Source organism: Nocardioides sp. Root682, assembly GCF_001427795.1.
In the GTDB taxonomy this organism is placed as follows: domain Bacteria; phylum Actinomycetota; class Actinomycetes; order Propionibacteriales; family Nocardioidaceae; genus Nocardioides.
In genome coordinates this window covers 228,555-284,628 of the sequence record NZ_LMHJ01000002.1, presented here as the reverse complement: position 1 = coordinate 284,628, position 56,074 = coordinate 228,555, and the positions used below count along the sequence as shown (strand labels likewise).

General features: G+C 67.1%; 55 protein-coding genes, 5 tRNA genes and 1 riboswitch (2 of these 61 only partly in view). Of the genes, 28 read left to right on the top strand and 32 right to left on the bottom strand.

Annotated elements, in window-relative coordinates:
- The 4 genes from ASD84_RS13660 to ASD84_RS13645 form a co-directional block, all read right to left on the bottom strand.
- Positions 1-270 carry the 5' portion of a hypothetical protein gene (locus ASD84_RS13660; RefSeq protein WP_056711423.1) on the bottom strand. The gene continues 21 nt to the left of window position 1, outside the view, so only the first 270 of its 291 coding nucleotides appear in the window; it begins with the start codon at positions 268-270; its stop codon lies off the left edge, out of view.
- A gap of 77 nt (positions 271-347) precedes the next feature.
- Positions 348-1,973, bottom strand: a complete 1,626-nt coding sequence (locus tag ASD84_RS13655) for an AMP-binding protein (protein WP_056711421.1) — start codon at positions 1,971-1,973, stop codon at positions 348-350.
- Between the two features lie 64 nt (positions 1,974-2,037).
- Positions 2,038-2,508, bottom strand: coding sequence for a DUF1772 domain-containing protein (locus ASD84_RS13650; protein WP_056711419.1), 471 nt, complete (start codon positions 2,506-2,508; stop codon positions 2,038-2,040).
- Positions 2,505-3,338 carry a hypothetical protein gene (locus ASD84_RS13645; RefSeq protein ID WP_056711417.1) on the bottom strand — a complete coding sequence of 278 codons (834 nt, stop codon included), beginning with the start codon at positions 3,336-3,338 and terminating at the stop codon, positions 2,505-2,507. The genes ASD84_RS13650 and ASD84_RS13645 overlap by 4 nt, the downstream gene beginning before the upstream one ends.
- Before the next feature lie 83 nt (positions 3,339-3,421).
- Between ASD84_RS13645 and ASD84_RS13640 the strand changes: the two genes are divergently transcribed.
- Positions 3,422-4,360 (top strand): AraC family transcriptional regulator, encoded by a 939-nt coding sequence (locus ASD84_RS13640; RefSeq protein ID WP_056712205.1) that lies wholly within the window; start codon positions 3,422-3,424, stop codon positions 4,358-4,360.
- Positions 4,361-4,492: 132 nt separating this feature from the next.
- Positions 4,493-5,095 (top strand): hypothetical protein, encoded by a 603-nt coding sequence (locus ASD84_RS13635; RefSeq protein WP_056711415.1) that lies wholly within the window; start codon positions 4,493-4,495, stop codon positions 5,093-5,095.
- On the opposite strand, the gene ASD84_RS13630 is transcribed toward ASD84_RS13635, so the two are convergent.
- Both ASD84_RS13630 and ASD84_RS13625 read right to left on the bottom strand, forming a co-directional pair.
- Entirely contained in the window at positions 5,096-5,437 is a 342-nt protein-coding gene (locus ASD84_RS13630; RefSeq protein WP_056711414.1) for a DUF1801 domain-containing protein, read from the bottom strand. It abuts the gene before it with no gap.
- 9 nt (positions 5,438-5,446) lie between these two features.
- On the bottom strand, positions 5,447-6,097 hold the full coding sequence (locus ASD84_RS13625; protein WP_056711412.1) for a class I SAM-dependent methyltransferase: 651 nt from the start codon (positions 6,095-6,097) through the stop codon (positions 5,447-5,449).
- A 71-nt stretch (positions 6,098-6,168) separates the two neighbouring features.
- Here ASD84_RS13625 and ASD84_RS13620 point away from each other — a divergent pair, with 71 nt between their 5' ends.
- From ASD84_RS13620 to ASD84_RS13570, 12 genes are all read left to right on the top strand, one after another.
- Positions 6,169-7,317 carry an acyl-CoA dehydrogenase family protein gene (locus tag ASD84_RS13620; RefSeq protein WP_056711410.1) on the top strand — a complete coding sequence of 383 codons (1,149 nt, stop codon included), beginning with the start codon at positions 6,169-6,171 and terminating at the stop codon, positions 7,315-7,317.
- A gap of 266 nt (positions 7,318-7,583) precedes the next feature.
- Positions 7,584-7,733, top strand: coding sequence for a hypothetical protein (locus tag ASD84_RS25125; protein ID WP_156391933.1), 150 nt, complete (start codon positions 7,584-7,586; stop codon positions 7,731-7,733).
- Positions 7,734-7,877: 144 nt separating this feature from the next.
- Positions 7,878-7,959 (top strand) — tRNA-Leu (locus ASD84_RS13615).
- A gap of 13 nt (positions 7,960-7,972) precedes the next feature.
- Positions 7,973-8,045: transfer RNA gene (locus ASD84_RS13610), tRNA-Asn, on the top strand.
- A 92-nt stretch (positions 8,046-8,137) separates the two neighbouring features.
- A tRNA-Lys gene (locus ASD84_RS13605) sits at positions 8,138-8,210 on the top strand.
- Positions 8,211-8,248: 38 nt separating this feature from the next.
- The gene (locus ASD84_RS13600) at positions 8,249-8,608 is read left to right on the top strand and encodes a WhiB family transcriptional regulator (RefSeq protein ID WP_162251536.1); all 360 of its coding nucleotides are present in this window, start codon (positions 8,249-8,251) and stop codon (positions 8,606-8,608) included.
- A 30-nt stretch (positions 8,609-8,638) separates the two neighbouring features.
- Positions 8,639-8,710 (top strand) — tRNA-Arg (locus tag ASD84_RS13595).
- Between the two features lie 2 nt (positions 8,711-8,712).
- Positions 8,713-8,786 (top strand) — tRNA-His (locus ASD84_RS13590).
- Between the two features lie 76 nt (positions 8,787-8,862).
- Positions 8,863-9,312 carry an HNH endonuclease gene (locus tag ASD84_RS13585; RefSeq protein ID WP_235531113.1) on the top strand — a complete coding sequence of 150 codons (450 nt, stop codon included), beginning with the start codon at positions 8,863-8,865 and terminating at the stop codon, positions 9,310-9,312.
- 141 nt (positions 9,313-9,453) lie between these two features.
- The gene (locus tag ASD84_RS13580; protein WP_056711405.1) at positions 9,454-10,242 is read left to right on the top strand and encodes an MBL fold metallo-hydrolase; all 789 of its coding nucleotides are present in this window, start codon (positions 9,454-9,456) and stop codon (positions 10,240-10,242) included.
- Between the two features lie 97 nt (positions 10,243-10,339).
- Positions 10,340-11,905 (top strand): peptide chain release factor 3, encoded by a 1,566-nt coding sequence (locus tag ASD84_RS13575; protein ID WP_156391931.1) that lies wholly within the window; start codon positions 10,340-10,342, stop codon positions 11,903-11,905.
- A 49-nt stretch (positions 11,906-11,954) separates the two neighbouring features.
- Positions 11,955-12,878 carry an acyl-ACP desaturase gene (locus ASD84_RS13570; RefSeq protein ID WP_056711403.1) on the top strand — a complete coding sequence of 308 codons (924 nt, stop codon included), beginning with the start codon at positions 11,955-11,957 and terminating at the stop codon, positions 12,876-12,878.
- Here the strand turns inward: ASD84_RS13570 and ASD84_RS13565 are convergent.
- The 10 genes from ASD84_RS13565 to ASD84_RS24770 form a co-directional block, all read right to left on the bottom strand.
- Positions 12,875-13,267: a nitrile hydratase accessory protein gene (locus tag ASD84_RS13565; RefSeq protein ID WP_082573482.1), complete on the bottom strand. Its 393-nt coding sequence runs from the start codon at positions 13,265-13,267 to the stop codon at positions 12,875-12,877. The two genes, ASD84_RS13570 and ASD84_RS13565, sit on opposite strands and share 4 nt — an antisense overlap.
- On the bottom strand, positions 13,264-13,851 hold the full coding sequence (gene nthA / locus ASD84_RS13560; RefSeq protein WP_056711401.1) for a nitrile hydratase subunit alpha: 588 nt from the start codon (positions 13,849-13,851) through the stop codon (positions 13,264-13,266). Before nthA ends, ASD84_RS13565 begins: the two co-directional genes overlap by 4 nt.
- Positions 13,848-14,576 (bottom strand): nitrile hydratase subunit beta, encoded by a 729-nt coding sequence (gene nthB, locus ASD84_RS13555; protein WP_056711399.1) that lies wholly within the window; start codon positions 14,574-14,576, stop codon positions 13,848-13,850. Before nthB ends, nthA begins: the two co-directional genes overlap by 4 nt.
- Positions 14,577-14,613: 37 nt before the next feature.
- On the bottom strand, positions 14,614-15,417 hold the full coding sequence (locus ASD84_RS13550; RefSeq protein WP_056712197.1) for a thioesterase family protein: 804 nt from the start codon (positions 15,415-15,417) through the stop codon (positions 14,614-14,616).
- Entirely contained in the window at positions 15,410-18,907 is a 3,498-nt protein-coding gene (locus ASD84_RS13545) for an ATP-binding protein (RefSeq protein WP_235531112.1), read from the bottom strand. The genes ASD84_RS13550 and ASD84_RS13545 overlap by 8 nt, the downstream gene beginning before the upstream one ends.
- On the bottom strand, positions 18,904-19,758 hold the full coding sequence (locus ASD84_RS13540) for a DUF4194 domain-containing protein (protein ID WP_235531111.1): 855 nt from the start codon (positions 19,756-19,758) through the stop codon (positions 18,904-18,906). Before ASD84_RS13540 ends, ASD84_RS13545 begins: the two co-directional genes overlap by 4 nt.
- Positions 19,755-21,245, bottom strand: a complete 1,491-nt coding sequence (locus tag ASD84_RS13535) for a DUF3375 domain-containing protein (protein WP_056711397.1) — start codon at positions 21,243-21,245, stop codon at positions 19,755-19,757. Before ASD84_RS13535 ends, ASD84_RS13540 begins: the two co-directional genes overlap by 4 nt.
- Positions 21,246-21,458: 213 nt before the next feature.
- Complete coding sequence (locus tag ASD84_RS13530; RefSeq protein WP_156391929.1) at positions 21,459-22,895, bottom strand: hypothetical protein; 1,437 nt, start codon at positions 22,893-22,895, stop codon at positions 21,459-21,461.
- The gene (locus tag ASD84_RS13525) at positions 22,888-23,766 is read right to left on the bottom strand and encodes an ATP-binding protein (protein WP_162251535.1); all 879 of its coding nucleotides are present in this window, start codon (positions 23,764-23,766) and stop codon (positions 22,888-22,890) included. The genes ASD84_RS13530 and ASD84_RS13525 overlap by 8 nt, the downstream gene beginning before the upstream one ends.
- Positions 23,759-25,591, bottom strand: coding sequence for an AAA family ATPase (locus tag ASD84_RS24770; RefSeq protein WP_082573479.1), 1,833 nt, complete (start codon positions 25,589-25,591; stop codon positions 23,759-23,761). The genes ASD84_RS13525 and ASD84_RS24770 overlap by 8 nt, the downstream gene beginning before the upstream one ends.
- A 198-nt stretch (positions 25,592-25,789) precedes the next feature.
- Between ASD84_RS24770 and ASD84_RS13510 the strand changes: the two genes are divergently transcribed.
- Positions 25,790-26,791, top strand: coding sequence for a hypothetical protein (locus tag ASD84_RS13510; RefSeq protein WP_156391925.1), 1,002 nt, complete (start codon positions 25,790-25,792; stop codon positions 26,789-26,791).
- A 414-nt stretch (positions 26,792-27,205) separates the two neighbouring features.
- Here ASD84_RS13510 and ASD84_RS13505 read toward each other — a convergent pair whose 3' ends face one another.
- The 3 genes from ASD84_RS13505 to ASD84_RS13495 form a co-directional block, all read right to left on the bottom strand.
- Positions 27,206-29,068 carry a DUF262 domain-containing protein gene (locus tag ASD84_RS13505; RefSeq protein ID WP_056711385.1) on the bottom strand — a complete coding sequence of 621 codons (1,863 nt, stop codon included), beginning with the start codon at positions 29,066-29,068 and terminating at the stop codon, positions 27,206-27,208.
- 159 nt (positions 29,069-29,227) lie between these two features.
- A complete protein-coding gene (locus tag ASD84_RS13500; RefSeq protein WP_056711383.1) occupies positions 29,228-30,940 on the bottom strand; it encodes a DUF2075 domain-containing protein in 1,713 nt (570 codons plus the stop codon).
- Positions 30,927-31,250: a nucleotide pyrophosphohydrolase gene (locus tag ASD84_RS13495; protein WP_056711378.1), complete on the bottom strand. Its 324-nt coding sequence runs from the start codon at positions 31,248-31,250 to the stop codon at positions 30,927-30,929. The genes ASD84_RS13500 and ASD84_RS13495 overlap by 14 nt, the downstream gene beginning before the upstream one ends.
- Positions 31,251-31,652: 402 nt before the next feature.
- On the opposite strand from ASD84_RS13495, the gene ASD84_RS25120 reads away from it, so the two are divergent.
- Complete coding sequence (locus tag ASD84_RS25120; protein ID WP_156391923.1) at positions 31,653-31,832, top strand: hypothetical protein; 180 nt, start codon at positions 31,653-31,655, stop codon at positions 31,830-31,832.
- Between the two features lie 308 nt (positions 31,833-32,140).
- The gene (locus tag ASD84_RS13490; RefSeq protein WP_056711377.1) at positions 32,141-32,575 is read left to right on the top strand and encodes a hypothetical protein; all 435 of its coding nucleotides are present in this window, start codon (positions 32,141-32,143) and stop codon (positions 32,573-32,575) included.
- A 149-nt stretch (positions 32,576-32,724) separates the two neighbouring features.
- Here ASD84_RS13490 and ASD84_RS13485 read toward each other — a convergent pair whose 3' ends face one another.
- Positions 32,725-33,489, bottom strand: a complete 765-nt coding sequence (locus ASD84_RS13485; RefSeq protein WP_056711374.1) for a hypothetical protein — start codon at positions 33,487-33,489, stop codon at positions 32,725-32,727.
- Between the two features lie 496 nt (positions 33,490-33,985).
- Between ASD84_RS13485 and ASD84_RS13480 the strand changes: the two genes are divergently transcribed.
- Complete coding sequence (locus ASD84_RS13480; RefSeq protein WP_056711372.1) at positions 33,986-34,936, top strand: protein NO VEIN domain-containing protein; 951 nt, start codon at positions 33,986-33,988, stop codon at positions 34,934-34,936.
- A gap of 98 nt (positions 34,937-35,034) precedes the next feature.
- Here the strand turns inward: ASD84_RS13480 and ASD84_RS13475 are convergent, their stop codons facing one another.
- On the bottom strand, positions 35,035-36,018 hold the full coding sequence (locus ASD84_RS13475) for an ADP-ribosylglycohydrolase family protein (protein ID WP_056711371.1): 984 nt from the start codon (positions 36,016-36,018) through the stop codon (positions 35,035-35,037).
- 61 nt (positions 36,019-36,079) lie between these two features.
- Complete coding sequence (locus ASD84_RS13470; RefSeq protein ID WP_162251533.1) at positions 36,080-36,751, bottom strand: hypothetical protein; 672 nt, start codon at positions 36,749-36,751, stop codon at positions 36,080-36,082.
- A gap of 181 nt (positions 36,752-36,932) precedes the next feature.
- Positions 36,933-37,043, top strand: a riboswitch (guanidine-I (ykkC/yxkD leader).
- Positions 37,044-37,095: 52 nt separating this feature from the next.
- Here ASD84_RS13470 and ASD84_RS13465 point away from each other — a divergent pair.
- From ASD84_RS13465 to ASD84_RS13435, 7 genes are all read left to right on the top strand, one after another.
- Complete coding sequence (locus ASD84_RS13465; RefSeq protein ID WP_056711368.1) at positions 37,096-38,658, top strand: amino acid permease; 1,563 nt, start codon at positions 37,096-37,098, stop codon at positions 38,656-38,658.
- Positions 38,655-39,356: a DUF1989 domain-containing protein gene (locus ASD84_RS13460; protein ID WP_056711366.1), complete on the top strand. Its 702-nt coding sequence runs from the start codon at positions 38,655-38,657 to the stop codon at positions 39,354-39,356. The genes ASD84_RS13465 and ASD84_RS13460 overlap by 4 nt, the downstream gene beginning before the upstream one ends.
- Entirely contained in the window at positions 39,353-39,976 is a 624-nt protein-coding gene (locus ASD84_RS13455; protein ID WP_056711364.1) for a DUF1989 domain-containing protein, read from the top strand. The genes ASD84_RS13460 and ASD84_RS13455 overlap by 4 nt, the downstream gene beginning before the upstream one ends.
- Positions 39,973-41,943: a 5-oxoprolinase/urea amidolyase family protein gene (locus ASD84_RS13450; RefSeq protein ID WP_156391919.1), complete on the top strand. Its 1,971-nt coding sequence runs from the start codon at positions 39,973-39,975 to the stop codon at positions 41,941-41,943. The genes ASD84_RS13455 and ASD84_RS13450 overlap by 4 nt, the downstream gene beginning before the upstream one ends.
- Entirely contained in the window at positions 41,940-43,499 is a 1,560-nt protein-coding gene (locus ASD84_RS13445) for an allophanate hydrolase (RefSeq protein WP_056712193.1), read from the top strand. Before ASD84_RS13450 ends, ASD84_RS13445 begins: the two co-directional genes overlap by 4 nt.
- A gap of 263 nt (positions 43,500-43,762) precedes the next feature.
- Positions 43,763-44,431, top strand: a complete 669-nt coding sequence (locus tag ASD84_RS13440; RefSeq protein WP_056711360.1) for a Type 1 glutamine amidotransferase-like domain-containing protein — start codon at positions 43,763-43,765, stop codon at positions 44,429-44,431.
- 37 nt (positions 44,432-44,468) lie between these two features.
- Positions 44,469-44,792: a nuclear transport factor 2 family protein gene (locus ASD84_RS13435; protein ID WP_162251532.1), complete on the top strand. Its 324-nt coding sequence runs from the start codon at positions 44,469-44,471 to the stop codon at positions 44,790-44,792.
- Between the two features lie 30 nt (positions 44,793-44,822).
- On the opposite strand, the gene ASD84_RS13430 is transcribed toward ASD84_RS13435, so the two are convergent.
- The 5 genes from ASD84_RS13430 to ASD84_RS13415 all read right to left on the bottom strand — a co-directional run bounded on the left by ASD84_RS13430 (position 44,823) and on the right by ASD84_RS13415 (position 48,756).
- The gene (locus ASD84_RS13430; RefSeq protein WP_056711355.1) at positions 44,823-45,947 is read right to left on the bottom strand and encodes an endonuclease/exonuclease/phosphatase family protein; all 1,125 of its coding nucleotides are present in this window, start codon (positions 45,945-45,947) and stop codon (positions 44,823-44,825) included.
- Positions 45,948-46,029: 82 nt separating this feature from the next.
- The gene (locus tag ASD84_RS13425; protein ID WP_056711354.1) at positions 46,030-47,214 is read right to left on the bottom strand and encodes an esterase-like activity of phytase family protein; all 1,185 of its coding nucleotides are present in this window, start codon (positions 47,212-47,214) and stop codon (positions 46,030-46,032) included.
- Positions 47,215-47,362: 148 nt separating this feature from the next.
- Positions 47,363-47,506 carry a hypothetical protein gene (locus tag ASD84_RS25530; protein ID WP_200954572.1) on the bottom strand — a complete coding sequence of 48 codons (144 nt, stop codon included), beginning with the start codon at positions 47,504-47,506 and terminating at the stop codon, positions 47,363-47,365.
- Positions 47,507-47,615: 109 nt separating this feature from the next.
- On the bottom strand, positions 47,616-48,302 hold the full coding sequence (locus ASD84_RS13420) for an acetoacetate decarboxylase family protein (RefSeq protein ID WP_056711351.1): 687 nt from the start codon (positions 48,300-48,302) through the stop codon (positions 47,616-47,618).
- A 52-nt stretch (positions 48,303-48,354) separates the two neighbouring features.
- Positions 48,355-48,756, bottom strand: coding sequence for a hypothetical protein (locus ASD84_RS13415; protein ID WP_156391917.1), 402 nt, complete (start codon positions 48,754-48,756; stop codon positions 48,355-48,357).
- Between the two features lie 43 nt (positions 48,757-48,799).
- Between ASD84_RS13415 and ASD84_RS13410 the strand changes: the two genes are divergently transcribed.
- Positions 48,800-49,243 (top strand): nitroreductase/quinone reductase family protein, encoded by a 444-nt coding sequence (locus ASD84_RS13410; protein ID WP_056712190.1) that lies wholly within the window; start codon positions 48,800-48,802, stop codon positions 49,241-49,243.
- Between the two features lie 157 nt (positions 49,244-49,400).
- On the opposite strand, the gene ASD84_RS13405 is transcribed toward ASD84_RS13410, so the two are convergent.
- Together ASD84_RS13405 and ASD84_RS13400 are read right to left on the bottom strand one after the other, a co-directional pair.
- Positions 49,401-51,302, bottom strand: a complete 1,902-nt coding sequence (locus ASD84_RS13405) for a GH-E family nuclease (RefSeq protein WP_156391915.1) — start codon at positions 51,300-51,302, stop codon at positions 49,401-49,403.
- 543 nt (positions 51,303-51,845) lie between these two features.
- Complete coding sequence (locus tag ASD84_RS13400) at positions 51,846-52,382, bottom strand: TetR/AcrR family transcriptional regulator (RefSeq protein ID WP_056711343.1); 537 nt, start codon at positions 52,380-52,382, stop codon at positions 51,846-51,848.
- A gap of 79 nt (positions 52,383-52,461) precedes the next feature.
- Here ASD84_RS13400 and ASD84_RS13395 point away from each other — a divergent pair, with 79 nt between their 5' ends.
- Positions 52,462-53,400, top strand: coding sequence for an alpha/beta hydrolase (locus ASD84_RS13395; protein WP_056711341.1), 939 nt, complete (start codon positions 52,462-52,464; stop codon positions 53,398-53,400).
- Between the two features lie 29 nt (positions 53,401-53,429).
- Here ASD84_RS13395 and ASD84_RS13390 read toward each other — a convergent pair whose 3' ends face one another.
- Both ASD84_RS13390 and ASD84_RS13385 read right to left on the bottom strand, forming a co-directional pair.
- On the bottom strand, positions 53,430-53,834 hold the full coding sequence (locus ASD84_RS13390) for a nuclear transport factor 2 family protein (RefSeq protein ID WP_056711339.1): 405 nt from the start codon (positions 53,832-53,834) through the stop codon (positions 53,430-53,432).
- Positions 53,825-54,631 (bottom strand): MBL fold metallo-hydrolase, encoded by an 807-nt coding sequence (locus ASD84_RS13385; protein WP_056711337.1) that lies wholly within the window; start codon positions 54,629-54,631, stop codon positions 53,825-53,827. Before ASD84_RS13385 ends, ASD84_RS13390 begins: the two co-directional genes overlap by 10 nt.
- Between ASD84_RS13385 and ASD84_RS13380 the strand changes: the two genes are divergently transcribed.
- Entirely contained in the window at positions 54,630-55,559 is a 930-nt protein-coding gene (locus tag ASD84_RS13380; protein ID WP_200958501.1) for a helix-turn-helix domain-containing protein, read from the top strand. The genes ASD84_RS13385 and ASD84_RS13380 overlap by 2 nt on opposite strands.
- Positions 55,560-55,571: 12 nt before the next feature.
- Here the strand turns inward: ASD84_RS13380 and ASD84_RS25770 are convergent, their stop codons facing one another.
- A protein-coding gene (locus ASD84_RS25770; RefSeq protein WP_235531110.1) for a helix-turn-helix transcriptional regulator crosses the window boundary here: on the bottom strand, positions 55,572-56,074 show its end. The gene runs 514 nt beyond the window's last position; the window shows 503 of its 1,017 coding nt (coding positions 515-1,017); the start codon falls outside the window, past its right edge; the stop codon is at positions 55,572-55,574.

Sequence of the window (56,074 nt, the reverse complement as noted above, 5' to 3'; positions counted from 1 at the left end):
GCTCGTCGAGTGCGGCACTTGCAGCCGGGCGTGGACGATGGTCATGTTGTTGGCGACGAGCTGAGCTTGGTTGCTGACGCCACGGATGGTCTCGGACTGGCCGAGTTCCGCGAGGGCCACCTGTCGTGCGGACGGCGCGATTCCTTCGATCCGGGAGCTGGCGATGGCCTCGGACCGCAGGAGGAAGCGAGCGATACCGGCGAGGCCTTCGGCCCCCGGGCCGTTGAGTGCCCGGATGCTGCGCTCGACCTTCGCGACCTGCCGGGACACCTCACCTCCGACAGCCAGAGCTATCAAAGGATAGATACCTATTCTTTGACAGAATGGTCAGGCGTTCAAGGATCAGGTCACGGGTGCTCGGCAAGCACCTTCTTGAGCACCTTGCCGGTCGGGTTGCGCGGGAGCTCGTCGAGGAACACCACGTCGCGCGGCACCTTGTAGCGCGCGAGGTTGTCCTTCACGAACGTCCTGAGCTCGTCGGCGGTCGCCGTACCCGGCTCGTGCAGGACCACGAACGCACGCAGTCGCTGGCCGAACTCCTCGTCCTCGACGCCGATGGCGGACGCCTCCAGGACAGCGGGGTGCGTGAGCAGCAGGTCCTCGACCTCGGCGGGGAAGACGTTCTCACCGCCGGACACGATCATGTCGTCGTCGCGGCCGTCGATGTACAGCCGGCCGGCAGCGTCGAAGTGCCCGACGTCCCCGGTGGCGAGGAGCCCGTCGACGATCTCCTTGCCACCACCGCCCGTGTAGCCGGCGAACGGGGTGGTGGTGCCGACGAAGACCCGACCGATGTCACCGGACGGGACTTCCCGGCCACCGTCGTCGAGGAGCTTGATGCGGGACCCGAGGACCGGCCGACCGACCGAGGTGGGCGCTTCCCGCACGTCCTTGGGCGTCGCCAGGGTCGCGATGGCGACCTCCGTGGACCCGTACAGGTTGTAGACCACCTCACCGAGCAGGTCCTGGGCGCGGGTCGCGACGCTCGCCGGGAGCTGCGAGCCGGCGCAGAAGACCACCCGCAGGCTGGAGAGGTCCTGGCCGGCGACGTGCTCCTCCCCCAGCGCCAGCACCCGTTGCAGCATGACCGGCACCAGACAGACCGTCGTGGCGCGGTGCTCGGCGACGTCAGCAAGCATGGTCGCGGCGTCGAAGGTGCGCCGCAGCACCAGCTTCGAGCCCAGGGCGATCGTCAGCAGGGCGACGACGAGGCCGGTGCCGTGGAAGAGCGGCGGCCCGATGACCGTCGCCTCCCGGGCCCGCATCGGCATCCGTTCCAGCAGGCTTCCCGGTACGACGAATCCCTTGGGCTCGGACCGCGGAGCACCCTTCGGTGTTCCCGTCGTGCCGCTGGTGAGCAGGACGACGCGGCCCGGATGCGCCGGCGCGGGCGGCGACCTGTCGGCCCCGGAGGCGATCAGGTCGTCGAGCTCGTCGGTGGCCTGCTCGATGTCGACGGCGACCTTGCCCCGGCGCGGTTCCAGGTCGGCGACGACAGGTGCGAACTCCACGTCGTGGACCAGCAGGTCGACCCCCTCGCGCCCGGCGACCTCGCTGCACTGGCGCGCCGAGAACGCGGTGTTGAGCCAGACGGTCGTCAGGCCGGCCCGGGAGGCCGCGAACGCGGCGATCAGCGCGCCGCGATGGTTGCGGCACAGGATGCCGACCGTGTCGTCCGGCTCCAGCCGGTCGAGCAGGGCGTTCGCGAGCCGGTCGACCTGCTCATCGAGCTCGCGATAGGTGATCTCGCCGCGCTCGTCGGCAACGGCCGGCAGGGAGCCGTGCCGGATCGCGGCGAGCTTCGTGGCCGCTCCGAGCGGCCCGTAGTCCCCCAGCGCCGCGAGCATCCGGACCTGCCGGTGCGGCAGGTCGATGCCCACCGCACCGGCGCGGAACAGGGCGATCAGCGAACGCGCCTCCAGTCCTGCTCGCCGGGCCACCTGGGTCAGCACAACGTCCGGGGTCGACACCATGGCGCATTCTCTCCCGGGTCGGCGGGGTGTGGGGCGTGACTCACGGACCGGTCACGTGGGTGGATCAGCGCGCGAGGGCCGCACCCACACAGCATCCGAAGGCGGCCACCACGCTCACTGTCCGGACCAGGTGCAGCCGGTTCCACGGGTCCTCGAACGCCTCCCGCGCGGACCTGAGCGACGCCTCGCTGTCCGGCTGGCCGACGGCGAGGAGGGCGTCGTTCAGCGGCACGTTGCCGGCCATCGTGATCGCGAACATCACGACGTAGAGAACCAGGGCCGCGATCACCCACGGCCGGGAGGGGCCGGTGAACACCGCGATGCCGAGCGCAGGGATCGGGGCCACGAAGGCCAGCAGGAACAGGGGATTGAGGATCGCGGCGTTGACCTGCTGCATCGCCTCCACGAAGGTCCGGTCGTCGGCCTGCGCCAACCCCGGCATGATCGCCGTGGAGAACGCGAAGAACAGTCCCGCAATCAGTCCGGCACCGATGGTCCCGGTGACCAGCGCGGCGTTGCCGACAGCGTCGCTCATGACGCGGCCTCCTCGGTCCACGCCCCGGCACGGGCCGCCCGCTCTGCGTAGTCGGCGAAGTCGCGGGCCGACCTGCCGAGTGCCTCGCGTACGCCGTCGGCCAGGTGCGCGTTGTGGCCGTCGAGGACGTGGGCGAACAAGTCCGCCAGTCCCTGGGCCTCCACGGCCGGCAAGCCGATCCGGACGAGGTCGTCGACGAGCTCGGCGTCGGTGATCTGTTGGTAGCCGATCGCGCGTCCGGTCGCCGCGGCGATCTCCGCCGTTGCCTCGGCGAAGGTCATCAGCCGCGGCCCGGTGAGCTCGTACACCCGGTTCACGGCCGCCTCGCCGGTCATCAGCGCAACGGCCACCTCGGCGACGTCGTCCAGATCGACGAAGGGTTCGCGGACGGCACCGGCCGAGAACGCCAGGTGTCCGGCCGCGAGCGGCTCGGCGAACAGGCTCTCGTCGAAGTTCTGCATGAAGAACGCGCACCGCACGACGCCCCAGGTGGCGTCGTGCTTCGCCGCCACCTCGGCGAGGAGCTGCTCGGCCCGCTGCGCCTCGGGCTCACCGCGGCCGGAGAGGAGCACGATCCGTCGTACGCCGGAACGGGCCATCCGCTCGGCGACCTCGGCCACCGCTTCGGGCGCACCGGGGAGGGCCAGATCCGGGGCGACGGTGACGTACGCCGACGCGGCGGGCCGCTCGACGGACGACCAGGTGGCCGGGTCGGCCCAGTCGAACTCGGGCCGCGAGAGGGAGGTGACCGGGAGGCCCCGGCCCTGGAGGAGGGACACGACGCGGCGACCGGTCTTGCCGGTGCCGCCGATGATGAGGTTCGTTGTCATGGCTTCAGTCCATCGCGACTTCGTGAGACTTTCCATGGCTGAATGTCTTGATTCCATGCGTGATCGTCCAGCACAGTGGAGGCATGGACGGCCTCGAACACCTGCTCTCCGGTCCGCGTGCGCGCCAGGCGTTCCTGCTGCGGATGGTGATGGAGCCGCCGTGGGCGGTACGGATCGAGGACGACCCGGCACTGACCCTGTTCGCCGTGGCGCGCGGCTCCGCGTGGATCACCGGCGAGCTCGGCGAGCCGCTCGAGCTGCTGCCGGGCGACGTCGCGGTGATCCGCGGAGGACCGGTCTACACGGTGGCCGACGACCCCGCGACTGCCCCGAAGGTGACCATCCTCAAGGGCAACATCTGCGTCGATCCCGACGGCGAGCTGCTGGCCCAGAGAATGGCGCTCGGCGTGCGCACCTGGGGCAACAGCCACGACGGGTCGACCGTGATGCTGGTCGGTACGTGGGCGGCCGAGACCGAGGCCGGGCGTCCCCTGCTCGCGGCGCTCCCGCCGGTCGTCGTACGACGTCGCGAGGAGGACGACTCACCGCTCGTCGACCTGCTCTCGGCCGAGATGCTGCGTGAAGAGCTCGGGCAGGAGGTCGTGCTCGACCGGCTGCTCGACCTGGTGCTGGTGACCGTCGTCCGGTCCTGGCTCGCGAGCGAGGAACAGGTCACCCGCGGGCTAGCCCACGCCGACCCGACGGTCGGCGAGGCGCTGCGCCTGATGCACCACCACCCCGAGCACGCCTGGACGATCGCGTCCCTGGCCCGCGAGGTCGGCGTCTCCCGCGCGGCCCTGGCCCGCCGCTTCGGGGACCTGGTGGGCGAGCCGCCGATGACCTACCTGACCCACTGGCGCCTCTCGCTGGCCGCCGACCTCCTGGTCGCCACGGACGACGCGATCGACCGGGTGGCGCGTCAGGTCGGGTACGGCAGCGGGTTCGCGCTGAGCGCGGCGTTCAAGCGGGTGCGTGGGGTGAGCCCCCAACAGCACCGCCGCGCAGCACGCACCGCTGGTTGAGGTGCGAGGAGCGCCAGCGACGAGCCTCGAAACCCCCGAGCCCACCTATGGCGCCGAACCCTCCGGAGGAGTAAGCAGGGAACAACCGGCAGTGCCGGTCGGGCACTGCCCCGACTTCGAGAGGAGTGGGTCGTGTTCGCACGCTCCAGCACCTTCCACGGCAAGCCCGCCAACATCGATGCGGGCCTCAGGTTCGTCCAGGACGAAGCAGGTCCGCTGCTCGACGGGACCGAGGGCTGTCGCGGCCTCTCGCTCCTGGTCGACCGCGAGACCGGATACTGCATCGCCACCAGCTCCTGGGACTCGGAGGAGGCGATGCGCGCCAGCGACGAACCACTGCGCTCGCTCCGCGACCGCGGCAAGGACCTCCTCGGCGGGTCCCTGCAGGTCGACAGCTGGGAGATCATGGTCATGCACCGCACCCATCACGGCGAGTGCTGCCGGGTCAGCTGGGTCGAGGGAGACGTCGACGCCCTGGCCGAGACGTTCCGGACCGGGATCATGCCCCGGCTCGAGGAGCTCGACGGGTTCTGCAGCGCCAGCCTGCTGGTGGACCGGTCAGCCCGGTTGGGGTGCGCGACCACCGCGTGGGAGTCGCGCGAGGCGATGGAGGCGAGCCGTTCAGCAGCCGACGACCTGCGCGAACGCGCCGCGAGCGATGCTGATGGTCTGGTGGTCGAGGTCCACGAGTTCGACCTCGCCTACGCGCACCTGCACGTCCCCGAGATGGCTTGATCAGGCGCGGTTGCGGGCGACGGCGTCGCGGATCAGCTCGACGAACGCGTCGTGGTCGAACGTGTCGGCCTCGAAGATGTCGATCGCCCGCCGCGTCCCCGCGTCGAGGCTCGCGTTGAACAGCCCCTGCGGGTCCTCGAGGGAGGCGCCCTTGGCGAAGGTGACCTTCACCTTGTCCTTGTAGGTCTCGACGGTGCAGATCAGGCCGTCGGCAGAGAAGGTGGGTACGCCGTCCGGGTTGGACGCCTTCTTCCACTTGGCTTCCTCGGCCACGTCGGGCTCGGCCTGCACGATCAGGGATCGCAGGGTGGTGACCGTGTCGGTCCGCCAGTCAGCGCTCATGGGGCGACCCTACTGATCCCGACCCGCGCGCTCCGCGACGAGGAGGTGGAACGCGCCGTCCGAGTCGCCGACGCGCTGCCGGGTCGCGTCGGCGAAGCCGGCGGCACGGAGGAGCTCCACGACCTCGTCGACGGGTCGCAGGCGGAATCCGTGCGCGGTGAACGGGTACTTGCGCATCTCCTCCGGGTCGCCGATGCCGACCACGAAACGACCGCCCGGACGCACCACGCGCGCGACCTCGGCGAAGGCGCGCGCGAGGTCCTCGACGAAGTAGATGGTGTTCGTGGTGATGGCAGCGTCGAGCGAGTCGTCGGCGAGCGGCAGTGCGGTGAGGTCGCCGCTGTGGACCTGGAGTCGGCCGTCGCCGAGCTCGGCCGCGAACCGTCGCCGCGCCCCGGAGAGCATCGTGTCGGCGATCTCCACACCGTGGACGTGGCCGCTCGGACCCACGCGATCGAGGAGTGGCCGAAGCCCGACGCCGCCGCCGAACCCGAAGTCCGCCACCGACTGGCCTGGTTGCGGGTCCGCGGCCTCGACGGCCCCGTGCACCGCCTGGCTGTTGCCCTTGTTGAGCATGCGCGCGACGAGCCTGCCTGCGGGCCCGGACGGATGCCCGAGCTGACGGGCGAGCCCTGCGCTGAACCTGTCACGAACTCCCATGGGGCGAGGCTCGCGCAGACACCGCTCCACCGCAAGGAAAAGTCGCGCCGCGATCGGGCACGATGGCATCCATGGACCTGACGCTCTCCGACGACCAGCAAGCGCTTCGCGATCTCGCCCGCGACTGGGTGGACCACGAGGTGGTGCCGAACGCTGCCGAGTGGGACCGCATCGAGCAGGTCGACCGGGCGATCGTCGGCAAGCTCGCCGACGTCGGCTTCCTCGGCATGGGCATCAACGAGGAGTACGGCGGCTCGGGCGGCGACTTCCTGTCGTACGTCCTGATGATGGAGGAGCTCGGCCGCGGCGACACCTCGATCCGCGGGATCGTCAGCGTCTCGCTCGGCCTGGTCAGCAAGAGCATCCAGGCGTGGGGCACCGAGGAGCAGAAGCAGCAGTGGTTGCCGTCGCTGTGCGACGGTTCCGCGCTCGCCTGCTTCGGCCTGACCGAGCCCGGCACCGGCTCCGACGCCGGCTCCCTGGTCTCCCGGGCCGTCCGTGATGGCGACGACTGGGTGATCTCCGGCAACAAGCTCTTCATCACCAACGGCACCTGGGCCACGGTGGCGCTTGTCTTCGCCCGCACCGGCGGGCCGGGCGGGAGGGGCATCACCGCCTTCCTCGTGCCCACCGACTCCCCCGGGTTCGAGCGGCGCGAGATCAAGGGCAAGCTCGGCCTGCGCGGCCAGGCCACGGCCGAGCTGATCCTTTCCGACGTGCGCGTCCCGGACTCGCATCGCCTGGGCGAGGAGGGCTCGGGCTTCAAGATCGCGATGACCGCCCTCGACAAGGGCCGCATCTCGGTCGCCGCTGGCTGTGTCGGCCTCGCTCGTGGCTGCCTCGAGGCGAGCGTTGCGTACGCCGGCGAGCGCACCCAGTTCGGCAAGCCCATCGCGTCGTACCAGCTGGTCCAGGAGATGCTCTCCGACATGGCGGTCGACACCGAGGCAGCCCGGCTGATGGTGTGGCGAGCAGCCGACCTGGCCGAGCGCGGCGAACCGTTCGGCACGGCCGCGTCGATGGCGAAGCTCTTCGCGTCCGAGGCCTCGGTGCGCGCCGCCAACCAGGCCGTCCAGGTCTTCGGCGGCTATGGGTACGTCGACGAGTTCCCCGTCGGCAAGGCCCTGCGCGACGCCCGGGTCACGACGCTGTACGAGGGCACCTCGCAGATCCAGAAGCTGCTGATCGGGCGGGCCCTGACAGGGATCAGCGCCTTCTGACCATCGCCGAGTTGGGGTTTGTCACCGCCGAGTTGGGGTTTGCCACCGCCGAGTTGGGGTTTGTCACCGCCGAGTTGGGGTTTGTCGCTCCGACGTACGTCGGCAAGCCACAACTCGAAGGTGGGAAACCCCAACTCGCGCGTGACAAACCCCAACTCGCGCCCCCGCCATAAATCGTTAGGCCGGTCCGGCGGATCGCCCCTAACCTTGGACCCGACCGCGCCACCCGGCCGGTCGATCGAAGCACGAGCTGGAAGGGCAGGACCGTGGGCATTCACCATCTCCCCGTTGCCACGAGTCGCTATGCGACCTGTGCGCTCGACGCTGCCCTCGTCCTCCGACCCCTCGAAGGCAATGAGCCGTCGACCATGCTGAAGCGCGAGCAGCTGCTCGGCCAGCTGGAGCCGCCCCTGTAGGTGCCATCACGCACCGGGAACACCGGGCCGCTCCAGCGAGGCGAACGTCCAGAGGTCACACCGACCAGGACGAAACCCTCATCGGAGCGGCCTTTCTGCATGTCCGGGCAGCACGACGAACAACTCAACAGTGGACAGCTTCATGCCCGTCTGGCGGAACGGTAGACGCGCGGCGCTCAGAACGCCGTGTCCCCAGGGCGTCCGGGTTCGAATCCCGGGGCGGGCACCGCGAAGAACAATGCTCGGTGGCTCAGTTGGCAGAGCGCCCGGTTGTTACCCGGGAGGTCCCAGGTTCGAGCCCTGGTCGAGCAGCACTTCCCGCCCCGGCGGGACCAAGCGGGTGTCGGGAGACGCCATGGGTCTCATGAGCCCGTTGGCCCACGTTCGACTCGTGGCCCCGCTACGCACCGTTGGCTCAGTTGGTAGAGCAGCGTCCTCTTAAGTCGAAGGTCCTCGGTTCGAGTCCGAGACGGTGTACGACCCCATGCCCCGACAAGCCCAAGGAGGTGACCGGCGTGGAAACGAAGAACGGGTGGCCGCACACGGCCACCACCCCGGCGTCGTACTCCGCGGACGAGCGGGGCGACCTCAACACCAAGGGCGTCACCATCGCCTTCACGCACCCGACACCGCGGTCGCCGGGCGTCGCGTGGCGGTGCGAAGGGCACGAGGACCCCGAGATCTTCGACCCCTGCGACGACGAGACGCTCGCCGCGGCTCTCGAGGTCTGCCACACGTGCGGCGTCCGGACGGTCTGCCTCGCCCTCGGCACCAGCCGGGACGAGTGGGGCGTCTGGGGCGGCGTCCTCCTCGAGAGCGGCAAGCCGATCGAGACAGTCAGGCGCCGCGGCCGGCCGAAGAAGGCCGTCGCCTGAACGCGAGCCCCGGCGTCACAGGGGCACCCAGCCTCCTTGGTCCAACGGACACGACATCGCCCTACGAAGGCGAGGATCCAGGTTCGATTCCTGGAGGGGGCACTGTGACTGTGGTGTAGCGGCAACTGCACACCTGGATGTGGCCCAGGAGGTCGGGGTTCGACTCCCCGCAGTCACCCCGCTGTCATCCCGAGGATTGACAATCGACAAGACCCACCGCAGGACGGAGACTTCAAGGAAAGGAGGTGTCAGCGGTGTCCGCAACAACAGTGACGCTGCTGAACGCCTCCTACGAGCCGCTCGGCAAGGTGTCCTTCAACCACGCCGTCCGGATGCTCTTCCGCGAGGTGGCGACCGTCGAGGAGGGCCACGACGAGAAGATGATCGGCCCTCACCCGTGGCCGAGGGTCATCCGCCTGGTTCGGTACGTCGCCACGAAGTGGATGTACCGACCGGCACCCTGGACCCGTCGCGGCGTACTGGTCCGCGACGGCCACCGCTGCGCGTACTGCGCCGGACGCGCCACCACCGTCGACCACGTCCTGCCGGCCTCACGAGGTGGCCGGTGGACGTGGCTGAACTGCGTCGCGGCCTGCGGGTCCTGCAACGGCAAGAAGGGCAACCGGACGCCGCGGGAGGCTGGGATGCGGCTGCGGTGGGAGCCGTACGTCCCGACCCGGGCGCAACTCGCTGCGCTGGGCTGACCGCAGGTTCGTCGAGTAGCCGCGAGGAACGAGAGGCGTATCGAGACCCCCCGCCGCGTCTCGATACGTCCCTGCGCTCGTACCTCGCTACGGGACTACTCGACGAGCCTGCGGGCCCCGCCTTTCCCCTAGGTTCAGGTCATGGCTCCCACGAAGATCACCCACATCGGCGGTCCGACCACGCTCATCGAGGTCGGTGGCTGGCGGATCCTGACCGACCCGACGTTCGACCCGCCGGGCAAGCGCTACTTCTTCGGCTGGGGTACGACGTCGCGCAAGCTCGCCGGGCCGTCGATCGCCGCGGCGGACCTGGGGCCGATCGATGCCGTGCTCGTCAGCCATCACCACCACGGCGACAACCTCGACCCGTCCGCGCAGGCGCTGCTCCCGACCTGGGGCACCACGGTCACGACGAAGAAGGCGGCAGCGAAGCTGGGCCGGCACTGCGTCGGACTCGCGGCGTGGGAGACCACCCTGCTGGAGGCGCCGGGCAAGGAGAGCATCACGGTCACCGCCACCCCGTGTCGGCACGGGCCGGTCGGCAGCGAGCCGATCACGGGGCCGGTGATCGGCTTCTCCCTCGCCTGGGCGGGTCAGGAGCACGGCGAGCTCTGGGTCACGGGCGACACCGTGCTCTACCCAGCCCTGCGCGAGGTCGCGTCCCGGTTGAAGATCGGCACGATCCTGCTCCACCTGGGATCGGTCCGGTTCCGCTACCTCTCCGGCTGGTTCCGCTACACGATGGACGCCCGCGAGGGTGCCGAGCTGATCGAGCTCGTCGACCCGGCGCACGTCGTACCCGTGCACTACGAGGGCTGGTCGCACTTCCAACAGGGCCGTGCCGAGGCGGAGGCCGTGCTGGGCCAGTCCGCGTTGGCTGACCGGGTGCACTGGCTCGACCCCGGCGAGGACGTGTCCCTGCCCGTGTAGGTGCCGTCCACGGTCGTCGAGCAGCCGCGACGAAGGAGCGGCGTATCGAGACGCCGGCATTCTCGGGTCGGCCGGGCGAGCCGGTAGATTTCGGCCAGTGTCCGACACCCGTCCCCGCCGTACCTTTGCCGTCATCAGCCACCCCGACGCCGGCAAGTCCACGCTGACCGAAGCGCTGGCGCTCCACGCACGGGTGATCACCGAGGCCGGAGCGGTCCACGGCAAGGGTGACCGCCGCGCCACGGTGTCGGACTGGATGGCGATGGAGAAGGCCCGCGGCATCTCGATCACGTCGGCGGCGCTGCAGTTCGTCTACCGCGACCACGTCATCAACCTGGTCGACACCCCCGGCCACAGCGACTTCTCCGAGGACACCTACCGCGTGCTCTCGGCGGTCGACTCGGCCGTGATGCTCGTCGACGCCGGTAAGGGCCTGGAGCCGCAGACGCTCAAGCTGTTCAAGGTGTGCGCGCTGCGCGGCATCCCGGTGATCACGGTCATCAACAAGTGGGACCGCCCCGGCCTGCACGCCCTCGAGCTGATGGACCTGATCCAGGAGAAGATCAAGCTCCGCCCCACTCCCCTGACCTGGCCGGTCGGCGAGGCCGGTGACTTCCGCGGGGTGCTGGACCGTCGTACGGGCGAGTTCGTCAAGTACACCCGCACCGCCGGTGGCGCCACCCGCGCGCCCGAGAAGCGGATGGGCGCCAACGAGGTCGAGGAGAACGACGCCCAGGTGTGGGCGCACGCCGTCGAGGAGCACGAGCTGCTCTCCCTCGACGAGGCCGACCACGACCAGGCCCGCTTCCTCGCCGGCGAGACCACGCCGGTCATGTTCGCCTCGGCCCTGCAGAACTTCGGCGTCGCGCAGCTGCTCGACCTGCTGCTCGACCTGGCCCCCGAGCCCAACGCGACGCTGGGCGTCGACGGAACGGTGCGCGAGGTCAAGGACGACTTCAGCGCGTTCGTGTTCAAGGTGCAGTCGGGTATGAACAACGCCCACCGCGACCGCCTGGCCTACGCGCGCATCGTCTCCGGCTCCTTCGAGCGCGGCATGATCGTCACCCACGCCGCGAGCGGCCGCCCGTTCGCCACGAAGTTCGCCCAGGCCGTGTTCGGCCGGGACACGACGTCGGTCGAGACCGCCGAGCCGGGCGACATCATCGGCTTCGTCAACGCCCAGGCGTTGCGCGTGGGCGACACCGTGTACGTCGGCGACGCGATCGAGTACCCGCCCGTACCCTCGTTCGCTCCCGAGCACTTCATGACCGCCACCGCTGGCGACATCAGCCGCTACAAGCAGTTCCGCAAGGGCATCGAGCAGCTGGACCAGGAGGGCGTGGTGCAGGTCCTGCGCTCCGACCTGCGCGGTGACCAGTCGCCTGTCCTGGCCGCCGTCGGCCCGATGCAGTTCGAGGTCGTCGAGGACCGGATGCTCAACGAGTTCAACTCGCCGATCCGGTTCTCCAGGCTCGACTACCAGGTCGCGCGCCTGACCGATGCTGCTGGCGCATCCGCGCTCTCCGGCATCCGTGGCGTCGAGGTGCTGCAGCGCAGCGACGGCACCTACCTGGCGCTGTTCGTCGACCGCTGGCGCGCGCAGGTCACCGCACGCGACAACCCGGCGGTGATGCTCGAAGAGCTGCCGGCCGGCGGCAACTGAGCCCCCTCGGAGGGCTATCCCCGGCGCCGGGGAAATGGTAGGCCGAGACATGGACACCGCGACGCTCCTGAAGGAGCTCGAACCCACTGTCGAGGCCAACCTCAACCGGCACCTGGAAGTTGCCCAGGAATGGATGCCCCACGAGTACGTCCCGTGGAGCGAGGGCCGCAACTTCGCGATCCTCGACGGCGAACCCTGGTCCCTCGAGCAGTCCACGCTCTCACCGATCGCGCGGACCGCGCTGGAGGTGAACCTGCTGACCGAGGACAACCTGCCGAGCTACCACCGCGAGGTCGAGCGGGCGTTCGGCCGGGAGAGTGCGTGGGGCGCGTGGGTCAACCGGTGGACGGCCGAGGAGGGCCGTCATGCCTTCTGCATCCGCGACTACCTCCTGGTCACCCGGGGTGTGGACCCCGACGAGCTCGAGCGCGCGCGGATGCAGACGATGGAGGCCGGCTTCGACTCAGGCGACAAACCGCTCTTGAACGTGTGCGCCTATGTGTCCTTCCAGGAGCTCGCGACCCGGGTGTCGCACCGCAACACGGGCCGGATCACCGAGGACCCGGTCGCGGAGCGGTTGCTGACCCGCGTCGCGAAGGACGAGAACCTGCACATGATCTTCTACCGCAACATCGTCGAAGCCGCGTTGCAGATCGCGCCGGGGCCCACGATGCGCGCGATCGCCGACGAGGTCGTCGGCTTCGAGATGCCGGGATCGGTCATTCCGGGCTTCGCTCGCAAGGCGGTCCAGATGGCCAGGGCCGGCATCTACGACCTCCGCATCCATCACGACGACATCGTCATGCCGCTGGTACGACAGTGGCGGCTCTTCGAGCTCGAGGGCCTCGACGAGGAGGGCGAGCGAGCCCGCGACGAGCTCGCCGCCGCCATCGCGGTGCTGGACGAACAGGCCACGCGGTTCGTGGAGCAACGGGCGGAAGCCGCGGCGAAGCGGGCAGCGCGCATCGGCTAGTGGCCGTGGCCGTGGCCGTGGCCGTGGCCGTGACCGTGCTCGTCGTCGCGGTGGTCGTGGCCGGCGGGGCGGGCGAGCAGGGTGTGTTCGCGCTCGTCCACCTCGTCGCGCTGCAGCGCGGCCGCCGTGCTGAGGACGGCCTCGAGCGCGGCCGCCCAGCTCTCCCAGTACGGCCGGTCCGGGTCGGCGGCGATCTGCGCGATCAGCTGCTGCCGAAAGTCCTCCCACGGGAGGCGTCCGTCCCGGCACAGCGCGAGCACGATGCCGAACACGCGGCGTTCCCACGGCGCAGCGAACACGATCGCCCCGTTGTCGCGCGGCGGGGAGACGGGGCCTTCGAGGTCGCCCTCGATCGTCGCCTGCGGAATCTGCTCAGCCTGCTCAGTCATGGGGTGGGCTCCTTCGCGACCGCGACACCGATCATCGAGTCCCGACTGACCAGCGAGGCGAGCTCCTCGGCACCGAGCGCCTCGGTGCCGGCCGGGCGTTCGGGGACCACGAGGTAGCGCGCCTCCGCCGAGCTGTCCCACACCCGGACCTTCTTGGTCGCCGGTACGTCGAGGCCCATCTCACCGAGCAGCTTTCGAGGCTCGGCGACCATGCGGGACCGGTACTCCGCGGACTTGTACCAGGTCGGCGGCAGCCCCAGGACCGGCCAGGGGTAGCAGGAGCAGAGCGTGCACACGACCACGTTGTGGACCTCGGGGGTGTTCTCGATCGCGACGATCATCGAGCCCTCGGGACCGCCGAAGCCGAGCTCGGCGACGGCCTTGGTGCCGTTGGCGAGGAGCCGCTCGCGGAAAGCGGGGTCGGTCCAGGCGCGGGCGACGACCTTCGCGCCGTTGAGCGGCCCGACGTTGTTCTCGTAGTGCTCGACGATCCGGTCGACGACCGCGGAGTCCACGAGCCCCTTCTCCACGAGCAGCGACTCGACCGCCTCGACCCGGATCGCGCGCACGTCGTCGGCGGTCATCGTGCCTCCAGGTAGGACTCGAACAGCTCGATGCGGACCTCGGTGTCGGGCTCGGCTGCCTCGCCCCACAGGTCACGCCCGTCGAACGCGACGGTGTAGACGTACTGGGGTCGGCTCCTGCGACCGGCCGCCCGCGCATCCGAGAACCGCGCGGCACCACTGTTGCCGACGACGGTCCCCGGCTTGCCCGTGGTGTAGCCCGGTTGCCGCGTGTGCCCGGCGGCCCGTTCGGGGCGTACCCGGACGGCGTCTCCGACCTTGAATCGAGGCCGGCGCATCGTCGTACGACGGCCGCCGATGAGGCGGGGCATCAGATGTGCGGCCATGAAGCGCGGGATCGTCGGGCGCAGGATCAGTCCCATGGCGGCGCTGGCCATGGCGGTCTGGATCTTCCGAACCCGGCGCCCGCCGGGCAGGCCCGGCTTCCCGTCGATCCGCGCCTCGACCTCGCCCGGCTGCAGCCAGTGCTTCTCCTCCAGCTGCAGCTCGAGCCCGCGCAGCCAGCGCCAGTAGTACGGCGCCAGGTAGTCCTCGCGGGGGATCTGCTCCATCGCCCAGCGGGCCGAGTCGAGGTCCGGTCCGGTGGGGTTGAGGACCCCGGCGGCGAAGACCGTGCAGCCGAAGACGCGGCGCTCCCAGTCGGCGTGGAAGGCCGGCTCGTCGGGGTCGTGCAGGACGCGACCGTAGAACTCAGCGCGGCCGCCCATGTCCGCCCACGTGGTCATCTGCCGAAGATAGCGGCTGACGACCTCCTGCGCGGGGCTAAGCGGGACGGCGTTCGCGCATCACCAGGGTCTGGATCGCGACGCCGATCGGGCCGTGCACGTCGTACAGGCGGGAAAGGGTCGTGCCGACCCCGCCGCCGTCCGCGTGGGTCGCCGCCGACAGGCCGATCCACTCACCGATGGGCGGACGGTGCAGGTGCACGTTCAGGTCGGCGTTGGAGAACAGGTATCGGTCCGCCGGGAGCACCCAGCTGAGGCCGTTGCCGAAGTCGGCAGCCGCAATCGCGCGCATCGCGGCCGACGTGGGCTGGCCCTCGATCAACGGCACGGCCAGCCGGAACCACGCGGCGGCGGGGCCGGGTTGCGTGGTGTCGCCCTGGGCCATCCGGTGGTCCATGGCGGTCTGGTAGAACGACACGCCGTCGGGCATCCCGGGGATGAGCAACCGCTCAGTGCAGTCGTCGGGTCCCGGCAGCAGTGCCTCGGGCGACCAGCCGGGCAGGCCCGACGGCAGCTCGAAGGGCTGGCCGAGGATCAGCAGGGCATGCGCCCGCGCGACGAGTACGTCGCCCGCGCACAGGTCCAGCGTGACCCGCGTCGTGGAGCGACCGGGGTGCACCTCGACCCGCGTCGTCAGCGGCGCCACCGGGACGGGCTTGATCAGCTCGATGGTGAGTCGCGAGAGCTGCCAGCCCTGGCCCACTGCGGACTCGGCGACGTGGGCCAGCAGCGCGGCGGGCGCGCCACCGTGCTGGGCTCGTTCGTCCCACGGGCCGCGGGACAGGACGCTGGGCAGCCACGTGTCGCCCTCGCGGGTGAACACCGCGGTGGCGTCACTCATCGGGATCCGTCGCATTGGTGATCGGGGTGATCCACGACTGGTGCGTCTTCGAGTTCTTGGTGATCGCGAGCAGCTCGTCCATGTGCGGCTCGAGGCCGGTGACCTTGTCGAGCGGGACGCCGATGATCAGCTGGAACCCGAGGCCCTTCCAGGCCTGCACGGCCCGGCCAGCGAACTCCGAGTCCGCCTTCACGAAGCCCTCGTCGAGGAAGACCGGCGCGAACCGCGGACGGGACCGCATCTCGTCACCGAGCCGGAACCGCAGCGCCGAGCCGACGATGAACGCGACCAGCTCCTGGCTCTCGCCACCGCTCTTCTCCCCCAGCGTCCGGTACGTCGCCCGCACCTCGCCGCTCAGGAAGTCATAGCGTTCGGCGCTGATCTCCACGTGGCGTCGTACGTCGAGCAGCCGGTCGCGATCGGTCGGACCGTCACTGGCGACGTCGGACCTGCGCAGCTGCCGCATGAACCGGCTGAGCTCGGCGAACCGCTTCTCGAGGTCCTCCTCCTTCAGCTCGGTCGAGGCGCCGGAGGACAGGGCACGCAGGTCCTTCATGAACACCTGGACGTGGGCCGGGGCCAGGCGGCGGAGGCGGATCCGCAGCCGGTCGTTGGCGCGACCACCGAAGTCGAGGCGACGCAGGATCGCGTTGATCGGCTCGAGTCGGTCCTCGATGTCCTCGACCGAGGACGCCATGGCGCCGAGCAGCGGCACGAGGTCCTGGCCGCTCCACTCGGTGAGCCGGCGGCGCCACTCCGAGCGCCGGTCGGCGAGGCCCTTGCCGCGGATGTCGTCGAGGATGCGGGCGTAGTCGGGGTACGACGCCGGCGTCTCGCCGAGGTTGGGCGAGTCCCACTGCTGCTTGTAGAGCCGGAAGATCCGCACCAGCTCGTCATCGACCTGTCGGACCTCCGCGCTCGCGCCGGCAACGGCTTCGCGCAGCCGGTCACCGAGGCGGTGCGAGTTCTGCTGGAACCGCTCCAGGTCCTGCGGGTCGTCGGGCGCGGAGGCGATGGCGAACTCCGTGGTCAGCGCGGCGTCCTGCTCGTCGCCGAGCGCGATCGTGCCGCTGCGCTCCATCGCCTCGAGCCGGTCGTTGACGAGGTCCTCGGAGTCGACGAGCTCGCTGTGGGCCGCGTTGAGCGCCGTACGGCGCTGCTCGAACCCGAACCGCTCCTTGCGGGTCGCCTCCAGCCGCTCCTGCAGGTCGTCGATCTGCGTCTGGAGCACCTGGAGCTGGTCGTCGGAGGACAGGATGTCCGCGCGCCGCTGCTCCAGCTCGGCGATCCGCCGGTCACTGCCCGCGACGTCGACGTCGTCGAAGCGCACCATCGCGATGGCGTCGTACGCCTTGCGCTGCTGGTCGAGCAGGGAACCGCGTCGGTCGAGCTCGACCAGGCGGGCGTCGAGCTCCTGCAGCTGTCGTTCGACGTCGGCGAGCTGCGCGTCGATCTCCTCGACCGCTTCCGCGCTGGAGAAGCCGATGATGCTGCGCTGGTCGTTGCGGCCGTGCGTGCCGCGGCGCCCGTTGCGGGTCTGGCCGGCGAGGGTCACCCGGAAGCCGGACCCGTCGAGTCCGGCGGTGTTCTCGACGCACAGGGCGTTGCGGGTGGGCTCCTCGACGTGTTGCTGCACCCACCCGGCGAAGGGCGAGTCCTTGAAGAGCAGCTTGCCGGCGATCCGCTCGGGGTCGGACGGGCCGACCTCGGGCAGGTCCAGCTCGACGCCCTGGAAGGTGAGCCGACCCGGCAGCCGCAGGTCGTCGATGGCGGCCGAGAAGTCCTTCAGCCGATCCGCCGGAACGAGCATCATCCGGGCGGTGCCACCGAGGACGGTCTCGATGGCGGTACGCCACCGGGTCTCCTCGGGCGCGACGTCGATCAGCTCGGCGACGAACGGCAGCTCCGTGACCGTCAGGCCACTGGCCCGGGCGACGGCGGCCCGCAGGTCGTGGAGGTACGACGGCACCCGGCCGGCGCGGCTCTCCAGCGACTGCCGCTCACGGGTCAGGTCGCTCTTGGTCTGGCTGAGCGGGAACCGCCCGTCGCGCACCTTGTCGCGCTCGGTCTTGAGCCGCTCCGACTGCTCCTCGCCGCTCGCGAGCCGCTTGCGGGCGAACAGCTGCAGCTCGCCGAAGGCGGCGGCGGAGTCGAGTGCGGAGTCGAGGTCCGGGGCTTCGACGTCGGCCCCGTCGATGCCTGTCAGCCCGACCAGCGGGTAGACCCGCTCCTCGAGCTCGGCGAGCCGGTTGCCGCGCTCCTCGCGGACCACGCGTTCGTGCTCGATCTGCCCGGCCAGCGCCTGCAGGTCGCCACCACCGGCGTCGCGGTGCGCCTCCTTGGCTGCCTCGAGGTCCGCCGCCAGGGTCGCCTCGGCCGCGCGGGCGGTGGTGAGGCTGTCCGCCGTACTGCTGCGTTCGTCACGGTTGGCAGCCACCGCTGCCTCGATCAGCCGCAGGTGCGTCCGGAGCAGCCAGAGACGCAACGGCGTCTCCCCGCCGAGCGTGACGCCGTACGAGTCGAGCTCGGTGAGGCGCTTGTCGGCGAGTGCCCGACGGGCGTGCAGGTCGCTGATCGGCTCGAGCAGCTCGAGCTTCTGCTGCTCGGTCTGCATGGCCGCGTGCGCGGCGTCGAGGTCATCGAAGTGCTCGATGGCCCGGTCGGCGGCGGCGTACGTCGCGGGCCGCTCCAGCACCATGTCCTTGTAGAGCTCATCGACGCTGCGGACCTGGTTGCCGGCCTGGATGCGCGCGAGCAGCCGGAGCGCCTTGGCCCCGTCCCCGTTGGCCCCGATGCCGAGCCGCGCGTGGAGCACGGCGGACAGGTCGGCGTACGTCCGGTGCACGCGGATGCCCGGGAACAGCTTCTTGAGCGTGTTGGCGTGGAACTTCTCGGGTACGGCGGCCTCGAGCTTGTCGAGCGGCAGCGTCCCCTCGTGGGTCCACATCTGCATGAGCACGTCGCTGGAGCGCGCGGCCCGGCGTGGCACGTAGTAGGTCCGCAGCGCGGTGAACCGCCCGCCCTGGTCGCTGACGAACGTCATCGCGACGGCGCCCCACGTGTCGGCGCCCTTGCCGCGCAGCAGCTGCTCGACCGGCCGGCCCGTCTTTGGGTCATCGACGACGTCGACCGCACCCCGCAGGTACGACAGCAGGTTGCGCTGCCCAATGCTCCGCGCCCGACCCGCGACGGCGTCGTTGGAGGCACCGTTGAACTTGGTGTCCGAGGGCATCATCAGCGCGGTGTAGGCGTCGAGGATCGTGCTCTTCCCGACGCCCGAGGCCCCGGAGATCATCGTCGCGTCGCCCGCGAGCGGCACGGTCGTGAGGCCGCCGAAGCCGCCCCAGTTGATCAGCTGCAGGAGGGACGCCCGCCACTGCACGGTGTCGTCAGCCGGCGTCGCCACCACCTGCTCCCCGAACAACCCGTCGTTGTCCCGCTGGTTGAGGAGGCCGGCCATTGCCGTCTCGAAACCCTCGTCGATGCTCACGCCTCGTCCCCCAAGTTCGTCGAGTAGTCCGAGCCGCCAGGCGAGGACGTATCGAGACGCCCCTCACCCTCCTCGAAAAGGTCCGCATCGTCCTCGACAGGAACCTCAGTCCCATTCGCAGCCCGCAGCGCCTCGAGCAGCTCCTGCAACAGCTCCAGCGGCAAGAGCGGCTCCACCGCCTCACTGATCTCGAACCGGTCCTCCGCCGCGGTCGCGATCAGCAACCCCGCCTTCACGACACTGGTGACCGCGTTCCGCGCCCGCTTCTCGTCCCCCGACTCGTCGGTGGCGTGCGCGGGGCGGTAGCTGGCGATGTAGTCGAGGATGTCGTCGCGGTCGACGAAGACCCGGAGCTCTCCCCCCGCGATCCCGGCGCGCAGCCGGTCCCGCAGGTGCACGAGCACCAGGGTCTCCTCCCGCGACCAGGCGGTGTCGTGCAGCAGCGTCGGGAACCGCCCGCCACCCTCGCCACTCGCCTGCCGCTTCCAGGCCACCTCACGGGCACGGTCGATCTGGAGGTCGAGGAACAGGTCGTTGAGCCGGGACCGCAGCACCCGCTCGTTCTCGACGAGCACCTGCCAGTCGCGCGGGTGGGTACGGGCGCTGATGAACCGCTGCTTGAGCAGCGCGACCAACGCCTGCCGCTGCCCGTACTCCAGCCCGCCCTCGTCCCCCTCGAACAACGAGACGGAGTCCTCGTCGTACTCCTCGTCCAAGCTCGTCGAGTAGTCCGAGCCGCCAGGCGAGGACGTATCGAGACGCCCGCGCTCCAAGCTCGTCGAGTAGTCCGAGCCGCCAGGCGAGGACGTATCGAGACGCCCGCCATCCTCGACATCGATCTCAGTACTCACGCGCGCGACTCACTCTCAGTCAGGTCAGGGTCAGGCAACGGCATCCGCGGGACGGAGAACGTCCGCAGCGACCCGTCCGGTCGTACGGCGGCAAACTCCTCCGCCACGTCCTCGGGTTCCCATTCACGGTCGGCCGCCAGGTGCAGCAGCCCGAAGATCTCGACGGGCCGGCGCAGCGACGGCTCGAGCCCCTCGAACAGCTCGCCGAGCGACCCAGCAGGAAGCAGCGCAGTCAGTGCGTCCTCGAGCCGCTGCCGCAGGGACGACAGCTGCGGCCCACCCTGCGCCATCAGGTCCGACAGCGAGAGCGAAGGAGCGTCGTCAGGATCACCGGCAGAGATCCGATCCGGCAGTACGTCGTCCGCCGGGTCGTAGAACCGCTCCCGCAGGTGGTCCAGGTTGGTGCGCAAGGGCAGCAGGGAGACGTCGTGCGTGGCCCGCGGCCCGGTGGTCGCCATCCACCCCATCAGCTCGGACTCGACCTGCCGCAGGGTCTGCTCGAGCTCGCGGTCGCGCGCGGCGTCGTGAGACACGATGTACTCCCGCAGCGTCGCGGTCACCCGCGACCGCTGGGCGAGCACCCGGTCCAAGCCGTCGCGCACCAGGCGGACGGTGCCGCGCAGCTCAGCGCGATCGGCGTCACCGAGGATCCCGTCGGAGAGCGGGTGGTCGAGCAGCGCGGTGAGGTCTTCGCGGAGCTGGGTGACGAGCGCGTCGTCGCGCAGCAGCGCGAACGCCCCCTCGAACGCCCGACCTTCGTGGGTGGCGGTCATCAGCGCGTCGGCGCGCGCGAGGTAGTCGTCGATGACCTCGCCGGCCGGCCGATCCTCGGCCCGGAACGCAGCCAGGATCTCGCCGCGGATCGTCGCGAACCGCTCCTCGACCCGCGCGAAGTCACTGGGCAGCGCAGAGATGAGGGACAGCAGCTCGGTGTACCCCTCGAGCATGTACTCCTCGGTGGCGCTGACCATCTCCGCCCCGTCGACCAACCGGTCCCGCTCGGCCTTGAGCCGCGCCATCTCCTCGTTGAGCAGCGTCACCCGCGCCCCACGGTCGGGGTTCGCCTCGGAGTTGAACCGCCGCACCGTGCCCAGGATGGTCGCGATCCGGTGCTCACTGAGCGTCGCCCGGTCCCGGGTCATCGACTTCACGAGTTCGAGCGCCTGCTGAGCGTGCGAGGTGAGCGTGTAGACCTCATTGCCGAGCTCGTCGAGCGACCGCACGAGCCACTGACCACGCATCCACCGCTGACAGATGTCCCGCCCACTGCCCGCCGGTACGTCGCTCTCCCCCGCAGCCCGGATCGCGGCGAGGTGTTCCTCCACCTGGCTGTGCAGCCGGGCCGTCGGGATCGGCTTGTTGTTCCGCCCGAACGCCGCCCGGAAGATCGTGATCACCACCGGCGCCTGCCGCTGGTGGAGCAACGTCAGGGTCGGCTGCGCGAACGCACCCTTGACCCGCGCCAACTCCCCCGCGATGTCGCTCACTTCTGTCGTGCCTCCCCTGACGGTTGTAACCAGAGGGTCAGCATTCCAGAGGAGCGCGACGGCTCCGCACGTAGCCCGACCGACCGTCTCCGAGACGTGCTCAGTCGTCAGAAGAGAGCATTGCTGGTGCCTCCTTCGACCTGCGTGTTCCGCCCAGAATGACAAGCCTCTCGCGGCCAGCTCATGTAGGGCGACCAGCAGCCTGCTGCCAGGTCAGAGGTTTGTCGCTTCAAGTCCGGCCACAGCTGTCTCGCAAATTGCAATCAGCCGGTCCACGACCTCCCTGTCTTCCAACACGTCGTCGTACTGAAGTTGACGCCCGGCATATGCCAGTACAAGTGCCCACAGCTCTCGATCGCTGGCCTTGGCGTCAATCACCCACTCCAGAACGCCAGAGAACCACGCTTGATGAGAATGACGGCTCGCGAAGGCTGGGGTCATGAAACTCGACCTGATCTCCTCGCTCGAGGGCCAGTCTCCACCGCGTATCGGAGAGTCAGGGTGGACGAGCGTCGATATTAGGAGCGTGACCGGGTCAATGACTCGGGCTGCAAAGGTGTTGCTGTCATGGTCGATGAGCACCGCGTTCGTGCCGTCGATCATTAGGTTGGCCGGATGAAGGTCGCCATGTCTCAACCCCACCTCCACTGTGGCTGACAGCGTGCCGGACGGCGTCTCAACAGAGTGTCGGCCAAGAATCGTGGCGAGCTCGCTCCAGCCGATCAGCGACTCGCAGATCTCTGAGACCGACTGGCGCAGCTGCGACGATGCGATCTGGCCGAGCGCATGACGCAGCGGCTGGATTAGCAGCAATGCTCGAACTGGATCGCTCGCCAAGGTCGTCATGAGATCGGTGGGGTTGGTCCCCGCGACCCGGATCACATTGACGTACCCACCTCCCAGAAGGCCCGAGATGCTCGCCACGGTTGAGGCGGCGGACCCTAGCGGGAGCAACTCTGCTAGGCCCGATGGGAGGCTCGGCCTCTTGACCTTCTTCGCGACGATCGTCGCAAGTAGACCTTGAGCGCCGCTCAGCTCGCACCGCCATACCTGGGCACCCGTCAGACCACCACCGAGGGGCGTGGCGCCAACACTGGTCGCGCCGTACTCAAACGCAAGACGCCGAAGCATCCTGCTCGCACGCGGATCCAGTGAGCCGGCTGGCTCGACGCGGATCTCAACGTCTTCCAGTTCCTGAAGGAGGCTGCGGTAGGCCCGTGCCTCATTCCGAAACTCAAGAGATTGATCCTTCGTCAGCACCTTGATCCGGTCGAGCGGCTGGCCAGAACGACACGGCAATTGCCCCCCTCCCTGAAGCGTCACCTGGAGGTGGCTGACCGTCGCGTACCCGGTGAACACAACCAGACGAGCATCCGGCCAATCGGCACGCACCTGAGAAAGGAGTCCATCACCAAGTTCGTCGAGACTGGACTCCCCCACCCTTGCCGGCAAACGTCTGTCGAGAACGAACAGATCAATCAAATCCTCGATCCCTTGGTCGATCCGATCGCTGGTCGTTCGAAGAAAAGCCAGCGCTGGTTCCACGGCTCGAAATGCATGCAGCCTGAATCCAGCCTTGAGGAGCACATCGGAGGAAACCTCGAACTGGTCCTCGTCGTCTTCCACGAGCACCGCGACGGGCTTAGGCACGCCGCCGAGCCCCGCTCAAGGTGAATGCGGCAGTGCCGCTCTGACCCTCCAGATTAATGGCAATGCCCAGCCGTTGAGCCGCCATTTGGATTAAGGCTAACCCTTGACCCTGGTGCGCAGGCTTAGAGGAGTTTCCAACTTGAAGAACATCACTTAGCGCCAAGCGGTCGCCGTCAAACGGATTGCTCACCCGCACCCAGTAGTTGTGATCCGTACAACCCCACACGACGGTCACTTCCCCTCGTTCCGACACCTCGGCGGCCGCGTCGATGGCGTTCTGGAACACGTTGGTCATCAGCAAAGAGAACAAGCCTTCGTCGGTCTGAACCTCAATGCTTCCAATATCACTGCTGACTTCAATTCGGGGAACAGTGGCGGCGTCTGGCCAGTAATCCAAAAATACAGCAGGCAACTCCACGTCCCTCAGGTTGAGTGCCGTGGAGGACTTGATTAGAGCCACGAGGCCGTCGACCCTTCTCTGGAGTTTGCGCACAGCCTTGTCCGTGCTGCTTCCGTGAAAGTTCTCAATCTCGCCATCAGCCGCTAGGCGGACCCAACCCACGGCTGGGGACAACTCATGACGGATCAGAGCGGCGATGTCCAGCTCCGGTAGCAGGGCAGCACTCGCTACGGCATCAGGGGAAACATCGCGATCCAAAGCTGCGGAAGTCGTTTCGTGCTGCCTGGCTTCCAAGACCTCGAGCAACAGAATGCGGAGCCGTGGCACAGACTCGTGCTGCAACGCTTCCATCAACTCCCGCGTGGTCACGTCTCTTGGGTTCTGCAGCAACCATGCCGCATGGCGAGCGCGATCGCTGGGCGCAAGTGAGCGCAGGCTAGGAGCCTGCGCGCCCACCTCACGGTCATCCATTGTTTGGACCACCGTGCTCTGCGTAGAACGACGAGCGCCGCGCGAAAGCATCGCGACCACCTTCCATCAAGCGGGTGATCCGATCTACGACGTCGTCGGACTCAAACGGCCCCGCCACTGAAACGGTGCCGTGCTGCCCATCGCTAGCCAGCACGATCACAGCGTCGGCTGCCCCAAGAACAGGGATGTTCGCGTTGTGCGTGGCAACAATGGTTTGTGCGCCGGCAAGCCGTCGAGCGTTCAGACCGGCAACGATATTGTGGACGAGGAAGGCGTTATCAAGATGGTCCTCAGGTTGGTCAAGGATGAGCGTGCGCTCGGTCTCTGACAAGACAATAGGAAGCGTGACAGCGCACTTCTGCCCGGTGGATAGCTGATCGACGCTCTTCTCTGTCGCGCCATCACGAAGTCGGAAATCAACGCTATCCGCAAGTTCTACCTTGGCCAGGTTCGCTAGCTTCGCCTTGTCCGACAGGTTCTCGATGAGTTTTTGCGCACGGTCGGGTGCGATTCCGGCGACAACGGCTAGGCTCGCGACGTCATCGGATTCGACCATCTCAAGAAGTTGTCGAGGCAAAATTCTCTCCGCTACCGTCTCGATCAGGGCCGCGCGTGTATTCGACCCACGAAGTGCATCAATGAGAAACGACCTGAACTGACTGGCATCAGCGAGGTGGTCAACCACTACAACCACGTTGTTAGCAATCTGGGACGTCGCGAGTCGGGCAACCTCTGCCCGCCGCGCAAACACAGCCTCCTCGGACGATTCCACATCGTTTAAGATCCGCGCGCGCCGAGATTCGAGTGCACGCTTGCGGTCCTCGAGGCTACCTATCGCAACGGCGTTCTCGGTTAGCGCACGGAGTTCGATCTCGACGTTGCGAAGCTGGGACGTAATCTGGCCAAGCCCCGCTTCGGCCCGTTCGAGCCCCTCACGAATCGGCGCGGCCTCCTCCCGTGCATGAAGGTTCTCCTCGCGTGCTGCCTCAGCCGCTTCGTCGAGGCGTTGCCTGATCATGTCAAGCGCGTCAGCGGTCCGTCTGCCGTATTCAATCGCCGCCTCGAACGCTGGAACGACCTCGGAGTACGCCGGCAACCGCGCGGCTCGCTCCCGTGCCGCGACGAGGCGTTCCAGCTCCTCACGTGCCGTACGAGAGCCGACGGTTACGTCGTGCCGAAGCTCGCCGATCGTCTCGAGTTCCTGACCAGTGCCAATGACCCGTTCCTCCGCCGATCGCAGCGCTTCGCGTTGGGCAGACAGCCGATCGTTGGCCCCGCCCAGCAGGGCTGTCTCCTGCGAACGAAGCAACTCGTGATCGGCTTCCAACCGTTCCTTCATTCGGGCTACTTCTCGTCGCGCATCGAGGTCGAGCCGAAGATTGAACAGTTCGTCCGTTAGATCGGCGGCCTCCGTCCGATCAGAAATCGAAAGGTCCGCTCCGGTCCGAAGGTCCAGAAGGTTCAGTCGGCTCGGCCCATCCGAAGCAATCTCTTCGAGCTCATTCTGGCCAAGAACAAGCACTGACCGCCCAAGGTCCGGCCGTTGCCCACCGCCCTGGGCGTCGACGACCAAGTGTCGACCTCCGTCGTGGCCGTCGAGGTCGACAATGACCTCACCCGCCCCGAGAACTGCCTTGAGGAAGGCTTGCCTTCGAGGGTCACCAACGTGATCAGCATGCTCGGCGCCAACTGCGTGTCGGATGAGTTCTAGCAACGTCGTCTTACCCGACCCGCGAGCCCCGATGATGACGTTCAAGCCTGGACTGAGCGTGACATCCAGTCCATGGAGGAATCCGCCAGTCACTCGGATCCGCGATACCCACATGCCAAGCTCCCTCGAAGATGATGCGCCCGACAGTGGTCGGTGTCCGCAGACTATCCAAGCCCCTACTCCCGGCGGGAACTAAATGCCTGCAGCGACCTATCGGCGACGGTGCATCGCCCGCCAAGCATGTATGTCAGGACGCGCCGCACTCTTCGCGCCGTGCACCGCGCATCTACACCAAGGGGCTCCACTGTCAGCGTGGCGTCACCCGCCCTGAGCCTGAGCCTCGAAGCCGGTCCGTATGCTCGTTGGATGCCTAGAGATGGCCGTGCATTGGAACTGTTGATTGCACGCCTCGAAGCGGTCGCGTCAGTCGGCAAGGCTCAGATCCAGTCGCCAGAATATTTCAAGGAGTCCGATAGCGGAACTCGGCGCGAAGTCGATGTGACTGTGCGGACCAAGGCCGGAAGCGCGGACGTCCTTGTGATGTTCGAGTGCCGGGAGCGTGCAGGCAACCAAGCAGTCGACTGGATAGACGCGATCGACGGGAAGCGGAGGGCAATCGGCGCGGATGTAGCAGTTGCGGTCGTAGGCGGCGGGGGCTTCACTGAAGGCGCTCGCAATGCGGCCGCAGCGCGCGGCATCCAACTTCGAACCGTGGAAGAGGTCAGTGTCGATGACGTCGTCTCTTGGCTCGGGCTGACCGAACTTGTGATTCACACCCTCGAGGTCCTCCACGTAGGCTTCGAGATCACACCTTTCTCCACGTCGCCGAGGTTCGAGGATTCAACTTTGAACCCGCTTACGGGAATCGCGTCGTTCCCTATGTTCAAGCCACTGTTCGCGAAGTGCCGTCCCAACCAGACGAACCGCGCAGCGGACTTCGATCTTGTAACGGCCGATCAGTTGCATGCCATCGCAATGCGGAAGTACCTCGAGGACCACGAGATGCCCAAGTTCGCTGTCTCGACCCCAATCAGGCTCACCTTGTCGACACCGCAAGACCCAGCCATCTCGGCAAAAACGACGGACGGCGGTCTGTTTCCCCTGGCGAGGGTGATTGCAATTGGCGACGTTCGGTTGGCAGTCAAGCAGGTCCCTGTCGAGGTCCACTCAGTCACTGACAGCACGGGTGTCGTAACGCAGGTCGTGGAAGCGTTGGACGACGACGGCGACGGCGCGACGCGCCTGACCTTCGTGCGCACCAACGACGGCAAGATCACCGTCGCGCTACACCCCGAAGCACCGGCGGTTCCCTGACGATCCCGTCCTAGCGCCATGTGCAGTCCACGTCGCTACCAATCGCGAGGCGATGCGGCACGATCGCCTCGCCTTGCAAACCCCAAGCGATCGCCCCACCGTCCCTGCGCCACCTCCAGCGGCGCCCGTGGAATCGGCTCTGCCCGGCGGAACGGGTAGGAGCCAACCGGCGATCCCCGGTCGGCTGCCTCCACAACCTCCCAAGCGCGCTGACTCGGCCGTCTCGGAGGTTGCTAAACTGGTGGAGGGGCACCGTACCCGAAGCTAGTGCGGCGCTCGTTCAGCGAGAGCCCGGCTGATTAGCGACCTCACCGGTACAGATCGATCGCCGACTGTTCCCGGATCTGCCAATTAGGCTCGGAGCAGCCCAACTGTTGCCTAGTTCGCGATAGGCGCAAGCGTGCTGGCCGTACTTCAGAAGGACCAGCGGGCAAGAGCGGAGGCGACCAAATCGTCGGTTCGCTTGTCGATCTCGGCCTCCGTCCACTGCGGTTCGGCAAGCCACCCCGCGTTGATTGCCAGAGGTGCGACCTTCTTTCCGGGCTTTGTCGGGTAGGCCTTCTTTTCGCCAAACGTGCTGTTGCCTACTGCCGAATTGTGTGCGCCGGTGACTACCGCGAGATTCCCGAGTGCGTGCAATCGGTGACCCATGGCCGACGGATCAGCACCCCATGCTGCGATATCGGCATCCCACTTCACGTGCTTCTGAGGGAAGAGATGCTCAATCGTGTACTCGTTCGGCCTGGTCCCGTGAACGAAGAACATCGACCCCGCCCCGCTTTGCTCGGCTTCGATCCCTCGGAGGATGGCTGTCATTGGCCTCGCGCCCAGGTCGGAGTACGCGGGCTTCTCGTGCGCGAGGTCCTCGATCTCGCCATCGGTCGGCCAGACCGATGCCTGCAACTCGGTAAGCAAGTCGGCGGGATCAATGCTTCGATCGAGTCTGCCCATCACGTCCATGATTCTTGCGCGCAGCGGAGATAGCGACTTGCCTGCAAGCATCTGTCGCACGATGTAGGCCTCCGCATACAGAAGCGCCTCCGCCACTTCGTCAGCATCCACATTCCCGAGGGCGAGCTGGGATACATAGTGGAGCGCAATCGGGTTGGCCGGATTGGCAGAGAGGTCGTATAACGACGTTAGGAGGTGCGTAACCTCAATCGGAATATCGAGTTTCACTCCGGCGTGCCGGTAGGTATCCGACTGACGCACGACGACGGGCCACGAAGCCATGCTTGGCAAGAGGTCCTCCCGAAGAAGTTCCAGAAGTGCGTCTTTGTCCATGCTGCGCGTCATCACGCTGAAGTGGGCGGCGCCCCGATTGGCGTTGAGCGCCTTTTGGCGACCCTTTTCGCCGTGCGCGATCAAGTAGTCGTAGAGGAAGACCTTCTCAGAAGCCATCCGCTTCATCCGAACGTTGCGGATTGCGTCCTCAGTGGCCTTCCATTCCTTCTCGTACAGGTACTTCGCGTCCGCCTCTGGCAGTCGTACGAACAGGGAGTTGCGGACGTGATCCAGCGGTTCGAGGGGCGTGCGCATTCCGTTGAGTGTGTCGAAGATCGTGGCCTGCGACTCGTCAGTCTTCGGATCGTGAATGAGGCTGAAAAGCGACATCTCGGTGCGGCTGGTTCGAGCCAACAGGTCACAGTCGACCGCTTCACCGCGGGGCACGGCCAGCCCTCGCTTGGTGGCGAGGAATTGGTCCCATTGAGCTTCGAAGGCCCCAGCCGCCTTTTCCGGCTTGAGTTGTTGGGACCTGACTGGCTCCTCCTCCGCCAATGCATCGAGCCCTAGGTGCAGGAGGTATCGAAAGTATGCGTAGGCCTGTAGCGGGCGCTTTCCGAGAAGCGACGCATTTTTTGCAAGACGCCATTTGCCCTCGAGCGCGACCTTGAACGGCAGCCGGTCGATTTCTTGAACATCCAACGTGGCAAATTTTGAAACATCGAGCTTGATCGGCGTTCCTTTGTCCCTCGCATGATGCGCCAGCGCGGCGAGCCAGAGAATCGTCGTGGTTAGGCGCTGCTGGCCGTCAATAACGGTGTAGCTCTGCACCGAATCGTCGCCGGGGTATTTGGTCCCACTGTCGTCGCTGAGAAGGAGTATTCCGAGCCAGTGGGGAGGGTCGCCCTTCGGCTTCATAGTCAGCTGTTGAACATCATGGGCCAGCCCCTGCCAGCGCTCCGCCTCCCACTGGTACGCCCGCTGGTATGGCGGGATCCGGTAGGCCGAGCTTGCATTGAGAATGTTCGCGATGCTGCGTGGATTGCCCTGCATGCGGCGATCGTTGCATGTGGCCATGTTTGAGGGGTCGGAACGACGGATGTCATCACGTCCGAAGTTGGGCTTGGTACATAAACCTGCCACCCGTCGGAGTGGCAGACCCTCCCTGTGTGGCCAGCATCGTAGTTCGCTCACAGCCGGGATCTCCTGGTGCTAGAGGAATCGTTCGAGGTACTCACGCAGAGGCGGATCGCAGACGTACACGTACGTGCCGAGGATCCCTCTCGTGAGCAACACCGCGTAGATGTTCCGTACGAACTGAATGATGTCGTCATCGGAGTACGTGATCCCGAGTACCCGGTTGTTCGTCGTACCGCGAGGGTCGAAGTAGTTGGCCCGGTCGAAACAGATGCGTCCTGAGTCGGGGTCGTAGCGAAGGTCCATGCCGACGATCACGCCGGCGTAGTTGAGGTCGTAGCCCTGGATTGTGTGGATCGAGCCGACCTCGTCGACCGAGCCAGGAGTGTTGACCCAGTCAGTGTCAGCGGAGTTCCAGCGCAGGCCAAGGCCGTCGAGCTGGATGTCGAACGCGTCCGGATTCTTCTTACTCACCCACCGCCAGGCGTAGCCCGCGAGCATGCGGGCCAGTCCGACCTCGCGCTCCCGCTCGAGCAATGCGGCCCGCATCTCCCCCACGTCCTCGAACATCTGCAGGTCGTACCCGTCGAACGACTGTCGCGTGGTCACGCTGCCGTCGAGGACACCACGGACGTACCGCACGTAGTCCTGACCGGCGGCAACCCGCATCTGCGACGCCAGTCGGTAGTGGCGGCTCTCGTGGCGCGCGGTGTCGACAAGCGCCTGCGTCGTGGAAGCAGGGAGGTCTGCGGGACGGATCGCCTGAGCGCCATCGACCAGATAGATCTGGTGCTTGCTCATGATGTCGATCCAGTCGAGCTGCGTGAGGGACGGATCGTCCTGGCCGAACAGGCGGATGTTCGTGTCCCTGAACATCGTGTTGAGCGGACCTGCTGCTTGGTTCGCGCGTTGGTTGAGCCGGTGCGCCTCATCCACGATCAAGAGGTCGAAGCGCTCGTCGTTCTTCCCGACCTCGAAAGGAGTGAGGACCTGACTCGCCTGCAATCCAGGGGTGTGCTTGAACACCTTCTGGATGGACTTACGCAGCGACTGCTGCGGCACCACCAGTCCCACCTTGAAGTTGTCCAGCAGCTCCGGAAACCCGGGCACGAAGAACTCCGACAGGATCGAGTCCCCTTCGACCGGCTCCGTCAGATCGGCATTCTTGATGTCGCTCAGGAGCTTCATCAGGAACACGGCAACGACCGTCTTGCCGGTGCCCGGGTCGCCCTGGATCACGATTCGACTGGATGCACCCGAGGTCAGGTCGTCGAAGAGCCCCGTCAAGATGTCGTCGACCGCGATCGCCTGGTCCTGCGTCAATGCCTTGAACGGCGACAGCTTGAACAGGTCGCTGTTCTCGATCTCGCGGATAGGCCTTGTGAAGAGGCCTCGCGCAAGGAGCTCGTCGAAGATGGCTCTGAACGTCGACTGGTACTGCTCGCGGCCGTAGTAGTTCGAGTTGGTGATGCCGTCATTGCGGTTGAGGACCTGGAATCGTCCATCACCCGCAAGGAGACGGATCAGGTAGGACTCGAGGTCGAGGCAAACCGACTTGTTGAAAGTTTCGTCGATGACCACTCGCGCACATTGGAGCTTTCGACGGTCCGGCGAATCGAGATGCTGACGAAGTCGTCCCGCGACGTTGAGCGACTCACCCACGTAGACAGAGCCGTCACCGTCGAGCGCATAGACGACCGGCCAGTTCGAGAAACGCGGGTCGAGGTCGATCTGGCCCCGCACGTCCCCGGCGGTGAACGGAAACTGGTCGACCCTAAAGCTCGTCATACTTCGCGCTCCGCCCGCGTGCCCGATCCACGGGGTACTTCGATCTCGTCGTCTCCAACTTGTCGAGCACGATCTGGTCGGGGTCCACACCAAGCCGCGCCGCGAGAAGATAGGCGTAGGTGAGGACATCGGCGAGTTCTTCCACCACACGGCCCTCCGGCGCGTCATCGGTCCACTGGAAGCATTCGAGAAGCTCGCCTGCCTCGATGGCGATGCTCTTCGTCAAGTTCTCGGGAGAGTGGAACTGAGCCCACTCGCGCTCAGCCACAAAGTCGCTCAGCGCTTGTGTCACCGTCGAACGGTCAGCCATCTCGTCCCATTTCCCTTGCCGCCACCAGCGTCGCCTGTGTACCAGATGGTGCGACCCCGCGTCCGGCCTTCGCACCGAAGGCCCATCGACGTCACCCGGTGCCGAACTTTACTTGGTGCTTCTTACACAAGAATTCAGTTCTTGTGTAAGAATCACCTCATGTCCTTTGTCCTCGTTGCCGCAGACCGCACCTGTTCACTCCCGCAGAACGTGCCACCTGGGCCGTACGACCTTGAGGTTAGGAACGGAGTCATCACATTGCACCCATTGGTGCGCGCCGAGGCGACACCGACGGCGCCGATCCAACGCACCCCCACGCCCGCGCGGACAGCGCAGCACAGAAGCACTCCTGCTCGTGACTACAAGGGCCGTTCATGGGCCCGAGTACCGGCAGGAACCCGAATGACCGGACCCAACAACATCGGAACGGTAACGATGGGCCGAGGGGGCGAGCTTTCCAATGGCCGCACACCCAACCAGCACCTCACCGATCACGGCATTACCGCCAACGCATGGCAGGTATTCAGGCTTTCTGACGGGCGCAGCGTCGGCACGGCGTACGACATGAATGCGTGGCGCTGACCGCCCATCGATCGGACCGGTTGGGCCTGCTGCACCAACGGGTGACAGGCCAAGATGCCACCTATCCGTGCAGCAGACGCTCCTCGTATGGACAGGGTGCACCGATGCGCTGACAGCTACCTCGAACGGTTCTAGCCTGCTTCTTGACTCACCCCCTTCAAGCGCAGGAGTGAAGCCTCATGCAGTGCCCGAATAGCCATCAGAACCCAGCAACAGCGAAGTTTTGTGTTGAATGCGGATGCCCTCTGTCACAGATCCCGTTCGCGCCTCAGGCATCCGCGCGTACGCGGCCGAGCGGTTCGTTCTGGGTGGGGCTGCTAGTCCCGATCGTGGTTGCGCTGGTGGTAGGAGCGGGCGGTATATGGCTGGTCTTGCGCGATGACGACCAGAGTTCAGGCGCGTCGCGAGCTGAGCCAACCGTCGGCTCGTTTCTCGTTGCAGGGACAGTCCAGTTCGACGCCGCATGCGACAGCGCTCACTCCGAGACCTACTACGACGACATCACCGAGGGCGCTCAAGTCACCGTTGAGAGCGCCACCGGGGAGGTCGTTGGCCTGGCGACGCTAGGCAAACCCAACGATCTGGGTGACAGCGGACCGTGCGAGTTCACATTCTCCATTGCCGGTGTGAAGGACGACGGAGACATCTATTCGTTCAATCTCGGACGACGCCCGCCCTACCAGTTCAACAAGAGTGACGCTGAGTCGCTCGCGCTGTCTATAGACATCGACTCCGCCAACTGACGCTCAACAACAGAACTTCCTCGTGCTGCACAGTCGCGTTCGTAAACGCGATGCCAACCCGCTTTTCCTGAGATCCGTCCTGTGGGTCGAGGACGCCCCGGTCCAAAGACAGCGGCCAACCAGTCCCGTCTTTCTTTGGGAGCAATCGCTCAAGTATTCGGATCCGGGGTCCGCAACAGGTCGTCCGGTAGCGATGCCCCAAATCGCGGCGCGTCGCCAGCTGGCCCGATCCGAGCTCCAGCAATCGATATGACCATGGGCGCTCCTACTACGACCGGAGTCGCGAGGCTCTTCGCGCTCAACGCAACCAGGCCCTTGTCGCACATCTGCTGTACGGCGTGCATGGTGGCGATTGCTGCCATCACAGCCTGCCCGTAAACCAGCACTGCGGCGACGAACCGCTGATCGAGGGTTGTCCTTAAAACCACGTCCGGCACTTCGGGTCTGGCATGCACGAGGTCGCCGTAGAGCCAGCCATGAGCAAGCTGCACATCAGTTGCGAGAGACGCGCCGTCGCGGGCCTCTCCCACGAAGAACCCGAGAGCCTGAGATCCGGTCGCACGATCCCAGCGCTCCCGAAGGTCCACGCGCCACCCTTGAACGTCGGAGTCGTTTCGACCGAAGGCACCCATAGCGGCGAGCACGCGCGTGTAGTGGAGACCGTCCTGTTCGAGAAGCAAGGGGCGGACCCGCGCAACCAACGATTCGAAGGCCTCCTCAGGGGGGAGGTCGAAGCGCATCTCCCCCTCCGGGCCGCCTTCAAGAAGGCGCAGCTCACCGGGGATCCTCACCCACGTGGCAAACTGATCACGGTCCGTAAGCAGAGAGTGCGCGGCGATCCGGCGGGTGCGCATCACGAACGCATCGAGGGTATCCCGATAGCCGGCGAGGACACCTTCTGGAATCTCGCTCACGCGGCGCGCTCCTTCACGTTTCTAGGGCTAGGCGTCACTTCACTCGTCGGGTCGATCTCACATGCGGCCACCCATCTTGCCGCAAACGGCCCGGGACACGCCCCAGAGAGTGGCCGTCCACCTGGGGCCCCCAGCCCGACGGATGGATTCCAGGCTTGCGCTGAGGCGTCCGCCTGGCGACGCGTCGACTAGCTGCTGGACAGATACATGTCTTGTTCGACCGACTCGACGCGTTCACTCCGCTCGGGTTCTCAAGGTCCTTCACCGCAAGGCGATACACGGTCTGCCGGCCAACCGATCGCCTCGCTCGGGCACAGATCGGGCTGGGCGCCTCAGGGGCGGATCGCATGCCAGCGCCGAAGCGCTGGGCCTCGACATCAGACTTGCCCGCGCCGCGCTGCTGGTGTCGGCATAGAGTGCATGAGAGGTCGAGTAGCTTCGTCACCGTGAATGAGTGCCACTCGTTGCCGATTCTGACGCGTCCACGGGTCGGCCCATGACCGACTACAGCCTGCACTTTTACGACAGCCCCGGCGGACAAGACCGATCTTGGGCGGACGCGGTCAAGTACAGCTTTGTCGCTGCCGGATACAACCCGACCTCCAATCGCGAGATGCGCAAGATGAAGGTCGAGGATCGCGTCTGGGTGCGCTGGACTCTGAGCACAGCTCGGCGTCGGAGCAGCGAGGCTGCTGGGTACGTCGCACGCGGCATCGTCGTCCGCGAGCCTGCTCCCGTCGCTCGCGCGGTCATCGTCGACAACGAGGGGAACGACGTCCCTTTCGTAGACGCCCGCCACAATATGTACGGGCACTACGGGTCGCAGAGCGACGCTGATTACTCGACACGGCCCGGCGACGAGTGGGCCGAGTGGATCGCCGCAGTCCGCTGGGAGAACGTGCTCGACGTCAAGGACCGCCTTGTTCACAGCGTCGTGCCGAAACCGAGTGTGTCCACCGGTGCTCTCACGCGGCCCGAAGACGTCGCGGTGCTACTCGACAGGCTGCCAGTCGTGCTCGACGCCGACGATCGACTTGAGTGGAACAAGGGCACGCCCCTCGTCACCACGAGAGCACACAAGCTCGCGAAGCGCGGCGGTGACAACAGCGAGAGTGAGCAGGCCGCTGTCGCCGCTGTCACTGACTGGTACGAGGAGCAGGGCGCGATGGTCACCCCGCTGCCCAACGACGATGGCTTGGGTTACGACCTCGACGTCATCCATGACGGGGAGCACCTCCTTGTGGAGGTCAAGGGTCGCGCGGATGGGATCCCCGCTGCCGAGTTGGAGAACAGCCAGTGGGCTCACGTAGAGGCGTCCAACCCCGCATGGCGGCTCGCCGTCGTGACGCACTCAACGAGCGCCCCTTTCGTACAGGTGTGGACTGCGAAGCAGGTCGCGGAGTTCTCACATGAGGTGACACGCAGGCGGGTGTCGTGCGTCGAGTGACGCGCAAATATGCCGTCGCCGACTAGGCCCAACTGCAACTGAACCGCCCCGGTGTTTCTGGAGACTTTTGTGGACCATTACACGAAACCCGGGGCAATTCACTGAGATACATCAGGGTTGTCGGCGCTGACCGCAAGCAGGGCGAGGTCTACCAATCGCTCGCCCGTCACGCCCGGGTAGCCGTGCAAAATCTCACGCCAGTCGGCCTGCACTGCTGAGGCGCCCCATCGCGCGCCGAGCAACGCACCGGCGATGGCCGCGACGGTGTCGGTGTCATCGCCGATCGCGATGGCCGTACCGAAGGCTTCACCGAAATGTCTGGGCGCGTCGGCACCCTCGGGCACCCGAGTTTGAACGATCGCGGACCATGCGGCCTGGAAGGCGGCGACCACCCAGCCGTTCGGCGTGAATCGGGTGGGCGGATGTGTTTCGGCCTCAGTGATCCGCTCCGACCAGTACTCAGCCGCCTCCGCTTCGAGCAGGTCGAGACCCGCGCGAAGGTCGAACTCTCCGTCCAAGATTGCGTGCCGGATCGCGAGCGACCACAGCGCGCATGCCTCGCCAGCCCGTCGGTCGTAATGGGTCAGTGCGCTCACCTTGAACGCTGTCTCCACCACCGCCTCGGCGTCATCCAGGTAGGGCAGTGCGACGGCAGCGGTACGCATCAGCGAACCGTTGCCCGCCGTGTGTCCGGTTCTCGCGTGAAGGTCGTAGGCCGTCGCGAGCAGTGCCGCACCTGTTGGCGATGGACCAGCTGCTGCCAGCACGTTCCGGGTCTGGTTACCGATGTCGGCCGGACCCGTCTCATACCAGTCACGAAACCGGCGGGCGATCTGCGTGAGGGCCTCATCGGTCCGCAGGTCAGCACCGGTGGCGGCGACATCGGCGATGCACCACGCCATGGTGGTGTCGTCAGTCCACTCCCCCGGAGCGAAGTCACCCAGGCCGCCGCCGATCATCGCCGGACCCTCAGGTCCCGGTGGAGCAGAGCCGAACTCGTAGCCGGCGCCCAGCGCGTCACCCGTGGCCGAGCCGAGCAGGGCGCCACAGGCGCGATCGAGCTGGGCAGGTGTCAGGTCCATCGGGTCAGGCTCCTTCATTGGCGGCTACGAGCGCTGCCACGCTGCGTCAAGCGCGATTGCACTAGGCAGCCGCAAGAAGCGCTCGGGCGACGAGGTCCGACACATCCGTGTTCGGGTTACACCAGTCGGCAATGGAGGGATGCGTTGCTTGCACCACGGTGAGTCCGCTGGGTGCGCGGAAGGTGCGGCTGGTCCAGTTGCGTTTGTTGACCTCGACGAATCGATCCGTCTCCTGGTTCGCCCCCAGTTTGCCCCTGACGAATCCGCTCACCGTCCCGCCGAAGCAGACGACGACGCGTACGCCGAGCCGCTCGATGACCGCTTGGTGGAATGGCCAGCACGCTTCAGCCATCGAGGTCATGTGGTCCCGTGCGAGGTCCGCCTCGCGGCGGCTCCTCACGAAGATCAGGTTGCTAGATGGGACCTCTCCTGGATCCAGCCCCAGCCGGTTGAGGAGGTGAAGCACCCGAGGTTGCATCTTCCACGTGCCGGGCGCCGCGCCGGGACCCCACGACTCGTCGCGGTAGCGCGACCAGTTGGCTGGCCGGTCGCGCAGCATCCAGTCGGTGTCGGAATGGATGCTCGACTGAACGAGCTCGTCGGGGTCACCGCCGGGGTTGATGCCCATCAAGTACAGGGGCGACGAACCTGAGAACGCATCGCGGCCTGAGTACAGGAGAGATCCCGAGGCGCCGAGAAGGTCAGGCGGAACCATGCCGAGGATCTTGTCCACGATGTTGTCGTTGTCCACGGCGCGAACATAGCCGCGAACTCCGACAGAACGACGCCTTCTTCGCATCGGCACTCGCGAGCGTGTCGCAGCCCAACGTGAGCGGCTGGAAACAGAACCGTTACTCGACAAGTGCCGCGGTGAAACCACGGCCGTCTGAACTGTTCCCGACCCGCTGACATCGGCGGGGCGCCCCTAGGGTTCCGTCTCCGGCAACGGAGGGCCTGGTCCGAGAGGGGAGGCGGTCGCACAGAGATGTACGACCGTTCCACGGCGGGACAAAAGCCCGGGAGGCCGACTGGCCCCGAGCTGCCGTGCGCGTTCTGGGCCTACCCATCGGAGGCACAGTGTCCACAACTCCCGACTCAAGCGCCGTAGATCTCGGCACTTTCGGCTACACCCAACAGCTCTCCCGACGCGTCGGCAGCTATGCGTCGTTCGCTGCCGGCTTCTCCTTCGTCTCGATCCTGACCACCGTCTTCCAGCTGTTCGGCCTCGGCTTCAGCTTCGGCGGTACGGCGTTCTTCTGGACCTGGCCCGCGGTCTTCGCCGGTCAGCTCATGGTCGCCCTCTGCTTTGCCGAGCTCGCGGCGCGCTACCCCCTGTCCGGCGCCATCTATCAGTGGTCACGGCGACTCGGCGGATCGATCGTCGGCTGGTTCGCGGGCTGGACGATGGTGATCGCGCAGATCATCACGGTGGCCGCTGCAGCCATCGCGCTCCAGGTCGTGCTCCCCGCCGTGTGGGGCGGCTTCCAGGTGATCGGCAGTGACCCGACGCTGTCGTCGAAGTCGGGTGCCAGCAACGCCGTACTCCTCGGCGTGATCCTGCTCGTCGTCACGACGACCCTCAACGCGGTCAGCGTCCGGATCACCGCGATCGTGAACTCAATCGGTGTCACGTGTGAGTTGATCGGCGTCGTCCTGCTGGCGATCCTCCTGTTCGGCCACGCCGAGCGTGGGCCGTCGGTCGTGCTCCACACGACGAACCTCGACAACACCACCGGGTACGTCGTCCCGCTGCTGATCTCGGCGCTGATGGCGGCGTACGTCCTCGTCGGCTTCGACTCCGCAGGTGAGCTTGCCGAGGAGACCCACAAGCCGCGGGCCACCACGCCCCGCACGATCATCCGCGCGGTCGTCGCCTCCGGTCTCGGTGGTGCGTTCCTGATCATCGCTGCCCTGATGGCTGCGCCCAGCGTCACCGACGGCAACCTCGGGCTGCAGGGCCTCCCCTACGTCCTGACCAGCCAGCTCGGTACGACGACCGGCAAGCTCCTGCTGCTCGACGTCGCCTTCGCCGTCTGCGTGTGCACGCTCGCCATCCAGACGGCCGCCGCCCGGATGATCTACTCGATGGCCCGCGACAACGTGCTGCCGTACTCGAAGCAGCTCGCGAAGGTCTCCCCCAAGACGGGCACGCCCGTGCTCGCGACCGTCGTACCCGGTGTCCTGGCCGGCCTCTGTCTCGTCGTGAACGTCGGCAACGCCGGTCTCTTCCTCGGCCTGGCGAGCGTCTGCATCATGCTGCTCTACATCGCCTACCTGCTCGTGACGGCGCCGCTGCTCTACCGCCGCATCACCGGCACTCCCCTGCTCGACGGACTCGACGAGAACGGCAAGAAGCTCTTCTCGCTCGGACGCTTCGGCATCGTCGTCAACGCCATCGCGGTCGTCTACGGGATCGCCATGGCGATCAACCTGGCGATGCCGCGTGCGGAGGTCTACGACCCCGCCGGCGAGGGCTGGTACCTGCACTACCTGCCGCTGATCACGCTCGCCGTGGTCGGTCTCGGCGGAGTCGCGGCGTACGCCGTACAGCGCAAGGACTACCACCGCAGCCTCGGCGAGCCCGTGCCGTCGTTCTCGTTCGCCCTCCCGGGCCTGCGGACCGCGGAGGAAGAGGCATGAGCGGCTTCACCCACGAGGTCCCGGGTGGCGCGGCCTGGTCGTTCCCGATCCGTGCCGGGCGTCTGGTGACGCTCACGGCGCTGGGCGACGACGCCTGCGTGAGCACCCTGCTGTTCGGGCCGGACCGGCTCGACCGGTTGAACGTCCCCGACACCCTCAAGGCGCAGATGTCGGCGTGCATCAAGGCGCCGATGGTGCTGATGTCCGATCGCGGGGTCGCCCTGGCCTCCGTCGTCGACTCCAGCCTCGACTGGCACGACTGCCTGACCGGGTTCGGGTCCGATGCCCACCTGGCGAGGTTCGGCCCGTCGTCGTACGCCGTGGACCGGAACGACTGGAAGCGCTCCGCCCACACCGGCCTGGTCAGCGAGCTGACCAGGCACGGGCTCGGCGAGGCCGACCTGCACGGCAGCGTGAACCTCTTCAGCAAGGTCGGCATCACCGACGACGCCCGCGGGACGCTCGGCCTGCTGACCGGGGTCTCCCAGGAAGGCGACACGGTGACGCTCCGCACCGAGGTCGACGTACTGCTCGTCCTGGCGACGGCGCCGCACCCGCTCTCAACGGCGCCGTACGCGCCGGCCGGAGTCCGGATCGACGTCGCTGTGGCGGAGCCCGTCACCACCGACGACCCGAGCTGGAACTTCCGCGACGAGAGCGCCCGCGCGCTCGAGCAGGCCAGGAGGCTCGCGGCATGACCACGACACTCCAGGCGACCGTGCTCGACACGGTCGTCCAGGCCGGCGACGGCGCACTCATCCGGGTTCCCGCGGGAGGTCGGCTGCGCATCGTCGACACCTACGGCAATCAGGCGGTCGACACGTTGCTCTACGACGCCGACGACATCGACAACCGCTACTCCGCGCTCGACACGATCCGCGAGCAGGGCGCGGTCTACCTGACCACCGGCTCGCGACTCCTGAGCACCAGGCTCGACGAGCTCGCCGTGATCAGCGACGACACCTGCGGTCGTCACGACACCATCGGCGGTGCGTGCGCGCAGGAGTCCAACGTCATCCGGTACGGCGAACACGTGCGCCACCAGCACGCGTGCCGCCAGACCTTCCTGGCGTACGGCGCCGCGGCCGGCATCGGGCAGCGGCAGCTCGGGCACAACATCAACTTCTTCATGAACGTGCCCGTCGACTCCCTGGGGAACCTCAACTTCGAGGACGGCGTCTCCGCTCCGGGGAAGTACGTCGAGATCGTCGCCAGCCGCGACATCCTGGTGCTGATCAGCAACTGCCCGCAGCTCAACAACCCCTGCAACGGCTGGGACCCGACCGCGGTGCAGCTGCTCGGCTGGTGGGAGTCGTGACCGGCCTGACCGTCGTCAGCGCCGGCACCCAGACCACGATCCAGGACCTCGAGGGCCGCACCGGGCTGTGGGACGTCGGTGTCCCACCCTCCGGCGCCTTCGACGAGCTCAGCTTCGCTCTTGTGAACTCGGCGGTCGGCAACTCGTGGAGCGCCGCTGGCCTGGAGTGTGTGGTGCGCGGACCGGTGCTCACGGTCTCGACCGACCGGCAGGTGTGCGTCGGCGGAGCCGCGACGCAGGCGACGATCGACGGACGTCCCCTGCGCCCGGGCACCGTCGTCTGGCTGCGCGCGGGCTCCGTCCTCGACGTGGGTTCGTTGGACGGTCCCGGCTTCCGTGGGTACGTCGCCGTGCAGGGTGGGCTCGACGTACCCCGCGTGCTGGGCAGCCGTTCGACGTTCATCCTCGGTGGCTTCGGTGGTCTCGACGGTCGTCCGTTGGCGGACGGCGACGTCGTAGCGCTGGGACGGCTGGGCAACCAGTCGGCACCGGCCGACGTCTCGGCGCTGCTCCCCGACCTGCAGTCCGACTGGGCGCTGCGGGTGATCCCGGGGCCCCACGGCGCCCCGACCCACCTCACCTTCGAGGGCGTCGAAGCGCTCTTCGGTGAGACCTGGACGGTCGACCACCGCGTCGACCGGACAGGCGTGCGGCTGGTTGGGGCGACGCCCGGCTGGGCCCGCGAGGACGGCGGCGAGGCCGGCCTGCATCCGTCGAACCTGCACGACTCGGCGTACCCGGTCGGCGGCATCATGCTCTCCGGCGACACCCCGGTGATCGTCGGCAAGGACGGCCCGTCGCTCGGCGGTTTCGTCGTACCGGCCGTGGTGATCGGTGCCGATCGCTGGATCCTCGGACAGCTGCGTCCCGGCGACTCCGTACGGCTCGTCCCCACGACACCGGAAGCCGCCGCCGAGGCGATGCGTCAGCGGCGCGCACTGTTGGCGTCGCTCCACTCGCAGCCCATGGGCGAGACGGTCGCGGCACCGGCCGCCCGCCCCCTCGAACTGGAGGAGTACGACGCCGACGGCACCACGCCGGCGTACACGATCCGGAGGTCGGGTGACCGGCACCTGCTCGTCGAAGCGGGTCCGGCCGAGCTCGACCTGCGGATCCGGGTGTGGATCCACCTGCTGGCCCAGGCGCTGCGCGGCGACCGTCCGGACGGCGTGACCGAGATCGTGGAAGGCGTCCGGTCGCTGCTGGTCCAGGTCGACGACGCCCGGCTCGGGCTCGACACCCTGGCCAAGCACCTGGCCGTTCTTGCAGGCGGGCTGGCCGATCCGGCCACGGTGACCATCCCGGCTCGCGAGGTCTCGCTCCCGATCGCGTTCGACCACCCCGAGGCCCATGAGGCGATGCGCCGCTATGCCGCGTCGGTGCGACCGGATGCCCCGTGGTGTCCCGACAACGTCGAGTTCATCCGCCGGGTCAACGACCTCGGAGACCGGGCGGACGTGTTCGACGTGGTGGCCGCCGCGACGTACCTCGTCGTGGGGCTGGGCGATGTCTACCTCGGTGCGCCCGTCGCCGTACCCATCGATCCGCGGCACCGGCTGGTCACCACGAAGTACAACCCCGCCCGCACGTGGACCCCGCAGAACGCCGTCGGCATCGGCGGGATCTACCTCTGCATCTACGGCATGGAGGGGCCTGGCGGCTATCAGCTGGTCGGGCGCACGCTGCCGGTCTGGCGGCTGCCCGGGCTCGCCGAGGAGCAACGCGACGAGCAACCGTGGCTGCTGCGGCAGTTCGACCGGATCCGCTTCCACCCGGTCAGTGCCGAGGAGCTGGCGCACCAACGCGCCGACATCAAGGCTGGGCGTGCCGACCTGGTGACCCGGCCCGCGACCTTCTCCGTGGCCGAGGTCAACCAGCTCGAGGCCGAGGCCGCCGGCGAGATCGCCACCCTGCGCGCGCAACGACGCGCAGCCTTCGACGCAGAAAGGCAGCGGTGGGTGTCATGACGACCTTCATCTCACGCTTGTCCGCCTCACAGGTTGAGGCATTCGAGGATCGTCCGGGGCCGTTGTCGGGCCTTCGGTTCGCCATCAAGGACAACATCGACCTGGCCGGGATCCCCACCACTGCTGGTGATCCGCGGCGTTCGACTCCGGCATTGGCCAGTGCGTTCGCCGTACAGAAGCTGATCGATGCGGGCGCCGTACCGGTCGGGAAGACCAACCTCGACCAGTACGCCACCGGACTGGTCGGCACGCGTTCGCCGTACGGCGTCTGCAGCTCGGTCTTCTCCGACGTGCACATCAGCGGAGGCTCGAGCTCGGGCAGTGCCGTGGCGGTGGCGTCCGGTGAGGCCGACTTCGCGCTGGGTACCGACACCGCCGGCAGCGGCCGGGTCCCGGCGGCGTTCAACGGGCTGATCGGCATCAAGCCCACGCGCGGCCTGGTGTCCACGTCCGGCGTGGTCCCGGCCTGCCGGTCCCTGGACTGTACGACGGTCCTGGCTCGCTCCCTGCCGCTCGCGAGAAGGGTCTTCGACCAGATCGCGGTCTTCGATCCGGCCGACGCGTATGCGCGGAGGATCACGCAACGGGCGTTCGGGGATCGGCCCCGGATCGGTGTCCCGACCAACCAGCTGGACCTCGATCCGTTGCACCGGGAGGCCTGGGAGCAGGCCGTCGCCGAGACCGACGGCGCGGTGGCCATCGACATCTCGCCTCTCCTCGAGGCGGCTGCGTTGCTCTACTCAGGGCCGTGGCTGGCCGAGCGCTGGCTCGCCTTCGGCTCGTCGCTGGTCGATGACCCGGCGGTGGACCCGACGGTCTGCGCGATCGTGACGAAGGGCCGCGACCTCACCGCAGCAGACGCCTTCGCGGGCTTCCACCGGCTCGCCGAGCTGGCCCGGGAGGCCGAGCCGATCTGGGAGCAGATCGACGCGCTGCTCCTCCCGGTCACGGCCACGCACCCGACCCTTGCCGAGGTCGCGGCTGACCCGATCGGCGTGAACACGCGGCTCGGCCAGTTCACCAACATGACCAACCTGCTCGACCTGTGCGCCGTGGCGTTCCCCGGTCCCATGCGGACTGACGGCCTGCCGTTCGGCGTACAACTGCTGGCACCAGCCGGCTACGACAACGCCCTGCTCGACCTCGCCGAGCAACGGTCGGGCGCGTTGGTCGCGGTCGCCGGCGCCCACCTGACCGGACAACCCCTCAACGCGGACCTCGTAGGTCGCGGCGGCACCCTCGTCACCACCACCCGGACCGCGACGGACTACCGGATGTACGTCGTCGACGGCCCACTCCCCCGCCCCGGCCTCACCCGTACGGACGGCAAGCCGGTCGGCGAAGGCATCGAGGTCGAGGTGTGGCGCCTGCCCGCGGCGGCCCTGGCGGGCTTCATGGGAACGATCGCTCCACCCCTCGGGATCGGGCCGGTCGAGCTCGCTGACGGCAGCCAGGTGCTCGGGTTCATCTGCACGGCCGACGGTGTCGACACCGATCGCGAGATCACGTCGTACGGCGGATGGCGGGCGTGGCTGGACGCCCAAGCCTCTGGCTAGGCGCAGACCGACCACACCCAGGTCCTCGGCTCGTGCGGGCGACAGGCCGCTTTGCGTTGCGCTTCAGGGTTGATGGGGAACATCTGATGAACCTGCTTGATCAAGGGTTCCCCGATGAGGAGCAACGGACATTCAGCGGTGTGCAGGCCCGTGCCGACGTGCCCGACCCGTCCGACACCGAGCCTTGCTGTCATGGCCGATGACTTTCGCGATGAGCCCGAGTCGGACAGATCAGGCAGTCATCTGACCCGATCGGAGAGACCTTGAAGCTCCTGCTCACGTCCGCGGGTGTCACCAACCCCAGCATCCACGCAGCCCTCATCGACCTGCTGGGCAAGCCGATCGAAGAATCCACCGCCCTGTGCATCCCCACCGCGCAGTACGGACACCCGTCGGTCGGCCCGGGCGTCATGCCGTGGCGGTTCATCAGCGGCAACGACTCGCTCCCCATGGTGAGCCTGGGCTGGAAGTCGGTCGGCGTACTTGAGCTCACCGCACTCCCCAGCATCGACAAGGACCTCTGGGTCCCCCTCCTCAGCGAGACCGACGTGCTGCTCGTCGCCGGTGGAGACGTCCTCTACCTGTGCCACTGGATGCGCGAGTCCGGGCTGGCCAACCTCATTCCCTCACTGCACAGAACCGTCTGGGTCGGGCTCAGCGCGGGCAGCATGGTGATGACGCCGGAGGTCGGTGACGACTTCATCCAGTGGCGGCCGCCGAACGGCGACGACAGCACCCTCGGGCTCGTCGACTTCTCGATCTGCCCGCACCTGGCGCCGGATGGCGCGCCGGGCAACTCGATGGCCGAGGCAGAGGCCTGGACGAGCACGATCGCCGGGTCGGCGTACGCGATCGACGATCAGACCGCCTTCACCGTGGTCGACGGCGTCGTCGAGGTCGTCTCCGAGGGCCACTGGAAGCGCCTGAAGTGACCAGCGGATGTCGGTGCCCCTCACTAGGTTCGGCCCCATGACCACCATCCCCGATGTCATCGACCGGTACTACGAGGCCTCGGCATCCAGCGACCTCGACACCCTGCTCGCCTGTTTCCAGCCCGACGCTCATGTCCGCGACGAGAGCCACGACTACGAAGGCATCGCAGAGATCCGCGGCTGGCGCGAGAGTGTGGCGTCCCGGTTCACCTATACGACAGAGATCACCGGAGTGGAGCGGGCGAGTGATCAGGTGTACGTCGTCTCCACGCACCTCGAAGGCGACTTCCCTGGCGGAGTCGTCGACCTGAGCCAGCGGTTCACCCTGGTCGACGGGCTCATCGCAGACCTGTCCATCTGAGCGCACTGCATCGAACCTGCCCAGCGCAGGCTAGAAGTCGGTGATGTCGGCGTAGATCGCCGCGTGGTCCGACGCCTCGTGCTCCTTCTTGTCCAGCGTCGGGAAGATCTCCCACGGGTCCTTCGTGCGGTTGCCGCGGTACACGCCCTTGCGGAACACCCCTCCCCCGGTCGCCAGCGCGAACAGCGGGTCCGACATCAGGATGTAGTCGATCTTGTCCTTCTCGTTGCCCGAGCCGAACGTGCCCTTGCGGTGGTTCCAGTCGAAGGCCGGGTGCGCGCTGATGTCGGTGAGGCCGGTCAGCCCGATCAGCGGCTTGAGCGCGTCGCTGGCCGGGTCGTCGTTCAGGTCACCGGTGATGGCGATGTGCTCGATCCCTTCGCGTCGCAGGGCCTTGTAGATCGCGGCCACCCGGCGCGCCTGCCGCTTGCGGCGCTTCGCACCGATCGGGTCGCCCTGCGAGGCGTACCCCTTGGACTTGAAGTGGTTCGCCAGCACCACGAGCCGACCGCCGGCGGGCGTCTCGAAGTGGTACTCGCAGCAGTCCCGCGAGAAGACCGGCCCCGTCGCATCCTCGTCGAAGATGTGCGTCCGGATCTGGACCAGCGGGTACCCCGCTCCCGCCATGCAACCGACGTCGATCCCGCGGGAGTCGTTGCCCTCGACCACCATCGTCTGTGGGTACGGCGTCCCGCCCACCGCGGGCAGCATGGCTCGGCTGAACATGTCCAGGCCTGGGCGGTCGTCCGCCTCGACCACGGTGAGGACGTCGGCGGCGAGCTCACGGATGACCAGGGCGGTGTGCTCGGTGGCGCGAACGCTGACCGCGACGGTCTTGAGCTCGACCCACCCGACCCAGTCGGCCCGCCCCTTGGCGATCAGCGTGACGTCGCCTGTCGTCGGGCGTCGTAGCAACGACCCGCGCAGCTTGCGGAGTCGCACGAAGGTGCCCTCGTCGTCGTTCAGCACGCCCAGCTGGTCCAGGAGGTCGAGGATCTCCCCCTCAACCCCCTGGTAGCTGGCGAGCTCGAACAGGGTCGAGACCCTCGCGTGCGCGGCAAGGATCCTGCTGCGGGTGTCGCTGTCCGCCTCGTTGCTGTCCATGGCCTTCGGGCGCGCAAAGAGGTTCTCCACGTTGAACGATGCGATCCTCATGCGTCCACGGTGAGCACATCAGCCGACGAGCACAATGGCCCGTTCGGGTCTTGCCCTTGTCCCCTGCACGTGTTGGCTCGCCCTACGGCAGCTTGACCTCTGCGAGCACCGTCTTCACGCCCGAGGGGTCGACGTCCTCACCGGCGGCGTACGCCCGCGGGACGAACCCGAAGTCGTTGTCACTGATGACCACCAGCGTCGACCCGTTCTTCAACGCAGCGCCCTCGACCTTGCCGGGCACACCCGCGACACCGGCCAGGTCGACCAGGAGGGTCTTGTCCTCCTCGGTCACCAACGGGTCGGTGGGGTCGAGCTCGATGGTGTGGAAGCGGGCCTCGGTGTCGGTGCGCTCCTGGACGATGAGGTGCGTCTGGTCGACCGGGATGAGCGCGGAGATCTTCAGGTCGCGTCCGCGGGTGCCGGCCGCGAAGGTCGAGGCCGCGTCGAAGCGGTAGCCGTAGCGATGCAGTGTCGTACCGGTCGTCGTGTCGAACGAGACCAGCTCCGTGATGATCCGATCCCGGTCCCCCGAGACCACGACGGAGCTCTGCAGCGCGACCACGATGGTCTTGCCGTCGGGCAACAACGCGATGTCCTCGAAGCCGCGGTTCCCGCGGCGCTTCGACAGCTCAGCGGGCAGCGAGCCCTCGACCGGGTAGTCGACGCCAGCAGCTGCGTAGTCGTCCTCGAGTCCGGCAGGGACGTGGCGTGCGATCACGTGGCCGGCCGGGTCCACCTCGACGATCGATGGGCCGTACTCGTCGACGAGCCAGAAGTGGCCGTCCGCCGGACGCACCACCCCTTCGGTGTCGACGCCGTTGGCGTTGTAGTCGAGCAGCGTCGTGCCGTCGGCGGCGTACGGCGCCGGGTCGCCGGGCACCGCGAAGTTCGGGAGTCCCGTGACCGGGTCACCGGCCGGCGTCACGAGCGGGATGGACTCCAGTACGTCGAGCCGGGTGCCCCGAGCGCGGACCTTGACCAGCGACGGGGTGAACTCCGGGACGATGAAGGTGCGGGTGTCGCCGATCTCGCCGTTCGGGCCGCGGTCGGTGATGGTCCAGTACTCGTTGTTGCCCAAGGAGAAGAGTCCGCTGCCGATTCCGCCCAGCTCGACGCCGCGGTCGTCGACGACAGTCGGCTGGAAGTCCTCCAGCGCGATGGCCCCCAGCGTGGTGCGCTTGTCGACGTAGGGCGTGGTGGCGGCGAGGGCAGGGGCGGCGACGAGGCCGCTCACACCCAACAGGGCAACGGCAGGAAGAAGGCGCATGTGCGCGACGCTAGGAGTCGCGCCCGACGTCCGCCCGACGTCTCGGTGGCGGCGAGGTGAACTGCTCGAGCCCCTTCGACGCCACGACGACCAGCCTCCTCAGGGGTCCACCTGAAGAGGCTGGTCGCGGTAGCGGCTGTGTGGTTCGTCAGTAGTACATCCGACGGGTGCCGCCGATCGGGACCAGGTTCAGCACCAGTCCCACGACGATCAGGATCGCGCCCACCGTGGTGAGGACCGGGATGCTCGCGACGAGGCCGATGATGAGGAGGATGACGCCAAGGGTGACCATTTTCTGACTCCGTTCAGCAGCGGTTGTTGAATCTCGCAGTACCCGCCGCCATCCGTTTCAGACGGTCATTCATGAAGTTGTCGGACAATCTGGCCCGTCAGAGGCGAGGTCAGAGCGGCGTGGGCTCGTCGAACCGAGCCTGCATCCGCTCGGTCCATGTGCTCAGGACCACGGAGTCCGGCGACAGGCCAAGGGAGGCGAGCTCCTTGGCGATCGGGTGCGAACCGAGCGTCAATGACACCTCGCCACCGAAGTGGATCCCGCTGCCGCTGCCGCCCTGGGTGAAGGCGGTGACGTGCGGTCGGCCGTCGATGAGGGTGTAGGCGTTCAGCGCCATCGGTGGCATCTCGTCGGTACCACCGCGCGGCAGGGTGATGTCGACGACGAGCTCGCCACCTATCGTGAGCAGCCAGCGCGTGGTGGTCTCGGTGTTGGTCACCTCGATCTGCTCGACGGACTTGGGGAAGCCCCAGATCTGGTTGCCGGCAGCACAGGTGAACGACTCGGTGACCGGGAGGTGGGTGATGAACGTGCCGTCCTCGCCACCACCCTCGGGACGGACGAAGAGGATGGTGCCGACCTCCAGATAGGCACCGAGGTCGTTGTCCTTGTAGTCGATCAGCGCGAGCGCGAATTGCGCGCGGCCCGGCGCGGTCTCGATGACCTCGAAGCCGGCCGGGGCCAGGGCCCGGGCTGCCTCGAGGTCGACGTCGAAGATGACGGTGGCGTTGGAGCCATCCCGTACGTCGACGGGCATGGTCACGGTCTGGCCAAGGATGTCGTGAGTGATGGTCACGAGCAGAAGTAGAACACGTTCTACGGCGATCCGCGATCCCCTCTTCGCGGACTCAGCCCGCCACGTCCGGCATCCCCTCGAACGGCGCACCGACGAGAGTCACGACACCGACGAAGCGCGCGGACGCACCCAGCCAGACCGAGCCTCGGTCGGTCCGGAGTACGCCGCGGCCGAGCTGCAGGTCGAAGACGCCGATCTTCAGCCGCCCGCCCTCGGACACGAGCGCGACCTGGCCGCGACGCGGGCGACGGTCCGGGTCGACGAGCAGCTCGGTGCCGGCCGGCCAGCCGTGCGAGGCGAGGGCGTCATTGCGCAGCCGGAAGCGGTTGCGGTCGATCGGCGGCGGAGTCCGCGGGCGTCGTACTGACGGGGAAGGGTCGCTTGGACCGGCCGTCGGAGCGAGGTCGAACGGCAAATGGTCCTGCACCCCGTCCACCCGCCGGCCCGAACGCATGTTCGAAGCGTACCGGTCGCCGCGGGCTGGCATGCTCTCCCCCATGAAGCTCCCGTCCCAGCGCGACTTGTTCCTCGCCACGCTCGACGCCCACCAGAAGATCTACGAGACCTCCCGCGGCCTCGTCGGGCACCGGTTGCTGATGGGCATGCCGACCCTCCTACTGCGGACAACGGGCCGCAAGAGCGGACTTCGTCGTACGACGGCATTGGTCTACGCGACCGACGGCGACAATCGCCTGGTCGTCGGATCCAACGGCGGCGCTCGCCGCGACCCCGCGTGGATCCTCAACCTGGAGGCCAACAAGGACGTCGAGTTCCAGGTCGGCGTCCGCAAGATTGTCGGGACTGCTCGGACCGTGCGCACGGATGACCCGGACTACGAGCGGATGTTCTCGCTCTGCAACAAGGCCAACCGGGGCACGTTCGCGAAGTACCGGCAACGTACGACGCGGCCATTGCCGATCGTGGTGCTGGCTCCGCGCTGAGGTACGCCCAATCCGCCCACTATGGGGCGGTCAAGGTGTCACCCATTGGTGCAGTGGGCCCCCTGCTGGTCCTGGGCGTCCGGCGACTGGCCCTCTGCGAGCAGATCCTTGAGCATCACCACGTTGTCATCCGCGACCGCGGCCCGAAGCTGAGTGCCTACGCAGCACAAACGTCTGACTCGTCCTTATGGCTCAGGTTGGTGGACGGATCCTCGATCTGGAAATGAGTCGGGTCGTTGAAGTAGTCGGCGTATTGCTGAACGGTCCACCCAAGAGATATCGCCTTCTGCTTCGCGCATCTCGCCTCGTATCCGTGCCTGTGCCCGTAGTGGAACTCTCCGTCTTTGGAAATCACTTTCCCCCTGGGATCGATGAAGTCGCCGTCAGCATTCTTGGGTGCCGCCTCACGGATCTGGGCCTTGGTCGTTACCCGGAGATTCGGCCGCGGCGTATCGGCGGATACCAGTCTTGCCATCGTGTTCTCCGCCCCCGCCGCAACCCGGATCTCATTGCTTACCCTGGCGACTTCGTCGGCCTTTCCGGCGGCCTTTTCGACCCTAACCGCGGCCACTGCACCCTGCTCCGCACGGATGCCGGCCTTGAAATACTTCGCGATCCGGGCGAAGCCAATGCCGGGGGCGGCTGCCGCGAGAGACAAGCCGGCATTGGTGTAGTCGCCCTCGATGACGTACCACGTTGCGTTGATGCTGGCCGCAGCGACGGCGACATGCTCTGCCCCAGCGGCAACCGCCAAACCGAAGGGGGGAGGAACAAAAACGACAGCGACACCAGCGACAGTGCTGGCGCCTACCGCCAAGATGTCGAGCACCAAGTGTCCCCAACGGCGGATCCAGTGAAGTACAGCCTCGACAACGTCAACAGCGCAATGCCAGTAGTCGATCGGGTTCCACGAGCATCCGCTGTCCTCGGTGACTTCCTGGGCCAGGGTCTGGAGGACAACCGAGTCGTGCGTTGGTCCTTCATCGTCCGAGCCGGAAGACACATTGGCGCCGCCCGCCCCGTTCGTGGCATCGATCGCGGAAGACAATGCGGTAAGCGTTGCTGTCATCCCCAAGCTCTCGAAGTCGGACGATTCGGGGTACCGATGCTCAAACAGCAGGTAGTGGGTGAACTTCCCGATGGCGTAGTCAGTGCCGTCGATCTTCTCGGTGCCCGGTTGGAATCCGGTGAAAGCCCAAGCACTGGCCCCCGGGTTCGCGGTCAGCGCTGCCGTCAGGGCGAGGATGCCGTCGGTGAGGAAGCGACCGCTCGGGGCCGGCGCGTATTTCGCGTCCTCGACGGAGTCAAAGCCGACGGGAACCCTGCGGTATGGGGTCCCGGGCCACGCGGCGTCGCCTTTCTCATGGTCGTAATACCAGTACGCGTCCGTAACAGCCTCAAGGAATTCGGTTGACCAATATCCGCGAGATAGGAGCAGCAGGAGGTTCTGCTTGTTGGCTACATCTTGGTCGACGCGGTCTTGACCGGGGCCTTCGGCGTTCTCGGTCTCGTTGCCGTAAAGCACCTCGGGAGTGGTCGACGCGGTGATGAAGTCGTCACTCCATTCGACAGGCAAGGAACGATTGCCGGTCCCAAAGGTCGCCAGGCCTAACGTGCCCGCCAGATCGGTGAGGGTGACGTCATAGGCGTGGGGGTCGATATCTGCCTTAAGCGGAGCAACGTAGGTCCCACTCGCAACGGAGGCTAGCGCGTCGCCGAGGGCGCGAGGAGTGGTCCGGGACGTGAAGAAGTAGGCGAAGTCGGCGTTTGCGCGGTTGGCTGCCAATCGAGTTTCGAGCGCCACAAGGTCGCCGGCCTCAAGAGCCTCGATCGCCGCGTGGGCATCGGCACGAACTTCGGCGAGCGGGTCTTTGATGGAAGGCAACTGGGTCGAAGCAACGACGAGTCCAGCCACGATGCATAGGGCCAGACCTGCCCGTGCAATCAGAAGGCGCCATGGCCGATTGGGCAACGCGCGGCGGAAGGTCATCTCGGTTCGCAATCGTCCCTCCTGCTGCGATACGAACTCCCAACCGCTAGCTTGCCACTGCTCAGCCACGCGGGACTGCTTGCTATGTGTCGTCCGCACGGACTTATGCCTATACCGCAAATCGCCGTTTTTCTCCCGCGTCTTGTGCTTGCGGCGCCCTTGATCCGCACGTCCCAACTCTGGCTCCTCGTCTGCTCGCCACCGATGTCCGACGCTACGGGCCCGATTTCCCGTGAGGGGTGCCGCAAGCTCCTTGCAACGCTACCGACGAGCCCCGACAAATGGTCCGGAATGGCTGGCACACCTCGTCGCTCGGGTCGGGCACAATTGATGACCCCGAGTCCATCGAGCGCGTAACCATCACCGCAATGGTCGAAGCCGAGGACGGAAGTCGACATCGCGTGGGACGGACTTGTGGCGTGGCGTGCCTGGATCGAAGGTGTTGGCCTTGAGATCCCAGACATCCCATAACTCGCTTCGCCCTGGTGCCGTGAATGATCGACGCTAGGGTCTGCTGCACGAATCACGTGCCCATTCCGCCGCGTCACGGACGCAGAGAAGCCTGGTAGCGACTTGCCCGCGCCATGGGCCTGAGTGTGCCAATCGAGCGAGCTATCGAGGCTGTGTGAGGAGCCCGATGATCGCCCGGCGGTCTTGTTCACCATGGGAGTGGGTCAGCAGGCCCTCGACCACGAAGGCACCGATCTTCGTCATCGCGGCCAGATCGCCTTCCGCGACCCCGGCTTCGCGGAAACCCTCGACCATCATCGTGTCGACCAGGGCGTGGAAGTTGTCGTGCCAGAGGCCGACCACTTCGGACGTTGCCGCGCGTGCGTGCACAACAGTGACCAGCCGCTTGTAGGTGTCGAGCCGATCGACGGCCCACAGGACCTGCTCGGTCCAGGGTCGGCCGGATTCCCGCGCGGCTTCAGCGAGCGCGGCTCCGAGGACTGCGTCCAGGACCGCGACCAGGAGCGCGTCCTTGTCGGCGAAGTACCAGTAGATGGTGTTCGTAGTGACTCCGGCAGCCGAGGCCACCTTCGCCATCGACGTCTCGTCAAAACCTGTCTCCGTGAACAGGGCAGTCGCGGCGGCAACGATCTCCGCGAGCTTCTCCTCACGATCCTGCGGTCTACGGTTTCGAGGCATGCGTCACCTTATCTTGACTGACGTTCAAGAACTCTCCTACCTTTCTTGTACGTCATTCAAGAGCACGCGAGGAGCCATCGTGACCCAGCCCACCGAGAGCAGCTACACCTGGTCGGAGGACACCTTTCTGTCCGAAGGAACCGAGTGCGCGGTCCGCGTCTATCGGCCCGCCGGGAAGCACAAAACAGTCCCGGTGGTCGTCATGGCCCACGGCTTCGGCGGCGTGCGTGCCCTGCGCTTGTACGCCTACGCGGAACGATTCGCCGCCGCCGGCTACGCGGTCACAGTCTTCGACTACCGAGGCTTCGGCGACAGCGCCGGTACGCCGCGCCAGGTGCTCGATGTGCGCATGCAGCACCAGGATTGGCGAGCCGCCCTGGCCTACGCCCGCACGTTGCCCGGAGTCGACCCCGACCGGGTGGTGGCCTGGGGCACGTCGTTCGCCGGCGGTCACGTCATCAGCCTCGCCGGACAAGGTGAGCCGCTGGCGGCGATCATCGCCCAGGTGCCCCACGTCAGCGGACCCGCAGCGGTGCGTGCCACCGGTCTCCTGCCCAGCCTGCGTGTCGGCATCGTCGGTATCCGCGACCAGGTCAACGCCTGGACAAGCCGAAGCCCCGTGTACGTCGACTCGGCAGGTCGACCCGGCCAAACCGCCGTCATGACCTCACCCGACGCCCTGCCCGGCATGAACAAGCTCATCACCGAGTCCGGCCTCAAGACCGGGGACTACCCCTCCAACGTCGCCGCGAGGATCGTCCTCAAGATTGGCCTCTACTCCCCCAAGCGATGGGCCCGCGGAGTCACCTGTCCCGCCCTCATCCAGATCGCAGACCAAGACGCCGTCACACCACGCCACGTCGCAGAAGCAGCCGCCGCCCGCATGGCCGCGCCCACCGTCCGCGTCTACTCCGCCGGCCACTTCGACCCCTACATCGAGCCGCTGTTCACCACCGTGATCGCCGACCAGATCGCGTTCTTGCACGACCATGTCCCCACCGAGACGCACCAGCCCTAATCTGCCGTTGAGTGGTCGCGGGCCGAATCTCAGGTGCCCGCGTCACGGACAAGCGCGGTGTCGACGAACTGCTCGAACCTGACGATGAGTCCGCCACGGACGACGAAGTGGTGGGCGACGCGGGCGGCAAGCGACTTGCCGGTTGCTCGATGGTTGGCGGTGTATCGCGCCAGGACGACCACGTTCTCTCCGTCGATCACGTAGGTGTCGTCATGGGCGATCCAGTCCTCCCACTCGACGCCGAGCTTCTCCATCACGTTCTTCGTCACGCCCTGCGGGGTGCGATAGGTGCCGGCCAGAGGGAAACCTGCCATCTCGGTCCACTCCACATCGGGCGCGAGCGTCGCTCGAAGGGCTTCCAGGTCACCAGCGGCCGAGGCGAGGTACTGGCGCCGTACGACGTCGGCGGGGGACGCCTCGGTGCTCAGCCCCATGTCATCTCGCCCTTGGCGACCTTCGTGCCGAGACCTGCGGCAATCTTCAGCCCGGCGTCCGGGTAGGCAGCGAGGAGCGAGGCTTCTGCCTCAGCAGCATCCACGGAAGCATCGACGGTCTTCTCGAAGAGCTCAAGGTAGTCGCGGGTGTGGACGATGGCCGTGTGGTCGGTCGGAGCGCCCGCGAGGCGGTGGCCGGCGACGACGAAGGAGGGGTCGAGCGCCTCCAGGTCGTTCAGTACCCGGATCCATTCGGCGCGCAGCTCGGTCGTCGCACTGTCGGCGGTCCACACGTGCAAGCCTTCGAACAACAGAACACCGCCGACCAAGGACCGTGACGACGGCTCAAACAGGTACCAGGCGCGGTCGCCGAGCTGGTCGCTGCCGCGACGAACCTCGATCGTGGTTCCGTCGACGGTGAAGCTCGCCTCGGTGAGCGGTGCCAGGTCAACGAGGCGGGTGGGCAGGTTGGCACCCAGGTGCGCCCAGGCCTGGAGCTTGCCCTGGTAGCTGTGCTCGATGTGCTCGATGACGTCGGCCGGTGCCACGAAGGTCGCCTCGGGGAACGCGTCGGCGATCACTTCGGCTCCGAAGTAGAAGTCGGGGTCTCCGGCGCTGATGAACACGGTCGTGAGCCGCTTGCCCGAATCCAGGACCTCGGCGACGATCCGGTGGCCGTCGGCGCGCGTGAAGGCCGCGTCGACGACGAGCGCCTCGGTCTCTCCTGTGACCAGAACGCTGGTCTTGTTCAGGGACGAGTCGGCCGCGTCGATCACGGTGTAGGCAAGGTTGGTCATGCTGGTAACCGTAGGATCAGAGCGAGCTGTTCTCACGGTACGTACGGTCGCTATGGTGGTGAAAATGGGACAGACCCCGATCCGACGAGTGCGCTACCTCTCCCCTGGGTCGAATGTCGGCGACATCGAGGTGAATACCCTCGCGGGCATCCGCGAGCGCGGCGGACCGCAGGAATTCCTCACCTCCCAGGTCCTCGACTTCGACCTGCTCTTCCACCTCGAGAGCGGCACCGAGGTGCATACGGTCGACTTCACCGACCACACCCTCAACACTGGCGACCTCTTGTGGGTGCGCGCGGGCCAGCTCCACCAATGGGGCCGCATCGACGACATCGAAGGCCCCGTAGTGATGTTCGGCCCCCACGCCATCGACGACCGCACCAGCAACCTGATCAGGTCTCAATTGGTCCGCACTCGAAACCACTGGACCGCCGCAGACCTCGAGGCCACACCCGTCCTGCGCGCCATTGGCCTGCTGACGACCAGCATCGACCTGGACCCGCAGAAACAGAGCAGCCTGCGCCAGGCTGGTCTTGAGCACTCGCTCTCTGCGCTCCTCGCCTACCTCGTGCTCGTCGAACCGGCCGGCGGCGCCACACCACAGGAACCGACCCACGAGGCCTACAGATGGTTCCGCGACCACGTCGAGGAGAACTTCCGCACCTGGCACAAGGTCAGCGAGTACGCCGACCGACTCGGCTATTCGACACGGACCCTCAATCGCCTCGCGCGCCAGCACACCGGTCTCTCCGCAAAAGAGCTCATCGACGAGCGGGTTGTGCTGGAGGCCAAGCGGCAGCTGCGCCACGGCGACACTTCGGTTGCGGAAATCGCCGAACAGCTGGGCTTCGACGATCCCTCCAACTTCTCCTCCTACTTCCGCCGGCGTACCGGTACGACACCGGGGGCGTTCCGCGTCCTCAGGTGACGCAGGCTCGTGCTACTCCTCCAGTAGTGCGCGTACGGCAAGGACGCGCCGGTTGGTCGAGGCGTCGGCTGGGAGCTTGAGCTTGGTGAAGATCGAGCTCACGATGGGTTCGACGGTCTTGAGGCTGAGGTGGAGCTGGTCTGCGATGGCTTTGTTCGAGAGGCCCTGAGCCATGAGGTCGAGGACCTCGTTCTCGCGCGGTGACAGACCCGCGAGCCCTCCGCGGGCTCGTGTCTCCTCAACGACGCGGCTCAGGCTGAGCCCGACCATGCCCCATCCAGCAGCGACCGGGATCAGCGGGACGGTGAGGAGCCCGGCTCGAGGTGAGCCGAAAATCGCTAGCCCGACCAGCAGCGCGACCGTCGCCGCGCCCACGGCGACGCCGAGCACGGCGAGCTGGTTGCGCAGCATCCCGTTGGCCCGGCGCCAGCGCGCCAAGATCGCGAGGAGCCAGGAGACCTGGATCAGTGCGTACGCCGGGTGCGCGACGACTCGCCACACGTCCATGGCGTGGT

Coding starts and splice junctions, on each gene's coding strand:
- ASD84_RS13655 (WP_056711421.1), bottom strand. CDS start 1,973: ATGGTGTCGACCCCGGACGTTGTGCTGACCCAGGTGGCCCGGCGAGCA.
- ASD84_RS13650 (WP_056711419.1), bottom strand. CDS start 2,508: ATGAGCGACGCTGTCGGCAACGCCGCGCTGGTCACCGGGACCATCGGT.
- ASD84_RS13645 (WP_056711417.1), bottom strand. CDS start 3,338: ATGACAACGAACCTCATCATCGGCGGCACCGGCAAGACCGGTCGCCGC.
- ASD84_RS13640 (WP_056712205.1), top strand. CDS start 3,422: ATGGACGGCCTCGAACACCTGCTCTCCGGTCCGCGTGCGCGCCAGGCG.
- ASD84_RS13630 (WP_056711414.1), bottom strand. CDS start 5,437: ATGAGCGCTGACTGGCGGACCGACACGGTCACCACCCTGCGATCCCTG.
- ASD84_RS13625 (WP_056711412.1), bottom strand. CDS start 6,097: ATGGGAGTTCGTGACAGGTTCAGCGCAGGGCTCGCCCGTCAGCTCGGG.
- ASD84_RS13620 (WP_056711410.1), top strand. CDS start 6,169: ATGGACCTGACGCTCTCCGACGACCAGCAAGCGCTTCGCGATCTCGCC.
- ASD84_RS13580 (WP_056711405.1), top strand. CDS start 9,454: ATGGCTCCCACGAAGATCACCCACATCGGCGGTCCGACCACGCTCATC.
- ASD84_RS13570 (WP_056711403.1), top strand. CDS start 11,955: ATGGACACCGCGACGCTCCTGAAGGAGCTCGAACCCACTGTCGAGGCC.
- ASD84_RS13565 (WP_082573482.1), bottom strand. CDS start 13,267: ATGACTGAGCAGGCTGAGCAGATTCCGCAGGCGACGATCGAGGGCGAC.
- nthA (WP_056711401.1), bottom strand. CDS start 13,851: ATGACCGCCGACGACGTGCGCGCGATCCGGGTCGAGGCGGTCGAGTCG.
- nthB (WP_056711399.1), bottom strand. CDS start 14,576: ATGACCACGTGGGCGGACATGGGCGGCCGCGCTGAGTTCTACGGTCGC.
- ASD84_RS13550 (WP_056712197.1), bottom strand. CDS start 15,417: ATGAGTGACGCCACCGCGGTGTTCACCCGCGAGGGCGACACGTGGCTG.
- ASD84_RS13525 (WP_162251535.1), bottom strand. CDS start 23,766: ATGGATGACCGTGAGGTGGGCGCGCAGGCTCCTAGCCTGCGCTCACTT.
- ASD84_RS24770 (WP_082573479.1), bottom strand. CDS start 25,591: ATGTGGGTATCGCGGATCCGAGTGACTGGCGGATTCCTCCATGGACTG.
- ASD84_RS13505 (WP_056711385.1), bottom strand. CDS start 29,068: ATGCAGGGCAATCCACGCAGCATCGCGAACATTCTCAATGCAAGCTCG.
- ASD84_RS13500 (WP_056711383.1), bottom strand. CDS start 30,940: ATGACGAGCTTTAGGGTCGACCAGTTTCCGTTCACCGCCGGGGACGTG.
- ASD84_RS13495 (WP_056711378.1), bottom strand. CDS start 31,250: ATGGCTGACCGTTCGACGGTGACACAAGCGCTGAGCGACTTTGTGGCT.
- ASD84_RS25120 (WP_156391923.1), top strand. CDS start 31,653: ATGACCGGACCCAACAACATCGGAACGGTAACGATGGGCCGAGGGGGC.
- ASD84_RS13480 (WP_056711372.1), top strand. CDS start 33,986: ATGACCGACTACAGCCTGCACTTTTACGACAGCCCCGGCGGACAAGAC.
- ASD84_RS13475 (WP_056711371.1), bottom strand. CDS start 36,018: ATGGACCTGACACCTGCCCAGCTCGATCGCGCCTGTGGCGCCCTGCTC.
- ASD84_RS13460 (WP_056711366.1), top strand. CDS start 38,655: ATGAGCGGCTTCACCCACGAGGTCCCGGGTGGCGCGGCCTGGTCGTTC.
- ASD84_RS13455 (WP_056711364.1), top strand. CDS start 39,353: ATGACCACGACACTCCAGGCGACCGTGCTCGACACGGTCGTCCAGGCC.
- ASD84_RS13445 (WP_056712193.1), top strand. CDS start 41,940: ATGACGACCTTCATCTCACGCTTGTCCGCCTCACAGGTTGAGGCATTC.
- ASD84_RS13435 (WP_162251532.1), top strand. CDS start 44,469: ATGACCACCATCCCCGATGTCATCGACCGGTACTACGAGGCCTCGGCA.
- ASD84_RS13430 (WP_056711355.1), bottom strand. CDS start 45,947: ATGAGGATCGCATCGTTCAACGTGGAGAACCTCTTTGCGCGCCCGAAG.
- ASD84_RS13425 (WP_056711354.1), bottom strand. CDS start 47,214: ATGCGCCTTCTTCCTGCCGTTGCCCTGTTGGGTGTGAGCGGCCTCGTC.
- ASD84_RS25530 (WP_200954572.1), bottom strand. CDS start 47,506: ATGGTCACCCTTGGCGTCATCCTCCTCATCATCGGCCTCGTCGCGAGC.
- ASD84_RS13415 (WP_156391917.1), bottom strand. CDS start 48,756: ATGCGTTCGGGCCGGCGGGTGGACGGGGTGCAGGACCATTTGCCGTTC.
- ASD84_RS13410 (WP_056712190.1), top strand. CDS start 48,800: ATGAAGCTCCCGTCCCAGCGCGACTTGTTCCTCGCCACGCTCGACGCC.
- ASD84_RS13400 (WP_056711343.1), bottom strand. CDS start 52,382: ATGCCTCGAAACCGTAGACCGCAGGATCGTGAGGAGAAGCTCGCGGAG.
- ASD84_RS13390 (WP_056711339.1), bottom strand. CDS start 53,834: ATGGGGCTGAGCACCGAGGCGTCCCCCGCCGACGTCGTACGGCGCCAG.
- ASD84_RS13380 (WP_200958501.1), top strand. CDS start 54,630: ATGCTGGTAACCGTAGGATCAGAGCGAGCTGTTCTCACGGTACGTACG.
- ASD84_RS13385 (WP_056711337.1), bottom strand. CDS start 54,631: ATGACCAACCTTGCCTACACCGTGATCGACGCGGCCGACTCGTCCCTG.